This window comes from Roseobacter sp. HKCCA0434 (assembly GCF_032464675.1).
Lineage (GTDB): Bacteria > Pseudomonadota > Alphaproteobacteria > Rhodobacterales > Rhodobacteraceae > Pontivivens.
This window is the reverse complement of the sequence record NZ_JAWDKL010000017.1, coordinates 1-55,149: the sequence shown is the minus strand read 5'-3', so window position 1 is coordinate 55,149 and position 55,149 is coordinate 1. Positions and strand designations below refer to the sequence as shown.

Below are 55,149 nucleotides of genomic sequence, written 5' to 3'. Positions count from 1 at the left end.
AAGCATGTCGCCTTGGTGCGCGTGCTGGCCGCCCTGACCGCCAAGCCGCGCGGCATCACCTACATGGAAACCCATTCGGGCCGCGGCCTCTACGACCTGTCCAGCGACGAGAGCCGCAAGACCGGCGAGGCGGCGGAGGGCATCGCGATGGGCGCGCCCGAAGGGGAGCGGTTTTCCGACCTGCTGGCGGAGCTGCGCGCGGGTGCCGGGCCGGACGCCTATCCCGGCTCGCCCCTGCTCGCCGCGATGATGCTGCGCGACGTCGACGAGATGCACCTGATGGAGCTGCATCCGGCCGAACATGCCGCGCTGCGCGACGTGCTTCCCGGTGCCGACATCCATCGGCGCGACGGCTACGAGGGGGTGCTGGCCCTGTCGCCGCCCACGCCGCGGCGGGGGCTGGTGCTGGTCGATCCGTCCTACGAGGTGAAAAGCGAGTATGCGCAGGCGGGCGCCTTCGTCGCGAAGCTGATGGCCAAATGGCCGGAGGCCTGTGTGCTGGTCTGGTATCCAATCCTGCGCGCTGGCCGTCACGCGGATCTGCTCGACGCGCTCGCACCGCTGTCGCCTGTCGTGGACGAGGTGCGGTTCGATCTCAAGGGCGGGGCGGGAATGCTCGGCTCGGGCATGGTGGGCGTGAACCTGCCGCACGGGGTGGCGCTCGGCTGAGTGCGACCATCGCGCGCTGGACCGGTGCGGCGCGCGGACCATCTGGCCCGGCATGGATTTCACGGAACGATATGGCGGCGGGCGGGCGCTGGTGGTCGGGGCCTCCGGCGCCATCGGCGCGGCGCTGGTCGAGGCGCTGTCGGCGCATATGGAGGTGACGGGGCTCAGCCGCTCGGGCGACGGGCTTGACCTGACCGACGAGGCGAGCGTCGCGGCGGCGGCAGAGCGGCTGAGGCCAGGATTCCGCCTGATCTTCGACGCCACCGGCGCGCTGGAGATCGACGGCGCGGGGCCGGAAAAGAGCCTCGACGTCATAGACCCGGCGGCGATGGCCGCGCAATTCGCGTTGAACGCGATCGGACCCGCGCTGCTGCTCAAGCACCTCGCGCCGCTGATGGCCGAAGATGGCCCGAGCCTCTTCGCCTCGCTCTCGGCCCGCGTCGGGTCGATCGGCGATAACGAGCTGGGCGGCTGGTATTCCTACCGCGCGTCGAAGGCCGCGCTGAACCAGATCCTGCACACCGCCGCCATCGAGATCGCGCGCAAGCGACCCGAAGCGGTGGTCGTGGCGCTGCATCCTGGCACGGTGACCTCCGATCTGACGCGGAAATATCTCGGGCGGCATCCTTCGGTGGCCCCTGCCGAGGCGGCCGAGAACCTGATCCGCGTGATGGGCGGGTTGCGGCCGGCGCAATCGGGCGGCTTCTTCGACTGGCGGGGGGAGGTGGTGGTTTGGTGAGCGAATTTCATTGCGGTGAGGGCAGCCCCCGGCCGCGGGTGGGGGTAAAGCCCCCGCCCCGGGGGGCGGTCGGGGGCTGCCCGGCGGTTCCCGCCGGGCGGGTCTCTCGATGACCGCGCCGCGCCTCATCCTCGTCCTCGGCGACCAGCTCTCCCATGACCTGTCCGTCCTGCGCGAAGGGGTCAAGAGCCGCGACATCGTCGTCATGGCCGAGGTCCGCGACGAAGGCACCTACGTCCCCCACCACGCCAAGAAGATCGCGCTGATCCTCGCCGCCATGCGGCATTTCGCGGCCGAGCTGAAGGACGATGGCTGGACCGTCGCCTACACCCCTCTCGACGATCCCGACAACACCCACGCGATCAGCAAGGAGCTGCTGCGCCGGGCCGAGGAATACGACGCCGAAAGCGTCGTCTCCACCGCCTCGGGCGAATGGCGGCTGCGCTCGCTGCTGGAGCACACGCCCATCCCGGTCAGCCAGCTTCCCGACGACCGGTTCCTGTGCTCGGAGGGGGATTTCGCCGCCTGGGCGAAGGACCGCGACACGCTGACGATGGAGTATTTCTACCGCGAGATGCGGCGACGCCACGACATCCTGATGGACGGGGACAAGCCCGAGGGCGGCCAGTGGAACTACGACAAGGAGAACCGCAAACCGGCGGAGCCCGACCTCTTCATGCCCGAACCGCTGCACCACCAGCATGACGAGGTGGTGGCGGAAGTGCTCGATCTGGTGGCCCGCGAGTTTCCCGAAACGTTCGGCACGCTGCGTCCCTTCTGGTTCGCCGCGACGCGCGCCGGGGCCGAGGCCGCGCGCGACTGGTTCATGACGGAGGCGCTGCCGCGCTTCGGCGACTACCAGGACGCGATGCTGGCGGGCGAGGATTTCCTCTATCACTCGATCCTGTCGCCCTATCTCAACATCGGGCTTCTCGACCCGCTCGACCTCTGCCGTCGGGCGGAGACGGAGTACAGGGAGGGGCGCGCGCCCCTCAACTGCGTCGAGGGCTACATCCGCCAGATCCTCGGCTGGCGGGAGTTCATCCGCGGGGTCTATTTCCTCGAAGGCCCCGACTATGCCGAACGCAATGCGCTGAACGCCACCCGCGACCTGCCCTGGTTCTACTGGTCTGGCGAGACGAAGATGGCCTGCATGGCCCACGCCATCGGCCAGACCCGCGACGAGGCCTATGCCCACCACATCCAGCGGCTGATGGTGACGGGGAATTTCGCGCTGCTGGCCGGGCTCGACCCGCAGCAAGTCGCGGAATGGTATCTCGCCGTCTATGCCGACGCCTTCGAATGGGTGGAGGCGCCGAACGTGATCGGCATGGCGCTGCATGCGGATGCGGGCGTCTTCGCGACCAAGCCCTATGCCGCGTCGGGCGCCTACATCAACCGCATGTCGGATTACTGCAAGACCTGCCACTATTCCGTCAGCAAGAAGACGGGCGAGGGCTGTTGCCCGTTCAACCCGCTCTACTGGGATTTCCTGCTGCGCCACCGCGAGCGATTCGAGAAGAACCGCCGCGTCTCGCGCAGCTACGCCACCTGGGACAAGATGGATGCCGACAAGCAGGAGGCCTATCGCGACAGCGCTGCGGCGATCCTGGCCAAACTGGATGCGGGCGAGGCGATCTGAGCCACGCTTGGACGCCTCCGGCGGGGATATTTGGAGGAAGTGAAGATGTTCTATGTTCGCCCCGGCCCCCTCAACCTGATCACCGATATCGATGGGCTGCGGGTCGGAAATGCCGGGGACGCGCGGCTGAAATCGGGTACCACGGTCCTTGTCGGCGACGCGCCCTTCACCTGCGGCGTGCACGTCATGGGCGGCGCGCCGGGGACGCGGGAGACGGATCTTCTGGCGCCCGACAAGTCCGTCGCGGCGGTGGACGCGCTGGTCCTGTCGGGCGGATCGGCCTTCGGTCTCGACGCGGGCGCGGGCGTGATGGACGCGCTGCACCGGGACGGGCGCGGCTTCGCCGTCGGACCGGCGCGGGTGCCCATCGTGCCCGCGGCGATCCTGTTCGATCTGGTCAACGGCGGTGAGAAGGACTGGTCGCAGACCCCTTATCGTGCTTTGGGCGAGACCGCCTACCGCGCGGCGTCGGAGCGGTTCGCGCTCGGCTCCGTCGGGGCAGGCACCGGCGCCATCGCCGGGCGGCTGAAGGGGGGCCTCGGCTCGGCCTCGCTGGTCCTGCCCTCGGGGCATGTGGTCGGCGCGCTGGTCGCGGTCAATTCGCTCGGCAACACCACCTCGGACGGGCGGCGGTTCTGGGCCGCACCCTACGAGATCGGCGCTGAGTTCGGCGGGCTGGGCGCGGGCATGCCGCCGACGCTCGCCGACACGTTCCGCACAAAGGCGGAGGTCTTCGCACGCGGCAACACGACCATCGCCATCGTCGCGACGGATGCGATGCTCGACAAGGCGGGCTGCACCCGCATGGCGGTCGCGGCCCACGACGGCATGGCCCGCGCGATCGTACCGTCCCACACGCCGATGGATGGCGACCTGGTCTTCGCCGCGGCGACCGGCGCGCGGGAGGGGGCCGACCCGTTGACGCTGGGTCATGCCGCGGCGATCTGCCTTGCGCGCGCCATCGCACGGGGCGTTTACGCCGCATCGCCCGCCGAAGGCGACCTCGTCCCCTGCTGGAGTGCCACCGACGCTTGACGACCGGCCCGCCGCCATGCACCTGCTCCCCCCGGATCGTCCCATTGGCGGAGCCGCGATGACACGTCTCACCGAAGTCCTGACCTCCCTGTCGAGAGCACTCGCCCTGCTCGGCGGCGTGGTCCTCGTGGCGCTGGCGCTGATGACGCTGGCCTCGATCATCGGGCGGGCGGGCGTCGGCCTGGGCCTGCGGCCCGTGCGCGGGGATTTCGAACTGGTGCAGATCGGCTGCGCCATCGCGGTGTTCAGTTTCCTGCCCTGGTGCCAGATGCGGCGTGGGCACGTGACGGTCGACGTTCTGGCCGACCGCCTACCGCTCGCCGCCCGCCGCGTGCTGACGGTCGTCGGCGATCTGACCTTGGCCGGGTTCGCGGCGGTCATCGCACGGCAACTCGCCCTGGGCCTGGCCGAGAAATTCTGCGCCGACACCGCCGATCCGGTCTTCGGCTGGCTGTGGCGCTCGACCGGCATGGCCGAGGACTATTGCTGGGTCGAGGCGACCTACGAACTGGGGCTGCCGGTCTGGTGGGGCTACGCGGCGGGGCTCGCGGGGGCCGGGCTGTTCACGCTCGCCGCACTCGTCACCGCATGGGAGGCCGCGCGATGACCGGGCTGGAGGCGGCGCTGACCGGGCTCGGCGCACTGCTGGCGCTGATCGCGCTGCGCGTGCCGATCGCGGCGGCGATGGCGATCACGGGCTTCGTCGGGGTCTGGCTGCTGCGCGGCAGTCCCGCGCCCATGCTCGGCATCTTGAAGGGGCTGAGCTGGGACGTGTTTTCCTCCTACTCGCTCAGCATCGTGCCGCTGTTCCTGCTGATGGGGCAGTTCGCGTCGAAGTCGGGAATGTCCGAACGGCTGTTCACCGCCGCGGCCGACCTCGTCGGGCACCGGCGCGGTGGGATCGCGGTCGCCACGGTCGGGGCCTGCGCGGGCTTCGGCGCGGTGGCGGGGTCGTCGCTCGCCACCGCCTCCACGATGGGGCAGGTGGCGCTGCCGCAGATGCGGCGGCATGGCTATTCCGATGCGCTGGCAACCGGGGTGCTGGCGGCGGGGGGGACGCTGGGCATCCTGATCCCGCCCTCGATCATCCTCGTCATCTACGCCATCGAGACACAGCAGAACATCGAGAAGATGTTCGCCGCCGCGATCCTGCCGGGGCTGCTGGCGGTGCTGGGCTACGTGGCGGTTGTCCGGCTCTACGTCGCATGGCGCCCGGATGCGGCGCAGCGCATGGACCCGGTGCCGTGGCGGCAGCGGGTGCGAAGCCTGGTGCGGGTCTGGCCGGTGCTCGGCGTGTTCATCCTGGTCATCGGCGGAATCGCCGCGGATTGGAACTGGTTCCGGCCCGGCCGGCAGGCGCTCTTCACCCCGATCGAGGGCGCGGCGGTGGGCGCGGTCCTCACCGGGCTCTACGGTGTGGTCACGCGCGGGCTGACGCGCAGCCGCTTCATGGATTGCGTGCTGGAGGCGGCGCAGGCCACGGCGATGATCTACCTGATCCTGCTGGGCGCGCAGATGTTCAACACCTTCTTGGCCTTCACGCAGGCGCCGCGCGACCTGGCCGACTGGGTCACGGCCAGCGGCTTCGCGCCGCTCGGCGTGCTGGCGCTGATGCTGCTCGCCTACCTCGTGTTCGGCTGCGTGATGGATTCGCTCAGCATGATCCTGCTGACCATCCCGATCTTCTTCCCGATCGTGCAGGGGCTCGATTTCGGACTGGGGCCGGAGGAGACGGCGATCTGGTTCGGCATCCTGGTGCTGATCGTGGTGGAGGTCGGGCTGATCACGCCCCCGGTCGGGCTCAACCTCTTCATCATCAACGGGATCGCCAGGGACGTGCCCATCGGCCGGACCTATGCCGGGGTGGCGCCGTTCATCGCGAGCGACCTGCTCCGGGTGATCCTGCTGGTCGCGGTGCCGGGCATCTGCCTGGCGCTGGTCTGACCCGCCTTCGCAGGCGGCCGCGCACGAAAAAGGGGAACGCATCGGCGCTCCCCTTCTTCGATCAGATGATCGGACAGCCTTAGTTGGCTGCGTCCTGGATGGCCTCGCCACCCGCTTCCACGTCTTCGCCGGCACCTTCGATGGTGTTGCAGCCTGCCAGAACGGCGGCCGCGAGTGCGAGGGCGGGAACGAATTTCACGATCTTCATCATAGTCTTTCTCCTTGCTGGGTTATCGACAACTAAATCTTGCATACGCCAATGGGTTTCGGATCAGGCGGCACCGCGTCCGCCATCGACCATCGCGGCCAGGGTGGCGCCATCGGTCAGGCCCGGTTCATCCTTGTCGAGATGGAGCAATTCGGACAGGCGCACCCGCGCCCGATTGACGCGGCTCTTGACCGTACCGACCGCACATTCGCAGACGGCGGCCGCCTCTTCGTAGGACATGCCAGCGGCACCCACGAGCATCAGGCTCTCGCGCTGATCGGGCGGCAGGGTATCGAATGCGCGCCGGAAATCGCTGAGCTCCATCACGCCGTCCTGCGAGGGCTTAACGCTGAGACTGTCGGTATAGGCGCCGTCGACGTCCTCGACCTCCCACTTCTGCTTGCGCTTGGAGGAGTAGAACGTGTTGCGCAGGATCGTGAACAACCATGCCCGGAGGTTCGTGCCCTCCTTGAACTTGTCCTTGTTGGACAAGGCCTTGACGATGGTGTCCTGAACGAGGTCATCCGCGCGCGCATGTTCGCGCGTCAGGGATCTGCCGAAGGCGCGAAGATCGGGAACCAGCTCGACCACGCCTTCCTCGAAGGAAAGGTTACTCATCCGCGTCGCTTCCCTGACCGGACGATCCTTTCTGCCGAAGCTGGGCGACGAGGTTGGCAAGTTGATCGGACATGGGAGCGTTCATGCTGTCCTCGTAGACCCGCTTGAGATTCGCTTCGATGCGCCGTTCACTTTCCAAGACCTTCGTGTCCTTTCGTGCACTCATGTAAAAGCTGTCCTTGCTCGGCCCGCCGCCCATGGGCGGGATGTTATGGTGTTGACCGGCATTGGCACGGCTCTACAGTCTCGGAACGACGAGTTAGGGCGGATCGTTCCAAAGAAAACGTCCGAATGGATAACATTTTACCGGGGCATTGAATGAGCATGCACGACCGTATCGGGGACATACTGCCGGAATTGCGGCGATTTGCGCGGGCGCTGTGTGGCTCTCAGCACGCAGGCGATGCCTATGCGGCCGCCACGCTGGAGGCCATCCTGGCCGATCCCACGCTGGTCGATGACGGGGCGAGCGATCCCAAGCGCGCGCTGTTCGAGGTTTTCGGCGGCATCTGGCGCTCGACCGGCGCACGGGTCGATTTCGACCCCGACGACATCGACCCGCGCGAGGCGGTGATGCAGGGCCGCCTTTCGCCGCTGTCGAGCCGCGCGCGCGAGGCGCTTCTGCTGCGCCTGCTGGAGGATTTCGGCCTCGGCGACATCGCACGGATCATGCGCATCTCGACCGACGAGGCACAGGAACTGGTCGAGATCGGCATGGGCGAGGTCGAGAGCGACACGCGCAGTCGCGTCCTGATCATCGAGGACGAGCCGCTGATCGCGATGGATCTCAGCAACATCGTCGAGGGGCTGGGCCATGACGTGATCGCGGTCGCGCGCACCCATACCGAGGCCGTCGCGGCGGTCGAGGGGCTGTCGCCCGACCTGATCCTCGCCGATGTGCGCCTCGCCGACGGGTCCAGCGGCATCGAGGCGGTGGACGAGATCCTGGAGGTGTCGGGCGACGACCTTCCGGTGATCTTCATCACCGCCTTCCCGCAGCGCCTTCTGACGGGCGAGCGCAAGGAGCCCGCCTTCATCATCACCAAGCCGTTCGAAGAGCGGAAGCTGCGCGTGCTGATCGACCAGGCGCTGTTCTTCCGCATGCTGCCCGACCACGCATGACCTAGGCCTCCTGTCGGCGGAATTTCGCCGACAGGAGGCCCTCGCCACGCCCTGCGGTCCGTCACGTTGACGTCCCGTAAGATGTGAACCGTCAGACACTTGCGGCCTGCCCCATCCTGTGACGTTACTGGAGCCGGGACAGATGACGGAGCGATCGGCGTGAACCGGATTTTCTTGCTACTGGCAGGGATTGGCCTGCTGGCTGCCTGCGGGCGCGACGATTTGGGCTTCGACGTGCCGCCGCCCTCCGACAGCGTCGACTACGACGTCACGATCACCGGCGCCCCGACCGAGGATGTCGAGGAGCTGGCGGAGGAAACCCTCGCGCTCTACCGACGGCAGGAGGATGGGGCGGCCTCGCCCGCCTTCCTGCGCCGCCGGGCCGACAACGACATCGACACGATGCAGTCCATCCTGCAATCCGAAGGCTACTACCAGGCCGAGGTGACGCGCGACGTCACCGGCGAGGGGGAGACCCTGGCCGTCGAGATGGCGATCGAACCCGGCCCCGCCTTCACGCTGACCCGCCACGAATTCGACCTGACCGGCCCGACCGCGCCCGCGGGCTTCCCCGGACCGGCGGAGCTCGGCAGCCCGATCGGCGAGCGCGCGCAGGCCATCCGCATCCTCGAGGCCGAGGACGCCGCCGTCGCCTGGCTGCGCAATGCGGGCTACGCCTATGCCGAGTTCGTCGAGCGCGACGCCGTCGCAGACCCGGCCACCGCCACGCTGACCGTCACGACGACGATCGACGAGGGGCGGCCCCACACATTCGGGCCGGTCAGCTATGTCGGGCTGACGGCGGTGGAGCGCGAATATCTCGACACCTACATCCCTTGGGTGCCGGGCCAGACCTACGACGCGCTGACCTTGCGCGAGTTCCAGCAGGACCTCGTGCGTACCGAGCTGTTCAACACCGTGACCGCCGAACCACCGGAGGAGGAGCCGGGCACCACCGCTCTGCCGATCACCGTGACGGTGGACGAGCGCAAGGAGCGGACGATCTCCGCCGGTCTGCGCTACGACACCGAGGCCGGCCTTGGCCTGACCGCGTCGCTGGAGCATCGCAACCTGCTCGGCCGCAACGAGAACGCCCTGTTCGACGTGAAGCTGGGACTGGAGGAGAGCGCCGTCGGCCTCAGCTTCCGCGTCCCGCAGTTCCGCCGCGACGGGCAGACCGCGACCTTCCAGACCCGGCTGACCCAGACGGACGAGGACGCCTTCGAAGGCACGACCTTCACCATCGGCGGCGGGCTGGAGCGGGAGCTGACCGACGAATGGCGCGGCGGCGTCTCGGCGGTCTACGAGCTGTCGGATGTCGAGGAGAACGGCGTGCCCACCGACATCTCGATCGTCGGCCTGCCCACCTTCGTCGCCTACGACAATACCGATGACCTGCTCGATCCGCGTTCGGGACGGCGGGCGCGGCTGGTGGTCTCGCCCTTCGCCGGAACGGTGAACGACGACTCCGTCACCTTCCTGCGACTCGACGGACGGGCCTCCTTCTACCTGCCGATCGACGAGGAGCGCGAATTCGTGCTGGCCACGCGCGGTCGGGTCGGCTCGATCCTCGCGGAGGACGTGTTCGACGTGCCCGTCACGCGGCGCCTGTTCTCGGGCGGCGGCGGCTCGGTGCGCGGCTTCGCCAACCGCTCCCTGGGGCCGGAGGATGCCAGCGGCGACGCACGCGGCGGATTGTCCGTCTTCGAGATCGGGACCGAGCTGCGCTATCCGATCCGGGGCAATATCGGCGGCGTCGCCTTCGTGGAGGCGGGCCAGGTCTCCGACAGCGTGACGCCGGAATTCGACGACCTGCGCCTCTCCTTCGGGGCGGGCGTGCGGTATTACTCCCCCATCGGACCGGTCCGCGCCGACCTTGCCTTCCCGGTCGATCCCGACGACAACGAGGACGTGTTCCAGTTCTACCTCGCCATCGGGCAGGCGTTCTGATGCGCGCGCTCCTCCTCTCCCTCGCGCTGATCCTGTGCGCGGCCCCGGCCGTCGCGCAGACCTCGATCTTCGACCTCGACAACCGGCTGGTGCAGTTCGCGCTGCGCCAGATCTCGTCGCCTGGCAGTTTCGAGATCACCGCCGATCTGGTGGAGGATGCCGAGGGCGCGACGCGCCTCAACGGGGTGAAGGTCTCGGACGGCACCGGCATCTGGCTGACCATCGACCAGCTGGTGGTGGACTGGAATTCCAGCGCGATCCTGCGCGGGCAGCTCGACCTCGACCGCGTGATCGTGCGCGGGCTCGACATGACGCGCGCACCGTCCCCGAACGCCGAGGCCCCGACCGTAGACGTGGAGCAGACGCAGGGCACCCCCTCCCCCTTCGACTGGCCGCGCGCACCGATCCCGGTGATCGTCGACCAGATGACGCTGGAGGATATCCGCATCGGCCCCGATGTGCTGGGCCAGTCGCTGACCTTCGACGGCACCGGCTCCGCCCGCGACCAGGGCGACGAGCAGCGGATCGAGCTGAACATCACCCGCTCCGACGATATCGACGGGGAGATCGCCTTCACCTACCTTCGCGACTTCGCCGAGCGGACGCTGGGGATCGAGCTGGAGGCGCAGGAGGAGGCGGGCGGCATCGTCGCGCTTCTCGCAGGCTTCCCCGAGGACAGCGCCAGCCGCGTCAGCCTGTCGGGCAGCGGCCCGCGCGACGACTGGCAACTGACCTTCGACGCCGAGACCGACGACGTGTTCGAGGCCGAGGGCGAGGCGACCGTCTCCTATGTCGAGCCGCTGTCGGTGCAGGCCGATTTCGTTCTGGTGCCGGGACCGGAGATGAGCCCGACCGTCCGCGCCGTGACCGGCGAGCGCGCGCAGCTGGTCGTCGACATCGAACAGGGCGCCGACCGCGTGGTGCGGATCAACGATCTCGATCTGGAAAGCCCGGCGCTGCAACTGGACGGCACCGGCACCTTCGACCTCGACACGCAGACCAGCGACCTGCGCATCATCCTCGACGGGCGGGAGGAACTGGCCGGTCTGATCGACGGCGTGATCTTCGACGGCTTCACCTTCGAGGGCGAGGTGACGGGCCCGCCCACCGATCTGACCGCCGTGGGCCAGGCGAGCGTGCGGCAGTTCCGCTCCGCCCTCGTGGATGCGGAGCGGGTGGCGCTCGACCTCAACGTCCGCCGCATCGACGAGCGGCTGCGCGTCACCGCCAACGGCACCGGCACCGGCCTGCGCCTCGACCAGCTGGACGAGGACACAGTAGGCGAGGCACGCCTGCGGCTCGACCTGACGCAGGAAGGCGAGCAGGTAGAGCTGACGACGCTGCGCCTCGACAGCCCGCTCCTGACCCTTTCGGCGGAGGGGACGACCGACACGACGTTCCAGAATGCCGACCTGTCGCTCGACTTCGCCGCCGACAGCATCCGCCGCATCGCCGCCGCCTACGGGCAGGAGGCCAGCGGCGAGGTCAGCCTGATCGGCCGCGTGCAGCGGGTAGAAGGCGTGCTCGATGGGCGGCTCTCGGGCCGCGTCAACGGGTTCGAGACCGATGCCGCGGACGTGGAACGGCTGGACCTGGTGGTCGAGATCGGCCAGCAAGGCGAGGAAATCGGACTGACGCTGGACAGCGAGGCGCAGGGCCTGCGTCTCGACCGGCTCGGCCCGGACCTTCTGGGCGAGGCCCGCATCGACGCCCGCGTCGTGCTGGGGCCGGAGGCGGTCCGGGTCGAGAGCCTGACACTCGACAGCCAGCCTCTCAGCATTACCGCCACCGCGACGCAGGAACGGGAAACCGGCCTCGTCACCTTCGACGCGCGGGTGCAGTCCACCGATGCCGAACCGCTGGCGGCCGCCTACGATATCGACCTCTCAGGGCGGCTCGACATGCAGGCCGAGGGCACGTTCTCGAACGGGGTGGTGAACGCCACCACGACCACCCGCCTGATCGAGCCGCGCTACGCCGACATCGCCTCGGCGGAACGCATCGACCTCGACGCCAACGTGATCGGCGGCGGCGAGGACGGCTACACCGTCCGCGCGACCCTCGCAGGGGTAGAACCGACGGTCGGCCCGCTCGGCCCCGAGGCGCTGGGTCAGTTGCAAGTCGAGACCGAGGCGAGCTTCATCGACGGCACCGCCCGCGTCGCGAATTTCGAGCTGACCTCGCGCGCGGCCAACGCCACCGCCAGCGGCCAGATCGAACTGGAGAGCGGCGACGCGCTCGGCCAGGCGGAACTCGACATCCGCCGCCTCGAAATCCTCGCCGCGGTGTTCGACCTGCCCCTCGAAGGACGGCTCTTGCTGGAAGCCGAGGGCAGCCGCACGGATGGAGAGATCGACGCCACGATCGAGGCACTGGCCCGCGACTTCGCCTATGGCGAGATCGCGCAAGCCGGCACCGCCCGCATCCGCGCCACCGCGCGCGGCGAGATGGACGATCTGGTCCTGGCCACCGTGGCGGAGATCGAGCAGCCGCGCATCGACCGGCTGACCGCCGATGTGCTGGGCACGGTCCGGCTCGACGCGACGGCCCGGCTGGAAGACGGACAGCTCGCCAGCGCCCAGGCCGAACTCGACTCCGACGCGCTCAATCTGACCGTCGAGCCCTCGCCCGACGGCTCCCGCCTCGACTACACCGCGCGGGTGGTGGAGCTGAGCCGCCTTGCGCGGGTCTACGACGTGGACGCGGGCGGGCGACTGGCCGCGAACGGGGTCGTGACCCTCGGCGCGACACCGGCCCTGGACGGGACCCTCGTCCTCGACGAGGCCCGCTTCGGCGGCAATCGGCTCGGCGACCTCGTGCTCGACCACGACGTGACGCTGGGCGACACGATCCGCGGCGATCTCGCGCTGCGCGGGCGCAATGGCCTGCTCGCCAATACCGATGCCAGCCTCGACCTCGCCTTCGCCGACAACGTCCTGAACGTCACCGACCTGAACGGCGCTGTGCTGGGCCAGCAGCTGACCGGACGCGCCCGCGTGGACCTCGGCACCCTGCTGACGGACGCCGTGCTCGACGTCTCCCGCCTCGACCTTGGCCAGCTTCCGGTCGCGGACCTTCAGGGCACGGGCTCGGGCCGGGTGGTGCTGACCCCGCAAGGCGGCACGCAATCGGTCGAGGCGGATCTGACGCTGAACGACGCCGTGCTGGGCGGCATCCCGATGGCGACCGCCTCGGTCGACGCGCGGATCACCAACGCGCTCTCCCCCGACCCTGGCATCGACGCACAGGTGCGCGGCGGCGGGCTCGCGCTCGGCGGGGCCGACATCACGACGCTGAGGCTCGACGCCAACGGTCGCCTCTCGGCACTGGAGGTCCGCGCCGACGCGGATGGAACCACGCAAGGCCAGCCGATCTCCTTCACCACTGCCGCCACGGTGAACGCCGCGGGCGGGCAGACCTCGATCCGCGTGCGCGACCTCAGCGCAGATTACGGCAACGCGCAGATCGCGCTGGGCGGCCCGCTCGACGTGCGGCTCGTCGATGGCGGCGTACAGACGGACGGCCTGATCCTCCTGCTGCCCGGCGAGGGTCGCGTAACGGGCGATGTCGATCTGATCGGCGGCGGGCTCGTCGGCAACCTCCAGGTCCAGACGCTCGATCTCGCCGTCCTGGCCGACGAGATCGACATTCCCGTCTTGGCCGGTCTGCTGACCGCCGATCTGACCTTCGACACGCGCCCTTCGCGCGCCACCGCCTCGCTCGACGCGACGCTGCGCGATTTCGTCGGGTCCGACGTGCTGGAGGAAGGGCTGACCGTGGACGCCGTGCTCGACGCCGACTGGAACGGCCGCACGGTCGAGGCGACGGCCCGCATCGATGGCGGCTTCGGCGAGCCGTTCGACATCGTCGCCTCCATCCCCGTCGCGCTGCAGGGCGGCCCGGTGCCGCAACCACTGATGAACGCCCCGATGAGCGCCACCGTCCGCTGGGCGGGCGAGGTGCGCCCGCTCTGGGCCTTCGTGCCCGCGCCGGGCCAGATCCTGTCGGGCCTCGCCACGATCGACCTCGACATCGGCGGCACGCTGGCCGAACCGCAGGTCGGCGGCAACGTCTCGCTGTCGGACGGGCGCTACGAGAATCTCGACGTGGGCACCATCCTCACCGAGGTGACGGTCATCTCCGACATCGACCCGTCGGGCAACCTCGCGCTCGATTTGCAGGCCAGCGACGGGGCGGACGGGTTCCTCTTCGGCCGGGTCGAGCTGGTGACCGGCAACGGCCCCCTGCTGATCGACGCGGAGGTCACGGCCGAGGAAGCGGTCCTGCTGCGCCGCGACGACCTGGTGGCGCAGATCTCGGGCACCGTCACCGCCGACGGTCCCCTGACGGCCCTCGCCGTCGCGGGCGATCTCAACATCGACCGGGCCGAGTTCCGCCTGATCAACGCCAACCCGCCCGAGATTCCGACCCTGGGCGACGTGCGCATCCTGGGCGAACCGGTCGAGGAGCGGGAGCCGTCGGCCCCCACCTCCATCACGCTCGACATCGACGTGCGCGCGGCCAATGGCCTGTTCGTGCGCGGCCGCGGGCTCGAATCCGAATGGCGCCTCGCGCTCGACATCCGCGGCACCGCCGCCGACCCGCGCATCACCGGTCAGATCGAGCGGCTGCGCGGCACGTTCACACTGATCGGGCGCAATTTCGACCTCGCACAAGGCGAGATCACCTTCGACGGCGGGCAGCGGATCGACCCGCGCCTCAACATCGTGCTCAGCCGGACAGAGGACGACCTGACCGGCCAGATCATCATCTCCGGCTTCGCCTCCGACCCGCAGATCGATTTCGCCTCGCAACCCGCCCTGCCCGAGGAGGAGGTCCTGCCACAGCTCCTCTTCGGCCAGTCGCAGCAGAGCCTGAGTGCCGGGCAGGCGCTGCAGCTCGCCTCGGGCATCGCGACGCTGGCCTCGGGCAATACCGGACCGTTCGATCTGGCGCGCAACGCGCTGGGCGTGGACGTGCTGCAGATCGACGCGGGCCAAGGCGGCGAGGGATCGTCGCTCACGGTCGGCAAGACGCTGGGCGAAGGCGTGTTCGTCGGCGCGGAAACGGCGCTCGACGGCTCGGGCGAAAACGTCTTCGTTATCGAGCTCGACGTGATCCGCAACGTGGTGATCGACGCCCGGATCGGCGCGGGGGGCGAGGCGTCCTCCTCGGTCGGGATTACTTACAGCCGGGATTTTTAGAGAACGCTGACGCGCTTGGCCTAGCGCGGAATCAAGGCCACAGGCCGCCGCGCATCGCCGGGCCGCCCCCCGGCACGGCGATTTGGCTGATCAAAGCGAGTAGCGGGTAGGTCGGACGGATTTTGCAGGCATAAAGTGCCCAGCTCGGATCGTGGATCGCCGCACCGCGGCCCGACGCTACGCGGCTCGTCCGCACTCCCCTAACGCTGCCGCGCGCCCCCGAATCGAACGGGCGCCACCCGCCGCTCCCACTGCGCCTCCGACGCAAACCGGTACTCCGCCGCCGGGCGCCCCCCCCGCCGCGCGGTCTGCGCGCCCGTCGCCTCGATCAGCCCCGATTGCACGATCATCCGGCGGAAGTTCTGCTTGTGCAAAAGCTGTCCCGACACGGCCTCGGCCACCGATTGGAGCTCGAACAGGGTGAAGGTCTCGCGCATCAGCTCGAACAGCACGGGCCGGTATTTCAACTTCGCCCGCAGCCGTCCGATCCCGGTGGCGAGGATGCGCCGATGATCCCGCGGCATCTCCCGTCCCGCCTGCGGCAGGTCATGCGGCAGATCGCCCGCGCGGTCATGGAAATGCTCGGGCACCAGCCGCGCCTCGTAGAGCAGTTCGTAGCGTTCCAGCACCAGCTCGTCGCGCCACGGATGCTCCCCCAACCCGAAGGACAGCGCCACTCGGTCGCGCCGCGCGGGCGTGTCGGCCCAGGCCTCCAGCCGCGGGATCAACACCTCCGCGAGCACGGGCGGCATGCCGCCGCGCCTGTCTTCCCAAGGGAAGAACTGCGACCAGGGCCGCCAGTCCTGCCCCTCCAGCCGCTCGCGCCCCGGCACGAGGGCGAGATAGCCGATCGCCACCCTGTGCGGCCCCGCCGCGGCCGTCGGCCGATCGCCGAAGGTGTAGAGCTGCTCGACATGCGCGAGCGTGTGGCCGGTATCGCTCTCCACCCAGTGCCGCAGCGACATCTCCAGCGTCCGGTGCCGGTCGGGATCGAAGGCGCGGGTCGGCAGCTCGGGCCCCGGCAGGGTCAGCACATGCGGCTCGGCCCGGCCCTCGGCCTCGATGATCCCGACCAGCACGGCAGAGAGGCCGACCTCGATCATGCCGCCGCCATGTGGGCGTCGAACCGCGCAAGGAAATCCGTCTTCACCTCGCGGGGCGGGCGCGGCGCGATGCGGATGTCCCGTGCTCCCGCATGACGCGGCGCGCCGAACAGCCGGTTCGCCTCGGCGGCGGTGAACCCCGCGATCTGCGTGGCCTCCGCCCAGGCGGAGATCCGGTCCGCCCGCTTGATCTGCTTCTTGACGCTGGCGGGCAGCGCTTCGGGCAGCCCGAAGCGGCGGTGGATCGCCCCGGTCAGCCGCACGTCCATCGCCTTGTAATCCGGCCCCACCGCCGCCTTCACCGGAGAGATCATGTCCCCGATCACGTATTCCGGCGCATCATGCAGCAGCGCGGCCAGCCGCCAGCGCACGGGCGCCTTGGGGTTCAGCTCGGCATAGAGGTCGTCGACCAGCAGCGAATGCTCGGCCACCGAATAGGGCCAGTCGCCCTCGGTCTGCCCGTTCCACCGTGCGACGAAGCTCAACCCATGCGCAATGTCCTCGATCTCGACGTCGAGCGGCGACGGATCGAGAAGGTCGAGCCTGCGCCCCGACAGCATCCGTTGCCATGCCCGATCGCCCATCGCCCGCTTCCCTGTCGCATTGTTCCGCTCGTTCGACGGTGCTACATGCCCGCCAAGCCGTCAGATAGAGGAGCCGTGGATCATGGCCAAGGACTACGTCGTCAAGGATATCGACCTCGCCGATTACGGGCGCAAGGAACTGGACATCGCCGAGACCGAGATGCCCGGCCTGATGGCCCTGCGCGAGGAATACGGGGCATCCAAGCCGCTGTCGGGCGCGCGCATCGTCGGCTCGCTGCACATGACCATCCAGACCGCCGTGCTGATCGAGACGCTGGTGGAGCTCGGCGCGGACGTGCGCTGGGCCTCGTGCAACATCTTCTCCACGCAGGATCACGCCGCCGCGGCCATCGCGGCGGGCGGCACGCCGGTCTTCGCCGTGAAGGGTCAGAGCCTGGAGGAGCACTGGGACTATCTCGACGCCTCCTTCCAGTTCGCGGACGGCCCCAACATGATCCTCGACGATGGCGGCGACGCCACGCTCTACGTCCTGCTCGGCGCACGGGCCGAGGCGGGCGAGGATCTGGGCGTGCCCGGATCCGAGGAGGAAGAGGTCATCCACGCGCAGATCAAGAAGCGCATGGAGCAGTCGCCCGGCTGGTTCACCAAGGTCCGCGACCAGATCAAGGGCGTGTCGGAGGAGACGACGACCGGCGTCCACCGCCTCTACGATCTGGTGAAGAAGGGCGAGCTGCCCTTCCCCGCGATCAACGTGAACGACAGCGTCACCAAGTCGAAATTCGACAACAAGTACGGCTGCAAGGAATCGCTGGTGGACGGCATCCGCCGCGCCACCGACACGATGATGGCGGGCAAGGTGGCCGTGGTCATGGGCTATGGCGACGTGGGCAAGGGCTCCGCCGCCTCGCTTCGCGGCGCGGGGGCCCGCGTGAAGGTCACGGAGGTCGATCCGATCTGCGCGCTTCAGGCCGCGATGGACGGGTTCGAAGTCGTGCTGCTGGAGGATGCGGTGAAGACCGCCGACATCTTCATCACCACCACCGGCAACAAGGACGTCATCCGGCTCGAGCACATGCGCGAGATGAAGGACATGGCGATCGTCGGCAATATCGGCCACTTCGACAACGAGATCCAGGTCGCCGCCCTGCGCAACCACAAGTGGACGAAGATCAAGGACCAGGTGGACATGATCGAGATGCCCTCGGGCAGCCGCATCATCCTGCTCTCCGAAGGGCGCCTGCTGAACCTCGGCAACGCCACCGGCCACCCGAGCTTCGTGATGAGCGCGTCCTTCACCAACCAGGTCCTCGCCCAGATCGAGCTGTGGACCCGTGGCGACGACTACGAGAACAAGGTCTATATCCTGCCCAAGCACCTCGACGAGAAAGTCGCCCGCCTGCACCTCGACCGCATCGGCGTGAAGCTCTCGACGCTGAGCGAGGACCAGGCGAGCTATATCGGCGTGACGCCGGAGGGCCCGTTCAAGCCGGAGCATTACCGGTACTGACTGGCCACTGACGGTGTGAAAGAGGCCCTGCCGAAAGGCGGGGCCTTTCTCATACGAAGCCGCGCGCTAGCCGGACCGCCGGGCGGGTCACGCCGAAGGCGTGCCTTTGGCCCGACCGATCGCACGGCGGCCTACCGGCCTTGATTCCGCACGTTGGGCTCGACAATTATTCTCGACCGAGCGATCGAAGCATCTGCCGAACCGGACGTGACCACCATGCCAGACACCTCTGCGACCGTTTTCGTCAGGCCTGCCGTGTACTGGAAGTTGGTATGGCTTGCCGGTTTCGTCTTAATAGGATTTCTGAGTCTGACGTACGAACCGTCAGAGATACCGCGCACAGCCAAAGAGTTCGTCGCGGACCTTATTATACCATTCGTACCGTGGGTCGCAGCATTGACTGCCCTGATCCTCGCCTACGAGTTGATCGTCCACCGCTCATCTCGCATCTACCTGTCCCGGACCGGCATTACGGTCCAGCGCTATTGCGAGGACGAAATCCCGTGGAGCCGCATCGAGACGATCTGTCTGCACCGAAGCGGGACTTATCTGGCTACACATTACCAGCTGTTTCTCAGTCTCGATGCAGGAAGCGCCAAATTGCTGAAGACCGCTCGGTGGCAAATCCGACGAGTGAGAGCAACGGACAAAGGATTCATCCTCATAAAGCCGCTCGATGTCGATATGCCGTTCCTCCGATTTGCGGAAATCCTGCGCGCCTACGCCGAACGCCATCGGCCTGAAGCACTTCACGAGGCCCAGTTCTTTGCAATCGACGTCATCGGTCGCCCACGCCCACCCAAACCACATACCTCGCGCCGCGCCCTCTCCCCGTTTTCACCGGGACCTCGCAAATAGCGAAGCCCCCCATCCAGCCGCGGTTGGAGAACGCCGATAGCGCACCCGCGCGCGTTCGAGCCCCGTCGGCTCACATCAACGAGGTGTCGCGCCGCATCTCCTCGGGCGGAACGTTCGTGAATTCCGCCGCACTTGCGGCGAGAACCTCCCAGACCTCCCTTTCGGACCAGCTCGCCCCCGACGCGACGAGGCGACCGAAATTTGCCTCCACGGCTTTCGCGATGAGAGCGGCCAAGCTCGACGGCCCGTCCCAGACCTCGGGATCGATGCGCAGGGCGAAACGCCAGAGGAGGATGCCCAGCCCCGTCGAGGCCACCGCAACGACAGCTGCCGTCAAGCCATCGAAACACACTGGCCCAACAATCCAGGCGACCAGTGGCAAGAGAGCCGTCAGCGTTGCCCACAAACTCGGCTTCGTCAGAAAGGGCAGCGACAGTCCGGTCCGATCTTCCAGGCGACGTCTCAGCTTCTTGGCACTGTACGATCCGGCATCGAGGTTCAGGACATCGCCGTCAGACGAGATCGAGGCATCCGCCAGCCGGCTCTTCACCATCTGAGCCTTGTCGCCCCTGCCCGACGGGGGCAGATGTCGGCAGATCGGATCGTAGAGATCGCCGAGCGTGAAGGCCGACGCGAGGTCCTTCTCTGAAAAGCGGATGTTCAATCGCTTTTCCAACAGTTCGATGAGATCGACGTCCTCATCGGGGTCAATGTGCAGATTTCCGGATGGAAGGTCCTTACCGCCCATCGCTCCGCCCCACCCAAACCACATGCCGCGCGCCGCGCCCTCTCCCGGCCCGCACAGGGACCTCGCGCACGGTGAAGCCCGCCCGCTCCATACGGCCTGCGAAGCCGCGCGCCGGGTGGGCCGACCAGACCGTCAGCACGCCGCCGGGCCTCAGCGCCCGACGCGCAGCCCGCAGCCCCGCATCTGAATAAAGCCCGTCATTGCCGGGCCGGGTCAGCCCGTCCGGCCCGTTGTCCACGTCGAGCAGGATCGCGTCCCAGCCGCCGCGCGCGATGAGTTCGGCCACGTCCGCCACCGCGATCTCAACGCCGGTCAGGCTGTCGCCGAACACCTCCGCCATCTCGGCCCGCGCCCAGCCCACCAGCTCCGGCACGATCTCGGCCACGGTGATGCGCGCGCCGGGCCGCGCCGCCTGCATCGCGCGCAGGGTGAAGCCCATGCCCAGGCCCCCGATCAGCACGCGGGGTGCCTCGCCCAGATGCTCCGCCGCAAGCGTCGCCAGCGCCTCCTCCGACCCCGAGAGGCGGGAGTTCATCAGCTCGTTCCCGCCGGTCAGCCGGATCGAATATTCCGATCCGCGCCGCATGAGCCGCAGCCGGTCGCCCTCGGGCGTCCCGGCCTCGGCCAGCGGCTCCCAGGGCAGCATCAGGCGGCCTCGGCCGTGGTCAGCTCCCGCATCGCCTGCGCCGCGATCTCGAAGGAGCGCACCCGCGCCGCCGGATCGTGGATCATGCCGGTCAGGATTACCTCGTCGGGGCGGTGGCGGGCGATGATCGCGCCGAGCCGGTCGCGCACGCCCGCCCGGTCCCCGACGGCGGAGACCGACAGCGCCTGCTCCACTCCCGCCAGCACGGGCGCGGGGATATGCGCCTCGACATCGTCCACCGGACGCGGCAGCTTGCCCGGATTGCCGCTGCGCAGCCGCGCGAAGGCCAGCATCTGCGAGGATCGCAGCACCCGCGCCTCCGCCTCCGTCTCCGCCGCGCAGACACCGATGGCCATCATCGCGTGCGGCTTTTCCAGATGCTCCGACGGGCGGAACTGCGCGCGGTAGATCTCCAGCGCCTCGTCCAGCGCCGCCGGAGCGAAATGCGAGGCGAAGGCATAGGGCAGCCCCAGCGCCGCCGCCAGCTGCGCGCCGTAGAGGCTGGAGCCGAGGATCCAGACCGGCACGCCCGACCCCTCGCCCGGAATCGCCCGAACCCTTGCCGCCGGGTCCGCCGGGCCGAGATAGGCGATCAGCTCCCGCACATCGTCCACGAAACCGTCCTCCGGCGCCATGTGCCGCCGCAGCGCGCGCGCCGTCGCCATATCCGTCCCCGGCGCGCGGCCCAGCCCCAGATCGATGCGCCCCGGATGCAGCGCGGCGAGCGTCCCGAACTGCTCCGCCACCACCAGCGGCGCGTGGTTGGGAAGCATCATGCCCCCCGCCCCGACCCGGATGGTCGAGGTCGCGGCGGCCACCGTCCCGATCACCAGCGGCGTCGCCGCACTCGCGATGCCGGGCATGTTGTGATGCTCCGCCAGCCAGAACCGCTTGTAGCCAGCCGCTTCCGCCGCCTGGGCAAGCGTCACGCTCGCCTTCAGCGCATCGGCGACATCCGAGCCTTCGGGCACGGGCGAAAGGTCGAGAAGCGAGTAATCCATGGGCTGGCCCTCCGTTCGGATCAGGCCCCTTCAGATAGGGACGCGGACCTGCGCCATCAACGCGCCCCCTCCCGCGCCAACAGATCGGCGAGACCCGCGCGGTAGTCCGGGAACTTCAGCACCACGCCCAGCTCGTCCTTGATCCGGTCGTTCCGCACCTTCTTGCTTTCGGCGTAGAAGCTGCGGGCCATCGGCGTCATCTCCGCCTCCTCGAAGGGGATGGCAGGCGGCACGGGCAGGCCCAGCAGCTCGGCCGCATGGGCGATCACGTCCTGCGGCGGGGCCGGGTCGTCGTCGCAGACGTTGTAGACCGCGCCGGGATCGGGCCGCGCGATGCTCGCCGCCAGAACCTGCGCGATGTCGTCCACGTGGATGCGGGAAAAGACCTGTCCGTCCTTCACGATCCGCCGCGCCGTGCCCTCGCGCACCTTGGCGAACGGTCCGCGACCGGGGCCGTAGATCCCGGCGAGCCGGAAGATATGCAGCGGAAGCCCCAGCGCCCGCCACGCTGCCTCCGCCGCCACCCGCGCCTGTCCCCGCTTCGTCGAGGGCCTGAGCTCCGCGCCTTCGTCCACCCAATCGCCACCCCGGTCGCCATAGACCCCGGTGGTCGAGAGGTAGCCCACCCACTCCGCCGGGGCGCGCGCCAGCACGTCCGCATAGGCGTCGAGCACCGGATCGCCGTCGTTCGGGGCGACCGAGCTCAGGAGATGCGTCGCCCCGAGAATCAGTGGCGCGAGGTCGGTGCCCGGCCAGACCACCGCCTCGATACGATCGGCGCGCAGGGCCTCCGCCTTCTCCTCCGAGCGCGTGGTGCCGATGACGCGGAACCCGTCGAGCAGCGGGACGAGCGCGCGGGCGGAGAAGCCGTGGCCTATGGAGAGGAGGGTTTTCATAGTGTGCGATAGCAACCGGATGACGCGCCCGGCCCGAGGGAGGGCGCGGAACGCGCCCGCCCTGGGGGGCGGGTCGGTCGCGTGCGGAATGCCCTGCATTCCGCATAGCCACAAAGAAACAACTGGTTCGCTCTATCCCGCATCTAGATCCCGCAACCTCTCCACCGCCCAGCGCGCCGCATCGGCCACCGCCGCGTCCGCATCCTCCACCAGCGCCTGCGCCGAGGCCAGCAGCTCCGCCCGCCCCGAATTGCCGATGGCGTAGAGCACGTTGCGCACGAAGCGGTCGCGCCCGATCCGCTTGATGGGCGAGCCTGCGAACACCTCCCGGAACCCCGCATCGTCCAGCGTCGCCAGATCGTCGAGCCGCGGCGCCGCCAGTTCCACCCGCGCCCAGTAGCCCGCCGTCCGCGCCTCCTGCGCGAACTTGTTCCACGGGCAGACGGCGAGGCAATCGTCGCAGCCATAGATCCGGTTGCCCATCTTCGCGCGCAGCTCCTCCTCCACCGGGCCGCGATGCTCGATCGTGAGGTACGAGATGCAGCGCCGCGCATCGAGCTGGAAAGGTGCCGGAAACGCATCCGTCGGGCAGATGTCGAGGCAGGCCGTGCAGGACCCGCAGCGCTCCACCCCCGGCGCATCGACCGGCAGCTCCAGCGTGGTGAAGATCGCGCCGAGGAAGAACCAGTTGCCCAGGTCGCGGCTCAACAGGTTGGTGTGCTTGCCCTGCCAGCCCAGCCCCGCCGCCTGCGCCAGCGGCTTTTCCATCACCGGGGCGGTATCGACGAAGACCTTGATCTCGCAGCCCGTGGCATCGACCAGCCAGCGGCCCAGCCGCTTCAGCCGTTTCTTGACCAGATCGTGATAGTCCCGGTTCCGCGCATAGACGCTGATCGCCCCGATCTCGGGCTGGTCCAGCAGGTCGAGCGGGTCGCCATCGGGCGTGTAGGGCTCGGCCAGCATCAGGATGGAACGCGCCTCGGGCCACAGCTCCGCGGGGTTCGAGCGCCAGGGCGCGCGTTCGGCCATCCATTCCATCTGCCCGTGCATCCCCGCGCCCAGAAACGTGTCGAGCCGCGTCGGCGCCTCGGGGATCGCATCGGGACGGCACACCCCCATCGCGGCGAAGCCGACGGCCTCCGCCTCGGCCCGGATGCGGGCCACCTCCATCAGAAATCCAGATCGGCGTAATGGATGGGCGGCGGCATCCCCGGCACGGCGTCGTGCAGCACGGTGCGGAAGGCGGGCCGCGACTTGATGCGCGCATACCAGCTCTTCACGTTCTCCGATCGCTCCCAATCCACGTCCTCGACATAGTCGAGGCAGCTCAGATGCGCGGCGGCCGCGAAATCCGCGATGGTCAGCTCGTCCCCCGCCAGCCAGCGCCGCTGATCGGTCAGCCAGTCGAGATAGTCGAGGTGATACTTGATGTTGCTCACCCCCTCGCGGATGCGCCCGCTCTCGGGATAGCCGGTCTTCTTGAGCTTCTTGAACACGCGTTCGTAGAGCAGGTTGACCGTCACCTCATGGTGGAACTTGTCGTCGAACCAATGCGCCAGCCGCCGGGCCTCGGCCCGTTCCGCCGGCCCTCGCGGCAGCAAAGCGGGATCGGGCACCGTCTCTTCGAGATATTCGCAGATCGCGCTCGAATCGCTCAGCGTCAGGCCGTCGATCTGCAAGACAGGTACGCGCGCCGCGGGGTTGAGCAGCAGGAACTCCATGCGCTTTTCCCACGGCTTCTCCTCCACCAGCTCGACCTCGATTCGCTTTTCCGCGAGGACCAGACGGACCTTGCGGGAAAACGGGGACAGCGGCAGGTGATGCAGGCGACGCATGGGGAACTCCGAAAACAGGCTGTTCCCAGATATGCCCGCGCCGGGGGGGCGTCATCAACCGGGGAAAGTGTTTCGTCTCGATCTATTGCGCGGAATCAAGGGCGAAGCCCGCCGCGCATCGCCGGGCCGCCCCCCGGCACGGCGATATGGCTAATGGAGGCGCGAGGCGGATAGTTCGTGCGGACTTGGCTGGCATAAAGTGCTCTGATCCGACGCCGGATCGCCGCACCGCGGCCCGACGCTGCGCGGCTACTGCTCCTTCACGCCCCGGCCCCCGAGCCGGGGCCTCTCCACGCCACGCCTCACCCCTCAGCCAGACACCGCAACCCCCCATTCGCCGCCAGCGTCCGCGCCCCGTCCGCGATCGCCCGCGCGCGCCCCGCAACGAACTCCGACGGCCGCGCCGCGTTGCGCTCTCTCGGGTTCGGCAGGATCGCCGCGATGCGCGCGGCCTGTGCCGCGCTCAGATCCGCCGCATCCACCCCGAACCAGTGCCGCGCCGCCGCCTGCGCGCCGAACACGCCGCGTCCGGTCTCGGCCACGTTCAGATACACCTCCAGGATCCGCGCCTTGGGCCAGGTCGCCTCGATCATGAGGGTGATCGCCGCCTCCAGCCCCTTGCGGGTCCAGCTCGGCGCCTGCCACAGATAGACGTTCTTCGCGACCTGCTGGCTGATGGTCGAGCCGCCGCGCCGCCGGTCATCCGCCATCGCCTCGCGGATCGCGTCGAAATCGAGCCCATGATGCGCGCAGAACCGCGCATCCTCTGCCGCGATGGCCGCCGCCCCCATCGGCCCCAGCGCGCCGAGATCGCGCCAGTCGCGCTGCAGCTCCCCTTGCTCGCGCCACTGCACGGCCTGCGTGATCGTGATCGGCGGCACCACCCAACGCCCCGCCGCCACGATCAGCGTGGCCAGCAGGACGAGGCGGAACACCCAGCGAAACACGAAGCGGATCAGGCGGCGGATCATCCCGCCGCCATGCCATGTCCGCGCCCTATTGGCAAAGCCTGTAGCCGTTCGACCGCCGTGCGACATCCATGTGCAGGTGATCGGCATGGGCCGCATCGGTCCCCGGCCCCAGCACGGTGGTGAAATGCAGGCACGAAGTCGCCCGCGCCGCGCGCTGGAACGCCTCTTCCATCGTGCCGTCCTCCATGCGCGGCTCGACCGGGATCGGATCGCCGCCCTCGAAGACGAAGCTCATCACGTCCACCGCATTGCCGAAGCTGTGCTCCGACAGCGGTCCGGTGGCGAGGTTGTTGCGCCGACGGCAGGTATAGGAACCACCCAGCGCGATCGCCTGCAACCGTTCGCGATCCGTCAACGCCTCGGCGGCGGGGACGAGGTGGAAGCTCGTCCACTCCGCCATCTCCAGCGCCGTCTCGCAGCGCAAGGTCGCCTCGGGCCGCAGGGCGACGCCGGGGGCGATCTCCTCGACCACGATCGGGTTCACGATGCCGCAATCGCGATCCTCGGCGGTGATCTCTTCATCCAGAACGCGGTAGACGACTCCCAGATCGTCCAGCATCGCGGTGCAGGCCGCGAACGCGCTCTCCACCTCGCCGAGCTGGCGGAACACCGGCGCCTCGTCCGGCTCCGCCTCCGCAGCCGGGTCAGGGCCGAGATCGATCTCCAGCACGTCGAGCCGCCCCTCGGGATCGCCCAGATCGTCCGGCCGCGGCTCGGGCTGCGGCGCGTCCTGGGGCGGCGGATCACCCGCCTCCTCCGCCTGCTGGCCCTCGGGCAGCACCTCGCCATTCGGCACGAACCCGTCGCGCGGCGCGGGCTGGGGGGCCGTGTCGGGCGGCGGGCTGTCATCCTGCGCGAGCGCCGACCCGGCCAGCAGCAGCGCCGCAATCAGCGCCGCGCCCCTCATTGCGTGATCTCGACGCTGACCCCGGCCGACACCATCCCGGCCAGTTCCTGCGCATCCCAGTTCGACATGCGCACGCAGCCGTGGCTCTGCTCCACGAACAGGCGGGCCGGGTTGGGCGTCCCGTGAATGCCATAGGTCGGCTCGTTGAGATCGATCCAGACCAGTCCCACCGGCCCGTTCGGCCCCGGCGGCAGCGTCAGCGCCTCGTCATTGTCGCCCTGCTGGAAATTCACGTCGGGCCGGTAGCTGTAGGTCGGCTCCGTCGCGATCGCCACCACCTCGAAGCTGCCCTGCGGCGACGGTGTCTCGGAGGAGCCGACGGCCACCGGATAGCTCGCCACCACGTTGCCCGAGCCATCCATCGCCTCCAGCCGACCGGAGGCCCCGTCGATGCGGATCGCCGTCACCTCGCCCTGCAACGCGGCCTGCGGCTGCGCGACCGTCACGCTCTCCCCGGCGGAGAAGCTCGCACCGGGGTTCAGCGCGATCAGCGCGTCCTCGTCCATGTGGAACATCTCGGCGATGCGCTCGGACACCCGCTCGTAGCCCAGCCGCTGCAACTCGGCCATCTCGGCATAATCCTCGGGCAGTTCGGGCACCGTCTGCGCCTCTTCCTCCGTGATCGTGTGGCTGGTGACGAAGGCGTCCGCGCCGGACCCGCCCAGCGCGTCCCACACCGCCTGATCCATCAGCCCATCGACCTCCAACCCCTCGCGCGCCTCGAAGGCGCGGATCGCGGTTTCCGACATCCCGCCCTTGTAGCCGTCGATCACGCCCGGAGAGATCCCGGCCCGGTCCAGCAGCACCTGCACCGCGAAGGTCAGCGCCGACTGCCCGTCGGGCAGCGCGCCGCCGTCGTAGCTGACGCTTTCCAAGGCCTCGGCGGAGAAGCTCGCCTCCTGCGCCTGCACGGCGGTGGCGGCCAGAAGGGAACAGGCGAGAAGGGCGGAACGGCGCATCGGTGATACCTCGGGTGTGGCTGAACGGTGTAGCACCCAACGCCCGAAGCCCCCGATCCGTTCAGCGGCGATACTCTCCCAATCCCGCCATGAACCGCAGCAGCGCCGAATGCCGCGCCCGGTCCTCGGTCCCCGCCGCCCGCATCGCCCAGCGAAAGAAGGGCGGCGTGACGAAGCCGAAGAACCCAGTGCCCACGAAGACCAGCGCCGCGAGACCGTAGAGCGCCTCCAGCAACGGCGAGCCGCCCGCGACCGCCATCAGCGCGAAGGTCGCGACCCCCGACACCGCCACGACCGCCAGCATCCTGCGCCCCAGATCGGTCATGCCGACCGCCAGCGGTTGACGATCGGGTAGCGCCGGTCGAGCCAGAAGGCCCGCGTCGTCAGCCGCGTGCCGGGCGCCGACTGGAATCGCTTGTACTCGGCGAGGTACAGCAGATGCTCCACCCGCTTCGCCGTCTCCAGATCGTGCCCCGCGGCCACGCAGTCGCCCACCGACTGCTCGCCCTCGATCAGCCGCTCGAGGATGTCGTCGAGCACCTCGTAGGGCGGCAGGCTGTCCTCGTCCTTCTGATCCTCGCGCAACTCGGCGCTGGGCGGCTTGTCGATAATGCGCACGGGGATGACCTCGCCCGCGCGGCCCTTCATCCAAGCCGGATCGTGATTGGCGTTGCGCCAGCGGCAGGTCTCGAACACCCGCGTCTTGTAGAGGTCCTTCAGCGGATTGTAGCCGCCCGACATGTCGCCGTAGATCGTGGCGTATCCGACCGCGACCTCCGACTTGTTGCCGGTGGTCAGCAGCATCTCCCCGAACTTGTTGCTCAGCGCCATCAGCAACAGCCCGCGCAGCCGCGACTGGATGTTCTCCTCCGTCAGCCCCGGCTCCGTCCCTTCGAACAGCGGTGCCAGCGCCTCGGTCACGGCGGCGCGCGGCCCGTCGATGGGCACGTAGTCGTATCGGCAGGCGAGCGCCTTTGCGCAGGCCTCCGCATCCTCCAGGCTGTGCTCGGACGTGTATTCCGAAGGCAGCATCACGCAGCGCACGTTCGCCGGTCCCAGCGCATCGGCGGCGATCGCGGCAGTCAGCGCCGAATCGACCCCGCCCGACAGGCCCAGCAGCGCCTTCTTGAACCCGGTCTTGGCAAAATAGTCGCGCACCGATTCGACCATCGCCCGGTAATCGAGCGCGTAATCGTCCGGCAGCGTGATCCGGTCCTCCGTCACGCAGCGCACGCCCTCCGGCCCGCGCTCGAACTCCACCACCTGCTCGACCGCCTCGAAGGGCGGCATCAGCACCGCGAGCCGCCCGCCCGGATTCAGCACGAAGGACGTGCCGTCGAACACCTGGTCGTCCTGCCCGCCGATCATGTTGAGATAGGCCAGCGGCAGCCCCGTCTCGATCACGCGGGCGACCATGTGGTTCATCCGCCGCTCGTGCTTGGCCCGATGGTAGGGGGAGCCGTTGGGCACGAACAACAGCTCCGCCCCCGACTCCTCGAAGGTCTCCGCCGGACCCGGATGCCAGGCATCCTCGCAGATCGGCAGCCCGATGCGCCAGCCGCGCACGGCGACGGGGCCCTGTGGCTCCCCATGCGCATAGATCCGCTCCTCGTCGAACACGCTGTCATTGGGCAGCATTTGCTTGCGCACCACCGCCGATACGCGGCCGCCGTCGAGGATATAATAGGCGTTGTAGAGCTTCGTGCCCTCCAGATACGGGCCCCCGATGCCCAGCGCCGGGCCGTCCGCCGTCACTTCCGCCAGCGCCTCGATCCGACCGATCGCATCGGCGACGAAGGCGGGTTTGCGTCCCAGATCCGTGGTCTGGTAGCCGGTGGCGAACATCTCGGGCAGGGCCACCATGTCGGCCCCCGCCTGCGCCCCGCGACCATGCGCCGCGCGCGCGGCCTCCACGTTGCCCGCGATGTCGCCGACGGTGGGGTTGAGCTGCGCCAGGATCAGCCGGAACGTCTCTGCCATCTCTGCCTCGCCGCTCGAATGCCTCAATATGGCCGCATATCGCGGTCAGACAGGGCGGTGCAAGCGGATTGCCCGAGTCGGTGCGTGTGCGCACCGATGGGGATACAATCCAAACTTGTCAGGTTGGGTCGATCTCAATAACGTCTGCCACGACGCGATCGGCACCTTTGGTCTGTAAGTTAGGGGGGCCGCGACGAAACCCGTCGCGGGCATGGGACGGATGAAGACACGGTTTTCGCACTTGGCTATCGGGCTCGGCCTCGCCGCTTTCGGCACGCTGGCCGCCCAGGCGCAGGACGAATCGGGCGACGCGGTCCAGTACGAGACCGGCGGCGTCTATGACGGCGATTTCGAAAACGGCGTGCAGCACGGTCAGGGCACCTACCGGCTGCCCAACGGCTACGAGTACACCGGCACCTGGGTCGAGGGCCGGATCGAGGGCGAGGGCGTCGCCAAGTTCCCCAACGGCTCGACCTATACGGGCGAGTTCCTGAACGGCGAACCGCACGGCCAGGGTTCCATCGTCTTCGCCGACGGCGGCACCTACGAGGGCCAGTGGGAGGACAGCGTCATCTCCGGCACCGGGGTCGCGGTCTACGCCAACGGCGTGCGCTACGAGGGCGAGTTCGCGAACTCCGTCCACCACGGCCAGGGCACGATGGTCTCCCCCAACGGCTACCGCTACGAGGGCAGCTGGGTCGAGGGGACCAAGGACGGCACCGGCAAGATCACATATCCCGACGGCGCGGTCTACGAGGGCGACATCGTCCGCGGCATCCGCGAGGGCGAGGGCACCCTCACCCTTCCCGACGGCCTGACCTATACCGGCCAGTGGGCCGACAACCAGATCAACGGCGAGGGCGTGCTGACCCAGCCCAATGGCGACGTCTACGAAGGCACCCTCGTCAACGCGCAGAAACAGGGCACCGGCATCACCACCTTCGCCAATGGCGACATCTACGAAGGCGAATTCGAGAACGACCTGCGCCACGGACAGGGCACCTTCCAGGGCGTCGACGGCTATGTCTACGAAGGCTCCTGGGTCGAGGGCCGGATCGAGGGGACGGGCCTCGTGCGCTATCCCGACGGCTCGGTCTACGAGGGCGAGTTCAAGAACGACCTCTCCGACGGCCAGGGCAAGATCACCTATCCCGACGGCTCCTCCTACGAGGGCCAGTGGGTCGAGGGCGTGATCGAAGGCGAGGGCGTCGCCCGCTACGACAACGGACTGGTCTACGAGGGCGAGTTCCTCAACGCGCGCAACCACGGCTACGGCGTCATGACCTACGACGACGGCTACCAGTACGCGGGCGAATGGCAGGATGGCCTGCGCCACGGTGAGGGCGTCGCGACCTATTCCGACGGCACGATCTACACCGGCACCTTCGTCAGCGGCCAGCGCGAGGGCGAGGGCACGATCACCATGCCCGACGGCTTCGAATATGTCGGCGGCTGGGCCGCGGGCGAGATCGACGGCGAGGGCGAGGCCCGCTACCCCAACGGCGACGTCTACGAAGGCTTCTTCGTGGCCGGCCAGCGCCAGGGCCGCGGCCTGATGACCTACGCCTCGGGCGAGGTCTATGACGGCTACTGGGTCGAGGGTGAGCAGGCGACCGAGGAAGAAGCCGCCGCCGCAGGTGTCGAGATCGAGGAAGAAGACACCACCAACTGAGGCCCTTCACCAAATCAGGCCCATCACCAAACTAGGTTTAGCACCACCGACCGGGACAGTCAGGGACGGCCGCCCGCGCGACAGCGCCGGGCGGCCGTTCCGTTTTCGCGCGCCCTGCGCTATCCAGATCGCATGACCGGCTTCGCCACTCTCGCCTCGCTGCGCGACGACCTCTTCGCCCTCGGCATCGCGCCGGGCGACACGCTCTTCGTGCAGGCCTCGATGAGCGCGCTGGGCCGCGTCGTCGGCGGCCCCCGCATCGTGGTGCAGGCCTTGCTCGACGCAGTCGGGACGGACGGGTTGATCGGCATGCCCGCCTTCTCGGACGACGCGACCATGCCGCAGGTGCCGCAGGACATGGCCGGCATGGACATGACCGAGATCGCCGCCGCCGTGCCCGGCTTCGACCCCGACCGCTCGATCACCAGCGGCATGGGCGTGTTGGCCGAGACCTTCCGCACCTGGCCCGGAACGCAGCGCAGTTTGCATCCCGTCGTATCGATCTGCCTGAACGGACGCGACGCGGCGGCGCTCGCCACACCGCACCCCGTCCCCTGGGGCACCGGCCCCGACAGCCCGCTCGGCCGCCTGTCGCAACGCCCGAACGCCAGGGTCCTGCTGATCGGTATCGGCTGGAACCGCTGCACGCCGCTCCACACGGCCGAGGCGATGGCGGAGACCAAGCGCACCAAGACTCGCCAGTGCAAGCATCTGGGCAACTGGATCGAGACGCCCGACGTCGCCGACGACCTCAACCGCCTGTTCCCGCAGGTCGGCGAGGCGTTCGAGGCGACCGGCATGGTCACCACCGGCAGGCTGGGCGCCGCGACCTGCACGCTCGCCCGCTTCGACACCCTTCTTCCCTTCGCCCGCGACCATATCGACGCGGCCAACCGCGCCAGCGGCGACCGTCATTGAAAGGAGCCGCCATGCTCACCCCCTTCCACCTCGCCTACAACGTGACCGACCTCGCCGAGGCGCGCCGCTTCTACGGCGAGGTGCTCGGCTGCACCGAGGGCCGCTCGACGGAAAGCTGGGTCGATTTCTCCTTCTTCGGCCACCAGATCTCGCTGCATCTCGGCACGCCCTTCGCCACCGAGGCGACCGGCAAGGTGGGGGAGCATATGGTGCCGATGCCGCATCTGGGCGTGATCCTGGCCCTGCCCGACTGGCAGGCGCTGGCCACGCGGCTGGAGGAGGCAGGCACCGACTGGGTCATCCCGCCCTCCCGCCGGTTCGAGGGCGAACCGGGGGAGCAGGCGACCATGTTCTTCCGCGATCCCTCGGGCAACCCGATCGAGGTCAAGGGCTTCGCCGATCTCGACGCGGTGTTTGCACGCTGAGCACACGATAAAGGGGCCACGAAAAAGGGCCGGTGGCGTCTCCCGCCCCGGCCCCTCGCATCACCCGCGTTCGCGCACCGCGGCGAGCAGCTGGTTCGAGGCGTAGCCATCCGGCACCAGCCCCACATCCCGCTGGAAATTGCGGATCGCGGTCACGGAGTTCGGCCCGATCAGCCCGTCCACGCCGTCCGTGTCGTAGCCCAGCGCGGTCAGCCGCTGCTGCAGCTCCCGCCGGTCCGACCGCGTCAGCGGCAGCACGTCGCGCGGCCAGTCCGCCTGTACGCCGGGCCCGCCGGTGATCCGGTCGCCCAGCAGACCGATGGCCAGCGCGTAGCTGTCGGAATTGTTGTAGCGCTTGATCGTGTTGAAGTTCGAGAAGGTCAGGAACACCGGCCCCCCCGCACCCGCAGGTGCCAGCAGCGCCGCCTCGCCCGTGTCGGGCAGGGCCGCACCCGAATAGCGGGTCACGCCGCGCGCGCGCCATTCGCCCATCGACCGGCGGGTATAGCGATCCGCCCCGTCCCAGTCGAAGCCCTCGGGCAGCCGCACCTCGAAGCCCCAGGGCTCGCCCGGCTGCCAGCCTTCCTGCCGCAGGTAATGCGCCGTGGAGGCGAGCGCGTCCGTCGGATCGTCCGACCAGATGTCGCGCCGCCCGTTGCCGTCGAAATCCTGCGCATAGGCCTGGAAGCTCGACGGCATGAACTGCGTGTGGCCCATCGCACCGGCCCAGCTTCCGATCAGCTCGCCCGGCCGTGCGTCGCCCTGATCGACGATACGCATCGCCGCGATCAGCTCGTTCTCGGCCCAGTCGCGACGGCGGCCCTCATGGGCCAGCGTCGCCAGCGCCCGCGCGACGGGGAAGTCGCCGCGCACGCTGCCATAGGCGGTCTCCATGCCCCAGATCGCCAGCACGGTGCGCTGGTCGGTGCCGTAGCGCGCCTCGATCTCGTCCATCGTCGCGTCCAGCCGCTCTGCCTCGCGGCGGCCATTGGCCACGCGCGTGTCGCTGACGGCGGTGTCGAGATATTCCCAGACGGGCCGCACGAATTCCGGCTGCGAGCCATCCAGCTCGCGGATCCGTGCCGACGGGCCGATCCCGGCCATTACGGCATCGAAGGTGCCCGGCGTGATCCCCTCGGACAGCGCCCGCGCCCGGAAGCCCGCGAGCCACTGGTCGAAGGACATCTGCCGCGCCTGCTGTTCCTCCAGCACGGTGCGCGGCTCGGGTCTCGGTTCGGCGGTCACGTTGCTCACGTCCTGCGCCCGCGCATCGCCCGCGGGGCCCGAACAGCCCGCCGCCACCACCGTAGCGCCCAACATGCAGGCGCGAAGTCCACCATTCGCCATTCCAAACTCACTCCCGCCGCGCGCATCTAGTTGTTTCCGCCCAGAAGGCCGCGCAGCAGACCCTCGACGACTCCGGCAAGCCCTTCATCCACCCGGCGCGGCGCCTGGGGGAGGGGGGCACTTCCACCCGCCCCGCGACTGCCGGCACCGGCGGTGCGCGCCGGGGCCTGCGGTTGCGGGCGGATCGGCACCACGACCGGCAGGGTCGTGGGCGTCAATCCTCGATGTACTCCGCGCATCACGCGTTTCCAGATCTCGGCGGGCAACCCGCCCCCCGTCACGCCCGTCAGCGGCGTGTTGTCGTCGTATCCCATCCACACGCCGACCACGTAGTCGCCCGAGAACCCGATGAACCAGGCGTCCCGCGCCTCCTGCGTGGTGCCCGTCTTTCCCGCGACGCTGCGATCGCCGAGCGAGGCGCGCGCGCCCGTTCCGTAGGGCGCTTCGATCACCTGTGTCATCATCCAAGTCACGATGCCCGCATTTCGTTCCGAAATGACCTGATCGCCAAGGCCCGGCTGCGCCTCCAGCAGCAGCGTATCGCCATCGCGCAGGCGTACCTGCCGCATCCCGTAGGGCTCCGCCCGCCGCCCGCGGTTCAGCAGCGTGGCATAGGCCCCCGTGATGTCGAGCAGCGTGGTCTCGGACGCACCCAGCGCCAGCGCCGGGGTATTCGTCATCTCGCTGTCGAGCCCCATCGCCCGCGCCGTCGCGATCACGTTGTCGCGACCGGCGGTCTCGGACACCACGACGGCCACCGTGTTGGTCGAGCGGGCGAAGGCCTCCGCCATCGACATCGGGCCCAGATTGGTCCGCCCGTAATTCTGCGGCGTCCAGGGGCCCGAGCCGGGAATGTCGATCGTCACCGGCCGGTCGACGAAGAAGTCAGACGCGTTCACCCCCTGCTCCAGCCCCGCGGTGTAGACGAAGGGCTTGAAGGCCGATCCGGGCTGGCGCAGTGCCTGCGTCGCGCGGTTGAACGTGCCCGCCCCGCCGATCGCGCGCCCGCCGACCATGCCGCGCACCGCGCCGTCGGCACTCAGCACCACGACCGCGGCCTGCGCCTCCGACCCCTCGCGCACCAGATCCTCGAAGACCGAGGTCAGCCCGTCCTCCGCCGCGCGCTGGATCGCGGGATCGAAGGTTGTCGAGATCACCACGTCCTCCGCCGTGTCCGAGGTCAGGAAATCCGGCCCGCTCTCCATGATCCAGTCCGCGAAGTAGCCGCCCGACCGGCGCTGTGCCGCCGCACTCAGCACCGCGGGGTTGGCGCGGGCCTGGGCGAATTCCGCGTCGCCGATATAGCCTTGCTCGTGCATCAGCCGCAGGATCACCTGGCTGCGGTTCTGCGCCCGGCTCAGATCGCTCGTCGGGGCGTAACGGCTGGGCGCGGTCAGCAGCCCCGCCAGCATCGCCGATTGCGGCACGTCCACCTCGCTGGCCGAGATGCCGAAATAGCGCTGCGACGCCGCTTCGAACCCGTTGGCGCTGGCACCCAGATAGGCCCGGTTCATGTAGATGGAGAGGATCTCCTCCTTGCTGTAGGCCAGCTCCATCGCCACCGCGTAGGGGATTTCCAGCACCTTGCGCTGCAGGGTCGGCAGATCGCCGAGGAAGCTCAGCTTGACCACCTGCTGAGTGATGGTGGAGCCGCCATGCCCCTGCAACGGCCCGCGCCCTTCGCGCAGGTTGATGCGGATCGCGCCCAGCATCCCGCGCGGGCTGACGCCGAAATGCCGCCAGAACCGCTTGTCCTCGGTGGCCACGACGGCGTTGCGCAGATCCTCGCTCATCTGCGAGGCGGGAACGACCAGCCCCTGCTCCCCACGCCAGGCGAACAGCTCGCCATGACGGTCGCGCATCTGCACCGAGCCGCGCTCCCGCCCGTCCAGCAGGTCCTCCGCCGCGGGCAGTTGCACGTAGAACCACAGCACGGCGCCGGCGAAGACGATCAGCCCCAGTTGCACGGTGCGCAGGCTCAACTTCCATAGAAGGCGCGCAATGCCCCGCGCCATGCGCACGGGCAACGACCGGCGCGGGGCTGCCTGCACCTTGCGTGCGGGTTTGCTGGACTTGCGGCTCATCTGCTCTCGCACCGTTGGGTCGGGCTTGTCTGCGTTCAATCTAGCCACTCGGTCGTGGAAAGCGAAGGGAGCCGCTGCACAAATCCGCGCCACATTGCGCTGCACAAAAATCAAGCGGCGGATTTTCGCTGATCGTTTTTTGGGCAGTTTCTGTGTGCAACTGAGAGCCAGTCCCGCAAGAAACTTAATTTTTCGTTACGCACCGGTGACTTGGAATTTTTCCGCACGTTTTGGCACGCGGCTTGCATTACTGACCCCAACAACGCGTTCAACAACGAGGGTCGCACATGAAACTCATCATCGCCGTCATCAAACCCTTCAAGCTGGAGGAGGTGCGCGAGGCGCTCACCACCATCGGCGTGCAGGGTCTCATGGTTTCCGAGGTCAAGGGCTACGGCCGCCAGGCCGGTCACACCGAAATCTACCGCGGCGCCGAATACGTCGTGAATTTCGTCCCGAAGGTGAAGCTGGAGATGGTCGTCGACGACGCCGTCGTCGAGCGCGCCGTCGAGACGCTCTCCACCACCGCCAAGACCGGCAAGATCGGCGACGGCAAGATCTTCGTGCTCGATGTCGAGCAGGCGATCCGCGTGCGCACCGGCGAGACCGGCGCCGACGCGGTCTGAACCAGAAAAGACGAGGGACCACTCAATGACCAATCTTCTGAAATTCGCGGGTGTTGCGGGCGTCGCCGCCTTCACCGCCCTGCCCGTCTGGGCGCAGGAGGCGGCCGAGGAAGCCGTCGCCGCGGCCCCCGACGCCTCCGCCGACCCCAGCCCCTATATCTTCACCACCCTGCTGTTCCTGATGGGCGGCTTCCTGGTGTTCTGGATGGCCGCGGGCTTCGCCATGCTGGAAGCCGGCCTCGTCCGCTCCAAGAACGTGACGACCCAGCTCACCAAGAACATCGCGCTCTTCGGCATCGCCTCGCTGATGTACTGGCTCGTCGGCTTCAACCTGATGTATCCGGGCGACGGCTGGTGGATCTCCGGCATCATGGGCCCGTGGTTCTCCATCACCTCGCTTGAGCCCGTGGGCCTCGCCGCGGCGGATGCCACGCTCGACTACGCCTCCGTCGGTTCGGACTTCTTCTTCCAGCTGATGTTCTGCGCGACCACGGCGTCGATCGTGTCGGGCACCCTGGCCGAGCGGATCCGCCTCTGGCCGTTCCTGATCTTCGTGGTCGTCCTGACCGGCTTCATCTACCCGATCGAGGCATCCTGGCAGTGGGGCGGCGGCTGGCTGTCCGAGCTCGGCTTCTCCGACTTCGCAGGCTCGACCCTGGTGCACGCGGCAGGCGGCTTCGCAGCCCTCGCAGGCGCCTTGGTCCTCGGCCCGCGCATCGGCAAGTACACCGCCGAAGGCCGCACCGTGCCGATCCTCGGCTCCAACCTGCCGCTCGCCACGCTCGGGACGTTCATCCTGTGGCTCGGCTGGTTCGGGTTCAACGGCGGCTCGCAGCTCGCCATGGGCACCGTGGGCGACGTGACGGACGTGAGCCGCATCTTCGCCAACACCAACATGGCCGCCGCCGCAGGGGCCGTCGCCGCCCTGATCCTGACGCAGATCAGCTACGGCAAGGTCGACCTGACGATGGTGCTGAACGGCGCGCTTGCCGGCCTGGTCTCCATCACGGCGGAGCCGCTGGCGCCCGAGCTGTGGGCCGCCCTCCTGACCGGTGCCATCGGCGGCGCGATCGTGGTCTACACGGTGCCGCTGCTCGACAAGCTCAAGATCGACGACGTGGTCGGCGCCATCCCGGTGCACCTGATCGCGGGCATCTGGGGCACGCTGGCCGTGGCCTTCTACACCGGCGGCTGGGTTCCCCAGATCATCGGCATCGTCGCCATCGGCGCCTTCGTCTTCGTGGTCTCCTACATCGTGTGGCTGATCCTGAACGTCACGATGGGCATCCGCGTCACCGAAGAGGAAGAGGTCGCCGGCCTCGACGTCTCCGAGCTCGGCATGGAAGCCTATCCCGAATTCGCCAAGGGCTGAGCCCGACGCGAGGCCGGGGCGGCCCTCCCACCGCCCCGACCGTCTTTCCCCGGAATGGGCCGCCACCGGCGCTCATTCTAACTTGGGCCCGAAGCACCCGCTTCGGGCCCTTTTTTTGACGTCGATGTGAGCAGGCCCCACCTTGCCCGCCGCCCATCACCACCCCACCTCATCCCCATGCTCACACGCCGCCGCTTCTCCGGTCTCCTGGCCGCCGCCCCGCTCGCAGCACCCGCCCTCGCGCAGGACCGTTTCGCCGCCCTGATCGCCGAGGTCGAGGCGCTCGATCAGTTCCGCTGCCTCGTCGTCGCGCAGGACGGGGCGGAGGTTCTCGCCCATACCGTGCGCGGCGGCGGCCCCGATGCGCCCGCCAACATCAAGTCCGTCTCGAAAAGCGTCGTCTCCGCCCTGCTCGGTGCCGCCATCGCCCGCGAGGTCGTGCCGGGGGTCGAGGCCACGCTGGCCGAGGTCGCCCGCGACCTGATCCCGGCAGATGCGGACCCCCGCGTCGCCGACATCACGCTGGAGGATCTCGTGACCCTGCGCGCGGGCCTCGAACGCACCTCCGGCGCCAATTACGGCGCGTGGGTCTCCTCCCCGAACTGGGTCGCCGATGCGCTGGGGCGCGAGATGGTGGCGGACCCCGGCTCCCGCTTCCTCTACTCCACCGGCACCACCCACGTGCTCGGCGCCGCCCTGGCCGAGGCGTCGGGCGAGACGCTGCTGACCCTCGCCCGCCGCTGGCTGGCCGAGCCGCTCGGCATCGAGATCCCCGCCTGGACCCGCGATCCGCAGGGCTACTATCTCGGCGGCAACGACATGGCCCTGACCCCACGCGCCATGCTGGCCTTCGGCGAGATGTACCGCGCGGGCGGTGGCGACGTGTTGCCCGCGGACTGGATCGAGGCGAGCTGGACGCCCCGCACCCGCTCCCCCTTCTCGCGTCACCAATACGGCTATGGCTGGTTCCTGGCGCAGGCGCGCGGCCACCGCGTGGCTTACGCGCGCGGCTATGGCGGGCAGATGATCTACGTCGTGCCCGACCTCGCGCTGACCGTCGCCATCACGTCCGACCCGACGCGCCCCGCCCGCTCCGGCGGCTATGGCGGCGTGCTCAACCGCCTGCTCGCCGACACGATCATCCCCGCCATCGCCTGAACGAACCGGGGCGGCACACCCGCGCCGCCCCCCTTCACTTCCGTCAAATATCCCCGCCGGAGGCTCCGCCCCCCGCAGCCCTCACAACCCGTGCAGATGCGCGAGCGGCCCGGACAACGCCTCGTTGACCATCTCCTTCGAGAACCGCCCCTCCACATGCGGCAGCATGTCCGTGGCCAGCACCTTGCCCAGTTCCACCCCCCACTGGTCGAAGCTGTTGACCCCCCAGAACACCCCTTCGGTGAAACAGCGCGCCTCGGCCAGTGCGATGATCCGCCCCAGCATCCGCGGGCTCAGCTCGCGATAGAGCAGCAGCGTCGAGGGCCGGTTGCCGGGGAAGGTCCGGTGCGGTGCCAGCCGCGCAGCCTCGTCCGCCTCCATCCCGCCTTCGACCATCTGCCGCTCCGCCGTCTCGCGCGTCCGGCCGAAGGCCAGCGCCTCCCCTTGCGCGAAGCAGTTGGCGATCAGGATGCGCTGCAGATGCTCCATGCCCTCGGCCACGGGCCGCGCCGCGATCAGGAACTCCACCGGCTGCGGCGTCTCGCTCTGGTGCAGCATCTGGAAATAGGCGTGCTGCGCATTGGTCCCCGCCGACCCCCACACGACCGGAGAGGTCGCGACCTCCACCGCCGCGCCCTCGACCGTCACCCGCTTGCCGTTCGACTCCATATCGAGCTGCTGAAGGTATTGCGGCAGCGTCGCCAGCCGCTGATCATAGGGCACGACGCAGCGCGTCGGGAACCCGCACGCATTGCGGTGCCACACGCCGACGCAGGCCATCAGCACCGGCAGGTTCTCCGCCAGCGGCGCCTCGCGGAAATGCGTGTCGATCTCGTGCGCGCCCGCCAGGAACTCGGAAAACGCTTCCGTCCCCATCCCGATCATCAGCGGCAGTCCGATCGGCGACCAGACCGAGAAACGCCCCCCCACCCAGTCGGCGAAGCCGAAGCAGCGCTCGGCCGGGATCCCGAACTGCTCCGCCGCAGCGTCGGGCTTGGTGGTCAGCGCCGCGAAATGCACGCTCGCATCCGCGACCTCGCCCTGCATCCGGGCAAGCGCGACCTTCGCCGTCTCCATCGTCTCGATCGTGCCGAAGGACTTGGAGGCGATGATGAACAGCGTCCGGCTCAGATCGCAGGTTTCGAAGACCCGCGCCAGCGCCGCCCCGTCCACGTTCGACACGAAATGCAGTCGCGGCCCGTCCATCTCTCCGGCCAGCGCCTCGGCCACCAGCACCGGCCCGAGGTCCGACCCCCCGATCCCGATATTCACCACGTCCGTGAACGGCCCCGCCGCCGCGGCGTAGTCCCCCGACCGCACAGCCCCGGCAAACGCATAGCAGGCCGCGCGGCTCTCATGCACCTGCGCGCCCACATCCTCGTCCCCCGCGACCAGACCCTCGCCCTCGGGCAGGCGCAGCGCGGTGTGCAGCACGCGCCGCCCTTCCGTCGTGTTGATCTTCTCGCCCGCATACATGGCCGCGCGCTTGCCCGCGAAATCCCGCTCCTCCAGCATCGCGAACAGCGTGTCGCGCGCGGCCTGCGTCACCTGCGTGCGCGAATAATCGTAGAGCACGTCCTCCCAGGTCGCGGAAAATTCCCCGAACCGCGCGTCGTCGTAGAGCTCCGCGATGGTCCGGCCCGTCTCGTCCTTCAGCTTGTCCCAGCTCATGGTTCAGCCCTTCAGTTGGATGTCCAATCCGATGTCGAGGGTGCCAGCCGCCATCGTGATCTTCGAGGTGGAGATGTAGTCCACCCCGCTCTCCCCGATCGCCCGGACCGTGTCGAGATCGACATTGCCCGAGGCTTCCAGGATCGCTCCGCGGTTCATGCCGACCGCCTCGCGCAAAATGTCAGGTGTCATGTTGTCGAGCAGGACGACGCTCGCCCCCGCCTCCAGGGCTTGCGCGAACTGGTCGAGCGTATCGACCTCGATCTCGATCGCCATCAGGTGCCCGGCATAGGCGCGTGCCCGCTCCAGCGCCGCCGCCACCCCGCCGCAGACGGCGATGTGGTTGTCCTTGATCAGCACCGCGTCGTCGAGCCCGTAGCGATGCGACGACCCGCCGCCGCAGCGCACCGCGAATTTCTCGAAGGCGCGCAGCCCCGGCGTCGTTTTGCGCGTGCAGGTGATCCGCGCGCCCGTTCCCTCCAGCGCATCGGCGAAGCGCGCGGTATGCGTCGCGATCCCCGACAGGTGCATCAGATAGTTCAGCGCCACCCGCTCCGCCGACATGACCGCCCGCGCCCGCCCCTCGATCACCGCGATGTCCTGCCCGGGCGTGACCCGGTCGCCATCGGCCACAAGCAGCTCCACCCGCGTCTCCGGATCGACGGCGGCGAAGGCCGCGCGCGCCAGCTCCAGCCCCGCGACCGTCCCCGCATCGCGCACGTTCATCACCGCGCGCGCCTGCATCTCCGGCCCCAGCGTGGCGAGGCTGGTGACGTCCCCCGCCATGCCCAGATCCTCGGCCAGCGCGGCCTCCACCGCCGCCCGGACCAGCGGGCGCGGCAATTCGGGCAGGTGGGGCTTGCGCATCGCGGAACCTCGTGCTGACTGACGGCGAAGAGGAGACGCCGATGCACCCCCGTTACGCCGATGTTCATGCCGCAATCCGCGCCTTGTGTGAAGGGGAGGACGACCCCGTCGCGCTGATGGCCACGATGGCCTGCGAGCTGCACCACGCGTTCGAGCATTTCCACTGGACCGGCTTCTACCGCGTGGTCGCGCCCGAGCTCCTGAAGATCGGCCCCTATCAGGGCGGTCACGGCTGCCTGGTGATCCCGTTTTCCCGCGGCGTCTGCGGTGCCGCCGCGCGCGAGGGGCGGACCCAGCTCGTCCCGGATGTCGACGCCTTCCCCGGCCATATCGCCTGCGCGTCGAGCACCCGGTCCGAGATCGTCGTGCCCGTCTTCTCCTCCGGCCGCCTGATCGCCGTGCTCGACGTGGACAGCGACCTGCCCGACGCCTTCGACGCGGACGACCAGGCGGCGCTGGAACGGATCGTGGCGGAGGTCTTCGGCCCGCTGCCCTGACGCCCGGCATGACCGAACCGACATTGCAGACGGAGTCTCTTCCATGCTCAGCCGCCTCCTGACCCGCATCGGCCTTTCCCGCTTCGCGCCCCGTCCGCGCTTGCCTGGCGTCCCCGTGGCGGCGGAGGCTGTCGCGACCATCGACACCGCCCCGCATGATCTGATCGGGTCGATGATCGACAGCCTCAATGCGCTGCGCGATCAGGCGCTCTACCGGTTCGAGGAACTTCCGCCGCAGACGGTTCAGGCCTACTACTCCGATTACTGGCTGGCGCAGGTCCTGAATGGCGGGCACAGCCAGTTCCTCCACAATTCCGGCAGGGCCCCCGAGATCTTCGAGGCCGTCGACGGCGGCCTCGCCGCAATGGGCGCGTCCGAGCACCGCGCGATCTTCGCGCGCATGCGCGACTGGGCCGCCACGCACCCGGACGAGGCCGCCGCGCAGACCGGCTTTTCCGGTGGCCGCGCGTCAGAGCTCGACGAGCTTGATTCGCGGTTCTACGACCTCGAAAACCTCACCCCGCTCGCCCCGATCCTCGCCCGCTGGCTGGCCGCGACCGATGCTCTCCGGCCCGTCCCGCGTGCAGACATCCCGCAGGCGATCGCGGCCGCGGCGCGCGCCAACCCGGCGGCAGAGCATCGCGCGATGGCCCGCCGGATCGGACAGGTGCGCTACATGCTGACCGATCCGCACTACGCCGGGTTCGGCATCGCGGCGACCCGCGTCCCCGGCTGGTCGGCGCTGATCGCGCTCGGCGGAGGCAGCTATCGCGAGATCGAGGGACGCCAGCAGCTCGCCTTCCATGTCGAGACCACCAGCGGTCCGTGCTTCGGCGTTCTTGACGCGCAGGGCGCGCGGCTCTACGCGCGCCACCAGCCGGACAATCCCGTCATCGACATGCAAGACCCCGACGACGTCTCGGCAGCGATGAGGGACGGACGGATGGCCGCAATGAAGCAGCCGGGCGTCGGTGCCCTCAAGGCCGCCGTTCCCGCGGCGGAACTGACCCGCGTCACGCAGCTCTGCCGTGACATGGACGCCGCCACGGCCGTCGATCTCCTGCTGCGGCGGGAGAAGACGGATCCTGGCCTCAAGACGGTCTTCGTCGCCGACGCGACCACGGGCGCACCCGGCCGCCCCGATCGGCTGGTCCTGACCGTCCTGCTGCCGCAGCGGATGATGACCCGTTCCGTCGGCCTGTTCCACAATGGCGCCATCCTCGTCGGCCCGGACGGCAAGCAGCAGATCGCCAAAGCCACGCGCCGCGCGATCACCCGCCACGCGGCCCACTGCGCGGTGGACAGCTGAGCACGCTGCCCGGCGTTAACCTTCGCGTACTGCCAGCCACCTGCCATACGCGTGCCATACGCATGCCATACGCATCGCAGACCGCGATTTTCGCGTTAACCCTTCCTACCTGGCCGGTAACGACTGCTTCCCCGCCTTCATCTTCCCGAAAAATACGCGCAATAATGCACCGCGCCATATTCTTGTTGCGAAACATTGTTGCGACCATATATATCTTCGCACATGCAGCAGGAGGATCCCATGCTCGATACCGGCCACAACCTTCCCAAGGGCACCATCGTCATCGAGGAGCTCGAGATCGGCATGTCCCGCTCGGTCGGCAAGACCATCGGCATGGAAGAAATCGAGGCATTCGCGGAGCTTAGCACCGATCACAACCCGGTCCATCTCGACGAGGCCTATGCGCAGGACACCATCTTCGGCGGCCGCATCGCCCACGGGATGCTGACCGCGGGCCTCATCTCCGCCGTCATAGGCGAGCAGCTGCCCGGCCACGGCACCGTCTATCTGGGCCAAAGCCTGAAGTTCCGCGCCCCCGTCCGCCCCGGCGACCATGTCGAGGCGACCGTCACCGTCACCGCCATCGACCACTCCAAACGCCGCGTGACCCTTGATTGCAAGGCCCGCGTGGGCGATACGGTTGTGCTCGAAGGGGAGGCGACCGTGCTCGCCCCCTCCGCCAAGTTCGACTGAGCTGCCGGTCCCCCGGCGCTCGCAGCCGGGGCCGATCATGCAGCGACATCAAAGCCTTGTGGTGCCCGAGACGGCGCGTGGCGCCTCGGTCGCCATGGGCAATTTCGACGGGCTGCACCTCGGCCACCAGTCGGTCATCGACCTCGCGCGCAAGCCCGACCTTCCGCTCGGCGTCGTGACGTTCGAGCCGCATCCACGTCAGGTCTTCGCCCCCGACGCCCCACCCTTCCGCCTGATGAACGCCACCGCGCGCGCCAGCCGCCTGGAAAAGCTCGGCGTCGACCACCTCTACGAGATTCCCTTCGACATGGACCTGGCGAGCCTCACGCCTCAACGTTTCATCAACGAAGTTCTGGTAGAAGGTCTGGGAATCGCCCACCTCGTCGTCGGCGCCGATTTCCGCTTCGGCAAGGGCCGCGCGGGCACCACGGAAACCCTTGCCGACGCGCCGTTCGAGCTGACCGTCGCGCCGCTGCTGGAGGGGGCGGAGGGCCCTGTCTCCTCGACCGCGATCCGCGAGGCGTTGAGCGAGGGCCGCCCGCAGGACGCCGCCGCCATGCTCGGCCACCTGCACCGGATCGAAGGCGTGGTGGAGCATGGCTTCAAGCGCGGGCGGGAGATGGGATTCCCCACCGCCAACATCTCGATGGCCGGGCTGCACCTACCCGCCTTCGGCATCTATGCCTGCCGCGTCGACGTGCGCGACGGGCCGCATCGCGGCACCTATGATGCCGTCGCCTCGCTCGGCTCCCGCCCGACCTTCGGGGACCATCCGCCGAATCTGGAGGTCATGCTGCTCGACTTCGACGGCGATCTCTACGGGGCGGAGCTGTCGGTCGCGCTCTTGCACTATCAGCGCCCGGAACTGAAGTTCGACGGGATGGAGCCGCTGATCGCCCAGATGCACGCGGACGTGACCGAGACCCGCCGACTGCTCGCGCAATGAGCAAGCGCGCCGAATTCTGGACCCTGCCGCTCGACCAACTCACCCGCCCGGAATGGGAGGCGCTGTGCGACGGCTGCGGCAAGTGCTGCCTGCTGAAGCTGGAGGATGAGGACACGGGCGACATCGCCTATACCGACATCTCCTGCCGCCTGTTCGACCCTGCGACCTGTCGCTGCGGAAACTACCCGATGCGCAAGCAGCTGGTGCCGGGCTGCGTCGTGCTCGACCCCGAGACGCTGGACGAGATCGCGCACTGGATGCCCGCCACCTGCGCCTACCGCCTGCGGCACGAGGGGCGCGCGCTGCCCGACTGGCACCCGCTGCTGACCGGCGATGCCCGCAGCACCGACGCCGCGGGCCACGCGATGCGCAATCGCACGGTGCCCGAATACGAGGTGGCCGAGGAGGATTACGTGGACCACATCGTCGAGGATCTGTCATGAATTTCGCGTCCGACAATGCCGGCCCCGCGCACCCGTCGGTGTGGGAGGCGATGGCCCGCGCCGATCGCGGCCACGCGACGCCCTACGGTAACGACGACCTGACCCGCGACGTCGCGAACCGATTGCGCGACCTGATCGGCCTGCCCGATGCGGCGGTCGCCCTCGTCACCACCGGCACGGCGGCCAATTCGCTGGCGCTCGCCTGCCTGTGCCCGCCCTGGGGCCGGATCTATTGCGCGCGCGAGGCGCATATCGAGGTGGACGAACTGGGCGCGCCCGAGGCCTTCATCGGCGGGGGCAAGTTGACACTGCTCGACACCGAGGATGGCCGCTTCACGCCCGACACGCTGCGCCACGCCATCGCAAGCGCGCAGTCCGGCATCCATGCAAACGTGCCCGCCGTGGTGTCGCTGACCAACCTGTCGGAGGCGGGGACGCTGTGGCCGCTGGCCGACATCGCCGAGGTGGTGGAGATCGCGCACGGCGCCGGGCTGAAGGTGCATCTCGACGGCGCGCGGCTCGCCAACGCCATCGCGGCGGCGGACTACGACCTGCGCGATCTCTTTGCGACCGGGCTCGACGCCGTGGTCTTCGGCGGCACCAAGAACGGCCTGCCGGGGGTCGAGGCGGTCATCCTGCGCAACGGTGGCAAGCAGCTGGAACTGGAACAGCGGCGCAAGCGGTTCGGGCACCTGCTGTCCAAGCACCGCTACCTCGCCGCGCAGATGGACGCCTACCTGACCGACGGGCTGTGGCGCGACCTCGCGACCCGCGCCAACGCCGCCGCGGCGAAGCTGTCGCAGGGTCTGCAGCGCAAGGGCGCGACCCTGCTGCACCCGGTGCAGGGCAACGAGGTGTTCTGCGCCCTGCCCCGCGCCATCCACCGCGCGCTGAACGCGGGCGGTGCCGCCTATTACCTGATCCCCGATGCCTCGCTCGACGGACCGGAGGACGCCATGCTCGGCGCCCGCCTGGTCTGCAACTGGTCGACCGACGAGGACGAGATCGAGGCCTTCCTCGCGCTGCTCTAGCCCAGCCGCTCGCGCAGGATCGCCGCGACCTCGGCCGGGTGGGAGATCGGGACCATGTGCCCGGCCCCCGCGACGATATGCGGCCGGTCGCTGAGCCGCCCGGCGATCCGTTCGCAGATCGACAGGGCCGAGGCCCGCGTCCGCGCGCCGGCGATCACCGTCACCGGGCAGTCGAGACCGGCGATGTCGTCCAGCGTCATCTGCCCCGGCGGGTCGCCCATCACGTCCTCGGCGGAGTCGGCGACGAAGCCGATCCGCTCGGTCGCGTAGGCACGCTGCCGCTCGGGCAGGGCCTCCCACGGCTGACCGCCGCCCCACATCTCCATGAAAGCGCGGGCGGCCTCCGCCTCGGTCTCCGCCTCGGCATAGGCCTGCATGTCCCGCTCCTCGGCCAGCCGGACGGGGTCGTCCTCGGCCAGAAGATGCATCATCATCGGCTCGATCAGCGTCAGGCTCGCCACCGCCTCGGGTCGGTCGAGGGCCGCGCGCAGCACCACGCGCCCGCCGAAGCTGTGACCGATCAGATGCGCGGGGCCCTCGCCCAGCACCTCCAGCACCGCGTCGGCGCCCTGCCGTTGCGGCCCGCGGGTCGCGTCCATCTCGCTCGCACCGTGACCCGGCAGGTCGAGCGCGGTGGCTTGCACCGCGCCAAGCTCGGCCAGCAGCGGCTTCCACGCACCCGAATGGGCCATCGTGCAATGGGACAGGATCAGGCGCGGCCCGCTGTCTCCCGCCTCCATCACGCCGGTCTCGGCGCCACCCAGGGTCAGCGTCCGCATGGGGAGGCGTGGCCGTCCGTCGCGCGCGTCACCGCGTTGTCGGCATAGAGGACATGGACCCAGCGCGGATCGGTCATCTCGCCGTAGATATGGGCCGAGCAGCGGATCGTGCCGTCGCGCGCCACGTCCCACACCCCGGCGGGGCCGAGCACGTCGACCACCTCGCGCACGCTCATCCCCGCGCGCACCCGGTTCGCATCGCTGGAGGAGCCCGACGGCGCGGGGGCACAGGCCGCGAGCGCGAGGCCCGCCACTGCCAGCAGCCGCGCCCTCATGCCGATGCCTCCAGATGGCGGTCGAGATAGCTCAGCCGGTCCTGCCCCCAGAACATCTCGCCATCGACGACATAGCTCGGCGCGCCGAACACGTTGGCGGCCAGCGCCTCCTCGGTGTTCTTCTCGAAGATGTCGAAGGCCGATTGCAGGTCGCGCTGCGCGAGCCCGCCATCGAAGCCGGCATCTTCCAGTGCCCGCTCGACCACCTGTTCGTGCGCGATGTCCTTCTCCTCGGCCCAGCAGGCCCTGAGCAGGTTGAAGCTCAGCTTGCCCACGTCGCCGCCCGGATGCTGATGCGCGAATTCCTGCGCGTAGATCACGGCGGCGCAGGCGGGCTTCGGATCGGTTGGCCAGTGCGCAGGCTGCACGTTGATCGGCAGGTCGTTGGCGGCGGCGATGCGCTTGAGCTCCTGCAGGCGGTAGGCCTGCCGCGCGGGGTGCCGCTTGGGCACCGGCGGTGTGCCGTGCTCGGCAAAGACGCGCATCAGGTCGAAGGGCTTGTAGTTGATCTCGGCGCCATGTTTCGCCGCGACCTCCTCCAGCTGCATCCCGGCGAGATAGGTGAAGGGGGACAGCGGAAAGAGATAGTAGTCGATCGTCGCCATTGCGGATGCTCCGTCGTTGCGTTCCGGAGCCGAGGATAGGCTATGCACGGCGCGATGCCAGTGCTATTGCCCCGGCATATCGCACGAACCCGAGGGCCCCATGCCGATCAAGAGGATGCCGTCCATGAAATCCGACATCAATCTCAAGCTGATCTCGGGCAATGCCAACAAGGCGCTCGCAGGCTCGATCGCCCGGCGGATGAGCGTCTATCGCGGCGCGCCGGTGAACCTCGCCAACGCGCGGGTCGAGCGGTTCAACGACAAGGAGATTTTCGTCGAGGTCTACGACAATGTCCGCGACGAGGACATGTTCATCATCCAGTCGACGTCGAACCCTGCGAACGACAACCTGATGGAGCTGCTGATCATGGCCGACGCGCTGCGCCGCTCCTCGGCCCAACGTGTGACGGCAGTGATCCCCTATTTCGGCTATGCGCGGCAGGACCGGCGCACGGCGGCCCGCACGCCGATCTCGGCCAAGCTGGTGGCGAACCTCATCACCCAGGCGGGCGTGGACCGGGTGCTGACGATGGACCTGCACGCGGGCCAGATCCAGGGCTTCTTCGACATTCCGGTGGACAACCTATACGCGGCCCCGGTCTTCGCGCTCGACATCAAGGCGAACTTCCCCGACCTCAGCGAGGTGACGGTGGTGTCGCCCGATGTGGGCGGTGTCGCCCGCGCGCGCGAACTGGCCAAGCGGATCGGCGCGGGCCTCGCCATCGTGGACAAGCGCCGTTCGAAACCCGGTGAGATCGAGGAGATGATGATCATCGGCGACGTGAAGGACCGCGTCTGCATCATCGTCGACGACATCTGCGACACCGCGGGCACCCTGTGCAAGGCCGCCGAGCTGCTGGAGCAGGAGGGCGGCGCCAAGGAAGTCCACGCCTACATCTCGCACGGTGTGCTGTCCGGCCCGGCGGTGGAGCGGATCGGGAAATCCGTGCTCAAGAGCCTGGTCGTCACCGACTCGATCGAGCAGCCCGCCCCGGTGCGCGGCGAGGAGCGGATCCGCGTCGTGCCCATCGGTCCGATGTTCGCGCAGGCGATCCTGAACATCTCGAACGGATCCAGCGTGTCGTCGCTCTTCAAGGAAGACACGCTCGGCCCGATCTACGAGGCGTTCTACCCGATCGACTGACCGGTGCCGCGCCCGTTCGACCCCGACTACCTGCTCGCCCGCCCGCTGATGGCGAACCTCGCCACGGTGGACGCGGACGGGGCGCCCCGCAATGCCCCCGTCTGGTATATCTGGGAGGGTGGCGCGCTGTGGATGCTGGGCACGAAGGACGGCTCCAGCGCCCGGCGGATCGCGGCCAACCCGCAAGTCGCGGTCGAGATCGTCGACTTCCGCCGCGACGACGGCATTCTGCTGCACCTGGGGCTGCGCGGGCGCGCGCGCATCGAGCCGAACGACGCGGACCGCTTCCGCCGATTGTTGGCGAACTATCTCGGCGCCGACGACTGGAACCCGTGGTTCGTCGACACCATCGCCCGGATCGATGACCCGGACGGGCGGTTCATCCGCCTCGTGCCCGACAGCACCTTTACCAACAACGTGTCCTATTTCCGAACCGGTCCGGACCTCGCCTGGGACGGCTAGGCGTCAGACGTCCCAGACCTCGTCCGGGTCGGTCAGCGGCCCCAGGGCCTGCCAGCGCACGCCCAGCCGCGCGATGCGGGTGTCGTCCCAGGTGTCGGCGATCAGGGTGAAGCCGCTCTCCGCCACGTCCTCGGCCCGCAGGTTCAGCCGCAGATACGGCCCCGAATGCGCGTCGATCAGGTTGGTGGACAAGGTGACGGAGGGCGGCGCGGTGAAGGGCCGCTCGAAGGTCACGACGGCGCGGACCTGCCGTTCGCCCACGCCCTCCCACATCTCGCTCGGCTCCTGCCAGTGATCGAACAGGGTCACGAACCCGTCCGCCACGCCCAGCCAATTCGTGTCTATTCGCCTCATGGCGCCTTCAATAACAAAAAACCCCGCCGGATCGACGGGGTTTTTCTAGTCGTCTCAAGCAAAAACTCAGATATCCGAGCCGATCCCGAGTTGCTGCGCGATGTAGCGCGCGTGGTTCACGCGCTGGTTCATCGTGATGCGCGTGTCGTCCGGTGCCTCCAGCGCGGCCTTCTCGGCCTGCTCGATCACCCGGTCGATCCAGTCGGTCGTGACGTCGTTGCGCAGCGTCGCCTGCTCGGCCAGGACGCTGACGCCCTCCGGCCCGATCTCGGCGAAGCCGCCGGTGACGACGTAGTCATGGCCCTCTCCGCCCTCGTAGACGGTCAGGAAACCGGGCCGCAGCAGGGTCACCACGGTGGCGTGGCCCGGCATGACGGTCATCTCGCCCTCTTCGCCGTGAAGCTGGACCTTCGTCACCTGGGCGGAGTGGAGGCTCCGCTCGGGGCTGACGAGGTCGAACTGCATCGTGTCGGCCATTCAAGCCTCCTGTTCGGTGCGGAACCGGCCCGGCCGGTCCCGCGATCCCCTCATCAGGCCGCGTCGGCGGCCATCTTCTCTGCCTTGGCGACCACGTCCGAGATGCCGCCGACCATGTAGAAGGCGTTTTCCGGCAGGTGATCGTACTCGCCCGCGACGACGGCCTTGAAGGACGCGATCGTGTCCTCCAGCGGCACCTGCACGCCCGGCGAGCCGGTGAAGACCTCGGCCACGTCGAAGGGCTGCGACAGGAAGCGCTGGATCTTCCGCGCGCGGCTGACCGTCAGCTTGTCGTCCTCGGAAAGCTCGTCCATGCCGAGGATGGCGATGATGTCCTGCAGCGACTTGTAGCGCTGGAGGATACCCTGCACGTCACGCGCGACCTGGTAGTGCTCCTCGCCCACGACCTGCGGATCGAGGATCCGGGAGGTGGAGTCGAGCGGGTCGACCGCCGGGTAGATGCCGAGCTCGGAGATCGCACGCGACAGAACCGTGGTGGCGTCGAGGTGCGCGAACGAGGTCGCGGGCGCCGGGTCGGTCAGATCGTCCGCAGGCACGTAGATCGCCTGCACCGAGGTGATGGACCCCGCCTTGGTCGAGGTGATCCGCTCCTGCATCGCGCCCATGTCGGTCGCCAGCGTCGGCTGGTAGCCCACGGCGGAGGGGATGCGGCCCAGAAGTGCCGACACCTCGGAACCCGCCTGCGTGAAGCGGAAGATGTTGTCGACGAAGAACAGAACGTCGGTCCCGGACTGGTCGCGGAACTGCTCGGCCATGGTCAGGCCGGACAGGGCGACACGGGCACGCGCACCCGGCGGCTCGTTCATCTGGCCGTAGACCAGGGCCACCTTCGACTTCGTCAGGTCTTCCGCGTCGATGACGCCCGACTCGATGAATTCGTAGTAGAGGTCGTTGCCCTCGCGCGTCCGCTCGCCCACACCGGCGAAGACCGAGTAGCCCGAGTGCACTTTCGCGATGTTGTTGATCAGCTCCTGGATCAGAACCGTCTTGCCGACGCCCGCGCCGCCGAACAGGCCGATCTTGCCGCCCTTGGAATAGGGGGCCAGCAGGTCGATCACCTTGATGCCGGTGACCAGGATGTCGGACGAGGTCGACTGCTCCTCGAAGCTGGGGGCCTCGCCGTGGATCGCGCGGTACTCGGTCGCCTCGACCGGGCCTTTCTCGTCCACGGGGGCGCCGACCACGTTCATGATCCGGCCCAGCGTCGCATCGCCGACGGGAACCTTGATCGGCTCGCCGGAGTCAGTGACGGTCTGACCGCGCACGAGACCTTCGGTGGAGTCCATCGCGATGGTGCGCACGGTGCTTTCGCCCAGGTGCTGCGCCACTTCGAGGATCAGCTCGTTGCCGTTATTGTCGGTCTTGAGCGCGTTGAGGATCTCGGGCAGGTGGTCGTCGAATTGAACGTCGACGACCGCGCCGATCACCTGGGTGATTTTGCCGACAGCATTTGCCATGTCTGTTTTCTCCAGTCGTCAGAGCGCCTCGGCGCCCGAAATGATTTCGATGAGCTCGTTGGTGATCGCGGCCTGGCGCGTCCGGTTGAACTCGATGGTCAGCTTGTCGATCATCTCGCCCGCATTGCGCGTCGCGTTGTCCATCGCGGACATGCGTGCACCCTGCTCGGACGCCGCGTTCTCCAGCAGAGCGGCGAATATCTGTGTCGAAACCGCGCGCGGCAGCAGGTCGGCGAGGATCGCCTCCTCCTCCGGCTCGTAATCGTAGAGCGCGGGGCCCGCATCCGCGTCCGCATCCTCGTCCACCTGGGCGGGGATGATCTGCTGCGCGGTCGGGCGCTGCGTGATCACGTTCTCGAACGCACCGTAGAAGATCGTGGCCACGTCGAATTCGCCCTTGGCGAAGCGCGACAGCACGTCCTCCGCCACTTCGGCCGCGTTCTCGTAGCCCACGCGCTTCACGCCCGACAGGTCCACGTGATCGACCATCAGGTCGCGGTAGTCGCGGCGCAGCTGCTCGCGCCCCTTCTTGCCGACGGTCAGGATCTTGACGGTCTTGCCCTCGGATTGCAGGCGCTGGATGTGCGCCCGCGCCAGCTTCACGATGTTGGTGTTGAAGCCACCGCAGAGGCCACGTTCCGCCGTCGCGACGATCAGCAGATGCGTCTCGTCCGATCCCGTGCCGCGCAGCAGACGCGGCGCGGTGTCGGAATTCTTCACCCCGGCGGCCAGATTGCCGACCACGGCCTCCATGCGCTCGGCATAGGGGCGCGCGGCTTCCGCCGCCTCCTGCGCACGGCGCAGCTTGGCGGCGGCGACCATCTGCATCGCCTTGGTGATCTTCCGCGTCGACTTTACCGACTCGATGCGGATCTTCAGGTCCTTGAGGCTCGGCATATGCCTTGCTCCCTTCCCTTAACTCTATCCGCGGATCAGGAGAACGACTGCGCGAAATCCTCGATCGCGGCCTTGATCTTGTCCTCCAGCTCGCCCGCGACCTTGCGGTCGTTGTCGCGAATGTCGGTCAGCAGATCGGCCTTCGAGTTGCGCAGATGCGCCAGAAGTCCCGCCTCGAACGGCTTGACCTGCGAGACCTTGAGGTCGTCGAGGTAGCCATGCGTACCGGCATAGATCACGACGACCTGCTCGGCATTGGTCAGGGGCGAGTACTGTGGCTGCTTGAGCAGCTCGGTCAGGCGCGCACCGCGGTTCAAGAGCTTCTGCGTCGAGGCATCGAGGTCCGAGCCGAACTGCGCGAAGGCCGCCATCTCGCGATACTGCGCCAGTTCCAGCTTGATCGAGCCCGCGACCGACTTCATCGCCTTGGTCTGCGCGGCGGAGCCGACGCGGCTGACCGACAGGCCGGTGTTCACGGCGGGGCGGATGCCCTGGTAGAACAGCTCGGTCTCGAGGAAGATCTGGCCATCGGTGATCGAGATCACGTTGGTCGGGATGAAGGCCGAAACGTCGCCGCCCTGCGTCTCGATGATCGGCAGCGCCGTCAGCGAGCCCGCGCCGTTGTCCTCGTTCAGCTTCGCCGAACGCTCCAGCAGGCGGGAGTGCAGGTAGAAGACGTCGCCGGGATAGGCTTCGCGGCCGGGCGGGCGGCGCAGCAGCAGCGACATCTGGCGGTAGGCGACGGCCTGCTTCGAGAGGTCATCGTACACGATCAGGCCGTGCATGCCGTTGTCGCGGAAGAACTCGGCCATCGCGGTCGCGGAGTAGGGTGCGAGGTACTGCAGCGGCGCGGGCTCGGACGCGGTGGAGGCCACGACGATGGAGTAGTCCATCGCGCCGGTCTCCTCCAGCTTCTTCACCAGCTGGGCGACGGTCGAACGCTTCTGCCCGACGGCGTTGTAGATGCAGTAGAGCTTCTTCGACTCGTCGTCGCCAGCCGCGTCGTTGTAGCTCTTCTGGTTCAGGATCGCGTCGAGCGCCACGGCGGACTTGCCGGTCTGGCGGTCGCCGATGATCAGCTCGCGCTGGCCGCGGCCGATCGGGATCAGCGCGTCGATGGCCTTGAGGCCGGTCGCCATCGGCTCGTGCACCGACTTGCGCGGGATGATGCCGGGGGCCTTCACGTCCGCGACGCGGCGCTCGGTCGCCTCGATCGGACCCTTGCCGTCGAGCGGGTTGCCGAGTGCGTCGACGACGCGGCCCAGCAGGCCCTTGCCCACGGGCACGTCCACGATCGCGCCGGTGCGCTTGACGGTGTCGCCTTCCTTGATCTCGGCGTCGGAGCCGAAGATCACGATGCCGACATTGTCGATCTCGAGGTTCAGGGCCATGCCCCGGACGCCGCCGGGGAATTCGACCATCTCGCCGGCCTGCACGTTGTCGAGGCCGTGCGCACGCGCGATGCCGTCGCCGACGCTGAGCACGCGGCCCACTTCGGAAACTTCGGCATCCTGACCGAAATTCTTGATCTGCTCCTTGAGGATCGCAGAGATTTCCGCGGCTTGAATAGCCATTATCCGACCTCTTTCATTGCGTTTTTCATGGCGGCGAGCTTCGAGCGGATCGAGGTGTCGATCATCTTCGAGCCCACCTTGACGACGAGACCGCCGATGATCTTCTCATCCACGGTCGTGTTCAGTGTGACGTCCCGGCCGACGGAGGCCTTGAGCGACTGCGACAGCGCCGCGCGCTGCTCGTCGGTCAGCGGCTTGGCGGAGGTGACCTCCGCCGTGACCTCGCCGCGCGCATCGGCGGCCAGCGCCTTCACGCCCTTGATGACGTCGGGCAGCACGAACAGGCGGCGGCGCGATGCCATCAGCGCCAGGCCGTTCGTGACGGTATTGCCCAGGCCCATCGCCTCGCCCAGCGCGCGCATGGCGTTCTGCTGGTCGGTGCGGCTGTAGACCGGGGAGGTGATGAGGTCGCGCAGGTCGGCGCTTTCTTCCAGTGCGGCTTCGAGCGCGGTCAGGTCACGCTCGACCTCGGCGACGCTGCCGTCTTCCTGTGCAAGCTCGAACAGAGCCGTCGCATAGCGTCCCGAGATACCGGAGACATGGGCGGATGCTGTGGCCAAGAGGACACCCCATTCTTGCGCGGACCGAACGCCCATGACCCTTGCCACGGCGCGCGGCCCGCAATTCGTTCTGGGCCGAGGAAACCGGCCTGCGGATGAAACTGCGCGGGTGATAGCAGAGCGTTCCCGCCGGGGCAACTGCGGGGTCCACACCCCGCGAAGATTCCGATTTCCCTTGCGGACAAGGCGTCGGGCGGTCTGCATACCACCGTAGACAATTTGTCGCGCGGCCGTCGCCGGGGCTCCGCGACAGATTCTGTCGCACCGGGCAGATGCCCCGTGGGCGTGCGAATCGTCACCCTGCCTGGCGGCTCGGCTCGGGCACCGGACCGGGCACCGCGATCCCGTCGAGCAGCCCGCGCCGCGCGCTCGCGCGTCGACCCGGCGGCAGCGCGTGG

The 55,149-nt window shown here is 68.6% G+C and carries 54 protein-coding genes (1 of these 54 only partly in view); 25 read left to right on the top strand and 29 right to left on the bottom strand.

Features of this window, described 5'->3' with window-relative positions; translation table 11 throughout:
* The 6 genes from rlmJ to RX333_RS11445 form a co-directional block, all read left to right on the top strand.
* Positions 1 to 669, top strand: partial view of a 23S rRNA (adenine(2030)-N(6))-methyltransferase RlmJ gene (gene rlmJ / locus RX333_RS11470; RefSeq protein WP_316015081.1) — the 3' portion only. It extends 51 nt beyond the left edge of the window; only the last 669 of its 720 coding nucleotides appear in the window; the start codon falls outside the window, past its left edge; it ends in the stop codon at positions 667 to 669.
* A 52-nt stretch (positions 670 to 721) separates the two neighbouring features.
* Positions 722 to 1,408 carry an SDR family NAD(P)-dependent oxidoreductase gene (locus RX333_RS11465; protein ID WP_316015080.1) on the top strand — a complete coding sequence of 229 codons (687 nt, stop codon included), beginning with the start codon at positions 722 to 724 and terminating at the stop codon, positions 1,406 to 1,408.
* A gap of 109 nt (positions 1,409 to 1,517) precedes the next feature.
* A complete protein-coding gene (locus RX333_RS11460) occupies positions 1,518 to 3,050 on the top strand; it encodes a cryptochrome/photolyase family protein (protein WP_316015079.1) in 1,533 nt (510 codons plus the stop codon).
* A gap of 45 nt (positions 3,051 to 3,095) precedes the next feature.
* Positions 3,096 to 4,085, top strand: coding sequence for a P1 family peptidase (locus RX333_RS11455; protein ID WP_316015078.1), 990 nt, complete (start codon positions 3,096 to 3,098; stop codon positions 4,083 to 4,085).
* 58 nt (positions 4,086 to 4,143) lie between these two features.
* On the top strand, positions 4,144 to 4,692 hold the full coding sequence (locus RX333_RS11450; protein ID WP_316015077.1) for a TRAP transporter small permease: 549 nt from the start codon (positions 4,144 to 4,146) through the stop codon (positions 4,690 to 4,692).
* Positions 4,689 to 6,029 (top strand): TRAP transporter large permease, encoded by a 1,341-nt coding sequence (locus tag RX333_RS11445; protein WP_316015076.1) that lies wholly within the window; start codon positions 4,689 to 4,691, stop codon positions 6,027 to 6,029. Before RX333_RS11450 ends, RX333_RS11445 begins: the two co-directional genes overlap by 4 nt.
* Positions 6,030 to 6,108: 79 nt before the next feature.
* Here the strand turns inward: RX333_RS11445 and RX333_RS11440 are convergent, their stop codons facing one another.
* Genes RX333_RS11440 through RX333_RS11430 form a run of 3 tightly spaced genes read right to left on the bottom strand, consistent with a single transcriptional unit; the run spans position 6,109 to position 7,021 of the window.
* Entirely contained in the window at positions 6,109 to 6,240 is a 132-nt protein-coding gene (locus RX333_RS11440) for an entericidin A/B family lipoprotein (protein WP_316015075.1), read from the bottom strand.
* Positions 6,241 to 6,300: 60 nt separating this feature from the next.
* Positions 6,301 to 6,855, bottom strand: coding sequence for a sigma-70 family RNA polymerase sigma factor (locus tag RX333_RS11435; protein WP_316015074.1), 555 nt, complete (start codon positions 6,853 to 6,855; stop codon positions 6,301 to 6,303).
* Positions 6,848 to 7,021 carry a NepR family anti-sigma factor gene (locus RX333_RS11430; RefSeq protein ID WP_316015073.1) on the bottom strand — a complete coding sequence of 58 codons (174 nt, stop codon included), beginning with the start codon at positions 7,019 to 7,021 and terminating at the stop codon, positions 6,848 to 6,850. The genes RX333_RS11435 and RX333_RS11430 overlap by 8 nt, the downstream gene beginning before the upstream one ends.
* A gap of 152 nt (positions 7,022 to 7,173) precedes the next feature.
* Between RX333_RS11430 and RX333_RS11425 the strand changes: the two genes are divergently transcribed.
* The 3 genes from RX333_RS11425 (at position 7,174) to RX333_RS11415 (ending at position 15,131) form a co-directional block, all read left to right on the top strand.
* Positions 7,174 to 7,977 (top strand): response regulator, encoded by an 804-nt coding sequence (locus tag RX333_RS11425; RefSeq protein WP_316015072.1) that lies wholly within the window; start codon positions 7,174 to 7,176, stop codon positions 7,975 to 7,977.
* Positions 7,978 to 8,136: 159 nt separating this feature from the next.
* Positions 8,137 to 9,927, top strand: a complete 1,791-nt coding sequence (locus tag RX333_RS11420; protein WP_316015071.1) for an autotransporter assembly complex family protein — start codon at positions 8,137 to 8,139, stop codon at positions 9,925 to 9,927.
* Positions 9,927 to 15,131, top strand: a complete 5,205-nt coding sequence (locus RX333_RS11415) for a translocation/assembly module TamB domain-containing protein (protein ID WP_316015070.1) — start codon at positions 9,927 to 9,929, stop codon at positions 15,129 to 15,131. The genes RX333_RS11420 and RX333_RS11415 overlap by 1 nt, the downstream gene beginning before the upstream one ends.
* Before the next feature lie 200 nt (positions 15,132 to 15,331).
* On the opposite strand, the gene RX333_RS11410 is transcribed toward RX333_RS11415, so the two are convergent.
* Together RX333_RS11410 and RX333_RS11405 are read right to left on the bottom strand one after the other, a co-directional pair.
* Entirely contained in the window at positions 15,332 to 16,234 is a 903-nt protein-coding gene (locus RX333_RS11410; RefSeq protein ID WP_316015069.1) for an NrtR DNA-binding winged helix domain-containing protein, read from the bottom strand.
* On the bottom strand, positions 16,231 to 16,818 hold the full coding sequence (locus RX333_RS11405) for an HD family hydrolase (RefSeq protein WP_316015068.1): 588 nt from the start codon (positions 16,816 to 16,818) through the stop codon (positions 16,231 to 16,233). Before RX333_RS11405 ends, RX333_RS11410 begins: the two co-directional genes overlap by 4 nt.
* Before the next feature lie 82 nt (positions 16,819 to 16,900).
* Here RX333_RS11405 and ahcY point away from each other — a divergent pair, with 82 nt between their 5' ends.
* Both ahcY and RX333_RS11395 read left to right on the top strand, forming a co-directional pair.
* A complete protein-coding gene (ahcY, locus tag RX333_RS11400; protein WP_316015067.1) occupies positions 16,901 to 18,286 on the top strand; it encodes an adenosylhomocysteinase in 1,386 nt (461 codons plus the stop codon).
* A 207-nt stretch (positions 18,287 to 18,493) separates the two neighbouring features.
* A complete protein-coding gene (locus tag RX333_RS11395; RefSeq protein WP_316015066.1) occupies positions 18,494 to 19,144 on the top strand; it encodes a hypothetical protein in 651 nt (216 codons plus the stop codon).
* 70 nt (positions 19,145 to 19,214) lie between these two features.
* On the opposite strand, the gene RX333_RS11390 is transcribed toward RX333_RS11395, so the two are convergent.
* The 11 genes from RX333_RS11390 to RX333_RS11340 form a co-directional block, all read right to left on the bottom strand.
* Complete coding sequence (locus RX333_RS11390; RefSeq protein WP_316015065.1) at positions 19,215 to 19,892, bottom strand: hypothetical protein; 678 nt, start codon at positions 19,890 to 19,892, stop codon at positions 19,215 to 19,217.
* Positions 19,882 to 20,538, bottom strand: coding sequence for a spermidine synthase (locus tag RX333_RS11385; RefSeq protein ID WP_316015064.1), 657 nt, complete (start codon positions 20,536 to 20,538; stop codon positions 19,882 to 19,884). Before RX333_RS11385 ends, RX333_RS11390 begins: the two co-directional genes overlap by 11 nt.
* Positions 20,538 to 21,539, bottom strand: coding sequence for an LLM class flavin-dependent oxidoreductase (locus RX333_RS11380; RefSeq protein ID WP_316015063.1), 1,002 nt, complete (start codon positions 21,537 to 21,539; stop codon positions 20,538 to 20,540). The genes RX333_RS11385 and RX333_RS11380 overlap by 1 nt, the downstream gene beginning before the upstream one ends.
* 56 nt (positions 21,540 to 21,595) lie before the next feature.
* Complete coding sequence (locus RX333_RS11375; protein ID WP_316015062.1) at positions 21,596 to 22,435, bottom strand: SDR family oxidoreductase; 840 nt, start codon at positions 22,433 to 22,435, stop codon at positions 21,596 to 21,598.
* Between the two features lie 132 nt (positions 22,436 to 22,567).
* Positions 22,568 to 23,605: a tRNA epoxyqueuosine(34) reductase QueG gene (gene queG, locus RX333_RS11370; RefSeq protein WP_316015061.1), complete on the bottom strand. Its 1,038-nt coding sequence runs from the start codon at positions 23,603 to 23,605 to the stop codon at positions 22,568 to 22,570.
* Positions 23,605 to 24,270 carry a glutathione S-transferase family protein gene (locus tag RX333_RS11365; RefSeq protein WP_316015060.1) on the bottom strand — a complete coding sequence of 222 codons (666 nt, stop codon included), beginning with the start codon at positions 24,268 to 24,270 and terminating at the stop codon, positions 23,605 to 23,607. The genes queG and RX333_RS11365 overlap by 1 nt, the downstream gene beginning before the upstream one ends.
* A gap of 302 nt (positions 24,271 to 24,572) precedes the next feature.
* Entirely contained in the window at positions 24,573 to 25,241 is a 669-nt protein-coding gene (gene mtgA / locus RX333_RS11360) for a monofunctional biosynthetic peptidoglycan transglycosylase (protein WP_316015059.1), read from the bottom strand.
* Positions 25,242 to 25,266: 25 nt separating this feature from the next.
* Positions 25,267 to 26,148, bottom strand: a complete 882-nt coding sequence (locus RX333_RS11355; protein WP_316015058.1) for an extensin family protein — start codon at positions 26,146 to 26,148, stop codon at positions 25,267 to 25,269.
* Positions 26,145 to 27,107 carry a L,D-transpeptidase gene (locus RX333_RS11350; RefSeq protein WP_316015057.1) on the bottom strand — a complete coding sequence of 321 codons (963 nt, stop codon included), beginning with the start codon at positions 27,105 to 27,107 and terminating at the stop codon, positions 26,145 to 26,147. Before RX333_RS11350 ends, RX333_RS11355 begins: the two co-directional genes overlap by 4 nt.
* A gap of 61 nt (positions 27,108 to 27,168) precedes the next feature.
* The gene (locus RX333_RS11345) at positions 27,169 to 27,432 is read right to left on the bottom strand and encodes a hypothetical protein (protein ID WP_316015056.1); all 264 of its coding nucleotides are present in this window, start codon (positions 27,430 to 27,432) and stop codon (positions 27,169 to 27,171) included.
* The gene (locus RX333_RS11340; RefSeq protein ID WP_316015055.1) at positions 27,429 to 29,087 is read right to left on the bottom strand and encodes an NAD+ synthase; all 1,659 of its coding nucleotides are present in this window, start codon (positions 29,085 to 29,087) and stop codon (positions 27,429 to 27,431) included. Before RX333_RS11340 ends, RX333_RS11345 begins: the two co-directional genes overlap by 4 nt.
* Positions 29,088 to 29,307: 220 nt before the next feature.
* On the opposite strand from RX333_RS11340, the gene RX333_RS11335 reads away from it, so the two are divergent.
* From RX333_RS11335 to RX333_RS11325, 3 genes are all read left to right on the top strand, one after another.
* Positions 29,308 to 30,759 (top strand): MORN repeat-containing protein, encoded by a 1,452-nt coding sequence (locus RX333_RS11335; RefSeq protein ID WP_410056067.1) that lies wholly within the window; start codon positions 29,308 to 29,310, stop codon positions 30,757 to 30,759.
* A gap of 132 nt (positions 30,760 to 30,891) precedes the next feature.
* Entirely contained in the window at positions 30,892 to 31,677 is a 786-nt protein-coding gene (locus tag RX333_RS11330) for an AAC(3) family N-acetyltransferase (protein WP_316015053.1), read from the top strand.
* A gap of 11 nt (positions 31,678 to 31,688) precedes the next feature.
* Positions 31,689 to 32,102, top strand: coding sequence for a VOC family protein (locus tag RX333_RS11325; protein WP_316015052.1), 414 nt, complete (start codon positions 31,689 to 31,691; stop codon positions 32,100 to 32,102).
* A gap of 60 nt (positions 32,103 to 32,162) precedes the next feature.
* On the opposite strand, the gene RX333_RS11320 is transcribed toward RX333_RS11325, so the two are convergent.
* Positions 32,163 to 33,422 (bottom strand): lytic murein transglycosylase, encoded by a 1,260-nt coding sequence (locus RX333_RS11320; RefSeq protein ID WP_316015051.1) that lies wholly within the window; start codon positions 33,420 to 33,422, stop codon positions 32,163 to 32,165.
* A 53-nt stretch (positions 33,423 to 33,475) separates the two neighbouring features.
* A complete protein-coding gene (locus RX333_RS11315; protein ID WP_316015050.1) occupies positions 33,476 to 35,533 on the bottom strand; it encodes a PBP1A family penicillin-binding protein in 2,058 nt (685 codons plus the stop codon).
* Between the two features lie 287 nt (positions 35,534 to 35,820).
* On the opposite strand from RX333_RS11315, the gene RX333_RS11310 reads away from it, so the two are divergent.
* The 3 genes from RX333_RS11310 to RX333_RS11300 all read left to right on the top strand — a co-directional run bounded on the left by RX333_RS11310 (position 35,821) and on the right by RX333_RS11300 (position 38,689).
* Entirely contained in the window at positions 35,821 to 36,159 is a 339-nt protein-coding gene (locus RX333_RS11310) for a P-II family nitrogen regulator (RefSeq protein ID WP_316015049.1), read from the top strand.
* A 25-nt stretch (positions 36,160 to 36,184) separates the two neighbouring features.
* On the top strand, positions 36,185 to 37,531 hold the full coding sequence (locus RX333_RS11305) for an ammonium transporter (protein ID WP_316015048.1): 1,347 nt from the start codon (positions 36,185 to 36,187) through the stop codon (positions 37,529 to 37,531).
* A 177-nt stretch (positions 37,532 to 37,708) separates the two neighbouring features.
* On the top strand, positions 37,709 to 38,689 hold the full coding sequence (locus tag RX333_RS11300) for a serine hydrolase (RefSeq protein WP_316015047.1): 981 nt from the start codon (positions 37,709 to 37,711) through the stop codon (positions 38,687 to 38,689).
* Positions 38,690 to 38,770: 81 nt separating this feature from the next.
* On the opposite strand, the gene pgi is transcribed toward RX333_RS11300, so the two are convergent.
* Together pgi and nadC are read right to left on the bottom strand one after the other, a co-directional pair.
* The gene (gene pgi / locus RX333_RS11295) at positions 38,771 to 40,360 is read right to left on the bottom strand and encodes a glucose-6-phosphate isomerase (protein WP_316015046.1); all 1,590 of its coding nucleotides are present in this window, start codon (positions 40,358 to 40,360) and stop codon (positions 38,771 to 38,773) included.
* Between the two features lie 3 nt (positions 40,361 to 40,363).
* Positions 40,364 to 41,227 carry a carboxylating nicotinate-nucleotide diphosphorylase gene (gene nadC / locus RX333_RS11290; protein WP_316015045.1) on the bottom strand — a complete coding sequence of 288 codons (864 nt, stop codon included), beginning with the start codon at positions 41,225 to 41,227 and terminating at the stop codon, positions 40,364 to 40,366.
* 41 nt (positions 41,228 to 41,268) lie between these two features.
* On the opposite strand from nadC, the gene RX333_RS11285 reads away from it, so the two are divergent.
* The 6 genes from RX333_RS11285 to RX333_RS11260 all read left to right on the top strand — a co-directional run bounded on the left by RX333_RS11285 (position 41,269) and on the right by RX333_RS11260 (position 46,146).
* Positions 41,269 to 41,724, top strand: a complete 456-nt coding sequence (locus tag RX333_RS11285) for a GAF domain-containing protein (protein WP_316015044.1) — start codon at positions 41,269 to 41,271, stop codon at positions 41,722 to 41,724.
* Positions 41,725 to 41,767: 43 nt separating this feature from the next.
* On the top strand, positions 41,768 to 43,033 hold the full coding sequence (locus tag RX333_RS11280; protein WP_316015043.1) for a DUF4375 domain-containing protein: 1,266 nt from the start codon (positions 41,768 to 41,770) through the stop codon (positions 43,031 to 43,033).
* Between the two features lie 240 nt (positions 43,034 to 43,273).
* Positions 43,274 to 43,726: a MaoC family dehydratase gene (locus RX333_RS11275; RefSeq protein ID WP_316015042.1), complete on the top strand. Its 453-nt coding sequence runs from the start codon at positions 43,274 to 43,276 to the stop codon at positions 43,724 to 43,726.
* Between the two features lie 37 nt (positions 43,727 to 43,763).
* Entirely contained in the window at positions 43,764 to 44,672 is a 909-nt protein-coding gene (locus RX333_RS11270; RefSeq protein WP_316015041.1) for a bifunctional riboflavin kinase/FAD synthetase, read from the top strand.
* A complete protein-coding gene (locus tag RX333_RS11265; protein WP_316015040.1) occupies positions 44,669 to 45,115 on the top strand; it encodes a YcgN family cysteine cluster protein in 447 nt (148 codons plus the stop codon). The genes RX333_RS11270 and RX333_RS11265 overlap by 4 nt, the downstream gene beginning before the upstream one ends.
* Positions 45,112 to 46,146 carry a threonine aldolase family protein gene (locus RX333_RS11260; RefSeq protein ID WP_316015039.1) on the top strand — a complete coding sequence of 345 codons (1,035 nt, stop codon included), beginning with the start codon at positions 45,112 to 45,114 and terminating at the stop codon, positions 46,144 to 46,146. The genes RX333_RS11265 and RX333_RS11260 overlap by 4 nt, the downstream gene beginning before the upstream one ends.
* Here the strand turns inward: RX333_RS11260 and RX333_RS11255 are convergent.
* The 3 genes from RX333_RS11255 to RX333_RS11245 are packed head-to-tail and all read right to left on the bottom strand — an operon-like array spanning position 46,143 to position 47,805.
* On the bottom strand, positions 46,143 to 46,925 hold the full coding sequence (locus RX333_RS11255) for an alpha/beta hydrolase (RefSeq protein WP_316015038.1): 783 nt from the start codon (positions 46,923 to 46,925) through the stop codon (positions 46,143 to 46,145). The two genes, RX333_RS11260 and RX333_RS11255, sit on opposite strands and share 4 nt — an antisense overlap.
* Positions 46,913 to 47,200, bottom strand: coding sequence for a hypothetical protein (locus RX333_RS11250; protein WP_316015037.1), 288 nt, complete (start codon positions 47,198 to 47,200; stop codon positions 46,913 to 46,915). The genes RX333_RS11255 and RX333_RS11250 overlap by 13 nt, the downstream gene beginning before the upstream one ends.
* Complete coding sequence (locus RX333_RS11245; RefSeq protein ID WP_316015036.1) at positions 47,197 to 47,805, bottom strand: 2-hydroxychromene-2-carboxylate isomerase; 609 nt, start codon at positions 47,803 to 47,805, stop codon at positions 47,197 to 47,199. Before RX333_RS11245 ends, RX333_RS11250 begins: the two co-directional genes overlap by 4 nt.
* A gap of 124 nt (positions 47,806 to 47,929) precedes the next feature.
* Between RX333_RS11245 and RX333_RS11240 the strand changes: the two genes are divergently transcribed.
* Positions 47,930 to 48,949: a ribose-phosphate diphosphokinase gene (locus tag RX333_RS11240; protein ID WP_410056066.1), complete on the top strand. Its 1,020-nt coding sequence runs from the start codon at positions 47,930 to 47,932 to the stop codon at positions 48,947 to 48,949.
* 3 nt (positions 48,950 to 48,952) lie between these two features.
* On the top strand, positions 48,953 to 49,411 hold the full coding sequence (locus RX333_RS11235; RefSeq protein WP_316015035.1) for a pyridoxamine 5'-phosphate oxidase family protein: 459 nt from the start codon (positions 48,953 to 48,955) through the stop codon (positions 49,409 to 49,411).
* Positions 49,412 to 49,414: 3 nt separating this feature from the next.
* Here the strand turns inward: RX333_RS11235 and RX333_RS11230 are convergent, their stop codons facing one another.
* The 6 genes from RX333_RS11230 to RX333_RS11205 form a co-directional block, all read right to left on the bottom strand.
* Positions 49,415 to 49,765 (bottom strand): H-type lectin domain-containing protein, encoded by a 351-nt coding sequence (locus RX333_RS11230; protein ID WP_316015034.1) that lies wholly within the window; start codon positions 49,763 to 49,765, stop codon positions 49,415 to 49,417.
* A 66-nt stretch (positions 49,766 to 49,831) separates the two neighbouring features.
* Entirely contained in the window at positions 49,832 to 50,242 is a 411-nt protein-coding gene (gene atpC / locus RX333_RS11225; protein WP_316015033.1) for an ATP synthase F1 subunit epsilon, read from the bottom strand.
* Between the two features lie 53 nt (positions 50,243 to 50,295).
* Positions 50,296 to 51,720 carry a F0F1 ATP synthase subunit beta gene (atpD, locus tag RX333_RS11220; protein ID WP_316015032.1) on the bottom strand — a complete coding sequence of 475 codons (1,425 nt, stop codon included), beginning with the start codon at positions 51,718 to 51,720 and terminating at the stop codon, positions 50,296 to 50,298.
* Positions 51,721 to 51,738: 18 nt separating this feature from the next.
* On the bottom strand, positions 51,739 to 52,617 hold the full coding sequence (locus tag RX333_RS11215) for a F0F1 ATP synthase subunit gamma (RefSeq protein ID WP_316015031.1): 879 nt from the start codon (positions 52,615 to 52,617) through the stop codon (positions 51,739 to 51,741).
* A 35-nt stretch (positions 52,618 to 52,652) separates the two neighbouring features.
* On the bottom strand, positions 52,653 to 54,191 hold the full coding sequence (gene atpA, locus RX333_RS11210; RefSeq protein ID WP_316015030.1) for a F0F1 ATP synthase subunit alpha: 1,539 nt from the start codon (positions 54,189 to 54,191) through the stop codon (positions 52,653 to 52,655).
* Complete coding sequence (locus RX333_RS11205) at positions 54,191 to 54,751, bottom strand: F0F1 ATP synthase subunit delta (protein ID WP_316015029.1); 561 nt, start codon at positions 54,749 to 54,751, stop codon at positions 54,191 to 54,193. The genes atpA and RX333_RS11205 overlap by 1 nt, the downstream gene beginning before the upstream one ends.
* Positions 54,752 to 55,149 lie beyond the last annotated feature (398 nt).

What these genes read in the sequence shown, in the direction of transcription:
- RX333_RS11465 (WP_316015080.1), top strand. Translation starts at nt 722, where the DNA reads ATGGATTTCACGGAACGATATGGCGGCGGGCGGGCGCTGGTGGTCGGG.
- RX333_RS11460 (WP_316015079.1), top strand. Translation starts at nt 1,518, where the DNA reads ATGACCGCGCCGCGCCTCATCCTCGTCCTCGGCGACCAGCTCTCCCAT.
- RX333_RS11455 (WP_316015078.1), top strand. Translation starts at nt 3,096, where the DNA reads ATGTTCTATGTTCGCCCCGGCCCCCTCAACCTGATCACCGATATCGAT.
- RX333_RS11450 (WP_316015077.1), top strand. Translation starts at nt 4,144, where the DNA reads ATGACACGTCTCACCGAAGTCCTGACCTCCCTGTCGAGAGCACTCGCC.
- RX333_RS11445 (WP_316015076.1), top strand. Translation starts at nt 4,689, where the DNA reads ATGACCGGGCTGGAGGCGGCGCTGACCGGGCTCGGCGCACTGCTGGCG.
- RX333_RS11440 (WP_316015075.1), bottom strand. Translation starts at nt 6,240, where the DNA reads ATGATGAAGATCGTGAAATTCGTTCCCGCCCTCGCACTCGCGGCCGCC.
- RX333_RS11435 (WP_316015074.1), bottom strand. Translation starts at nt 6,855, where the DNA reads ATGAGTAACCTTTCCTTCGAGGAAGGCGTGGTCGAGCTGGTTCCCGAT.
- RX333_RS11430 (WP_316015073.1), bottom strand. Translation starts at nt 7,021, where the DNA reads ATGAGTGCACGAAAGGACACGAAGGTCTTGGAAAGTGAACGGCGCATC.
- RX333_RS11425 (WP_316015072.1), top strand. Translation starts at nt 7,174, where the DNA reads ATGAGCATGCACGACCGTATCGGGGACATACTGCCGGAATTGCGGCGA.
- RX333_RS11415 (WP_316015070.1), top strand. Translation starts at nt 9,927, where the DNA reads ATGCGCGCGCTCCTCCTCTCCCTCGCGCTGATCCTGTGCGCGGCCCCG.
- RX333_RS11410 (WP_316015069.1), bottom strand. Translation starts at nt 16,234, where the DNA reads ATGATCGAGGTCGGCCTCTCTGCCGTGCTGGTCGGGATCATCGAGGCC.
- RX333_RS11405 (WP_316015068.1), bottom strand. Translation starts at nt 16,818, where the DNA reads ATGGGCGATCGGGCATGGCAACGGATGCTGTCGGGGCGCAGGCTCGAC.
- ahcY (WP_316015067.1), top strand. Translation starts at nt 16,901, where the DNA reads ATGGCCAAGGACTACGTCGTCAAGGATATCGACCTCGCCGATTACGGG.
- RX333_RS11390 (WP_316015065.1), bottom strand. Translation starts at nt 19,892, where the DNA reads ATGGGCGGTAAGGACCTTCCATCCGGAAATCTGCACATTGACCCCGAT.
- RX333_RS11385 (WP_316015064.1), bottom strand. Translation starts at nt 20,538, where the DNA reads ATGCTGCCCTGGGAGCCGCTGGCCGAGGCCGGGACGCCCGAGGGCGAC.
- RX333_RS11380 (WP_316015063.1), bottom strand. Translation starts at nt 21,539, where the DNA reads ATGGATTACTCGCTTCTCGACCTTTCGCCCGTGCCCGAAGGCTCGGAT.
- RX333_RS11375 (WP_316015062.1), bottom strand. Translation starts at nt 22,435, where the DNA reads ATGAAAACCCTCCTCTCCATAGGCCACGGCTTCTCCGCCCGCGCGCTC.
- queG (WP_316015061.1), bottom strand. Translation starts at nt 23,605, where the DNA reads ATGGAGGTGGCCCGCATCCGGGCCGAGGCGGAGGCCGTCGGCTTCGCC.
- RX333_RS11365 (WP_316015060.1), bottom strand. Translation starts at nt 24,270, where the DNA reads ATGCGTCGCCTGCATCACCTGCCGCTGTCCCCGTTTTCCCGCAAGGTC.
- mtgA (WP_316015059.1), bottom strand. Translation starts at nt 25,241, where the DNA reads ATGATCCGCCGCCTGATCCGCTTCGTGTTTCGCTGGGTGTTCCGCCTC.
- RX333_RS11355 (WP_316015058.1), bottom strand. Translation starts at nt 26,148, where the DNA reads ATGAGGGGCGCGGCGCTGATTGCGGCGCTGCTGCTGGCCGGGTCGGCG.
- RX333_RS11350 (WP_316015057.1), bottom strand. Translation starts at nt 27,107, where the DNA reads ATGCGCCGTTCCGCCCTTCTCGCCTGTTCCCTTCTGGCCGCCACCGCC.
- RX333_RS11345 (WP_316015056.1), bottom strand. Translation starts at nt 27,432, where the DNA reads ATGACCGATCTGGGGCGCAGGATGCTGGCGGTCGTGGCGGTGTCGGGG.
- RX333_RS11340 (WP_316015055.1), bottom strand. Translation starts at nt 29,087, where the DNA reads ATGGCAGAGACGTTCCGGCTGATCCTGGCGCAGCTCAACCCCACCGTC.
- RX333_RS11335 (WP_410056067.1), top strand. Translation starts at nt 29,308, where the DNA reads ATGAAGACACGGTTTTCGCACTTGGCTATCGGGCTCGGCCTCGCCGCT.
- RX333_RS11330 (WP_316015053.1), top strand. Translation starts at nt 30,892, where the DNA reads ATGACCGGCTTCGCCACTCTCGCCTCGCTGCGCGACGACCTCTTCGCC.
- RX333_RS11325 (WP_316015052.1), top strand. Translation starts at nt 31,689, where the DNA reads ATGCTCACCCCCTTCCACCTCGCCTACAACGTGACCGACCTCGCCGAG.
- RX333_RS11320 (WP_316015051.1), bottom strand. Translation starts at nt 33,422, where the DNA reads ATGTTGGGCGCTACGGTGGTGGCGGCGGGCTGTTCGGGCCCCGCGGGC.
- RX333_RS11315 (WP_316015050.1), bottom strand. Translation starts at nt 35,533, where the DNA reads ATGAGCCGCAAGTCCAGCAAACCCGCACGCAAGGTGCAGGCAGCCCCG.
- RX333_RS11310 (WP_316015049.1), top strand. Translation starts at nt 35,821, where the DNA reads ATGAAACTCATCATCGCCGTCATCAAACCCTTCAAGCTGGAGGAGGTG.
- RX333_RS11305 (WP_316015048.1), top strand. Translation starts at nt 36,185, where the DNA reads ATGACCAATCTTCTGAAATTCGCGGGTGTTGCGGGCGTCGCCGCCTTC.
- RX333_RS11300 (WP_316015047.1), top strand. Translation starts at nt 37,709, where the DNA reads ATGCTCACACGCCGCCGCTTCTCCGGTCTCCTGGCCGCCGCCCCGCTC.
- pgi (WP_316015046.1), bottom strand. Translation starts at nt 40,360, where the DNA reads ATGAGCTGGGACAAGCTGAAGGACGAGACGGGCCGGACCATCGCGGAG.
- nadC (WP_316015045.1), bottom strand. Translation starts at nt 41,227, where the DNA reads ATGCGCAAGCCCCACCTGCCCGAATTGCCGCGCCCGCTGGTCCGGGCG.
- RX333_RS11285 (WP_316015044.1), top strand. Translation starts at nt 41,269, where the DNA reads ATGCACCCCCGTTACGCCGATGTTCATGCCGCAATCCGCGCCTTGTGT.
- RX333_RS11280 (WP_316015043.1), top strand. Translation starts at nt 41,768, where the DNA reads ATGCTCAGCCGCCTCCTGACCCGCATCGGCCTTTCCCGCTTCGCGCCC.
- RX333_RS11275 (WP_316015042.1), top strand. Translation starts at nt 43,274, where the DNA reads ATGCTCGATACCGGCCACAACCTTCCCAAGGGCACCATCGTCATCGAG.
- RX333_RS11270 (WP_316015041.1), top strand. Translation starts at nt 43,764, where the DNA reads ATGCAGCGACATCAAAGCCTTGTGGTGCCCGAGACGGCGCGTGGCGCC.
- RX333_RS11265 (WP_316015040.1), top strand. Translation starts at nt 44,669, where the DNA reads ATGAGCAAGCGCGCCGAATTCTGGACCCTGCCGCTCGACCAACTCACC.
- RX333_RS11260 (WP_316015039.1), top strand. Translation starts at nt 45,112, where the DNA reads ATGAATTTCGCGTCCGACAATGCCGGCCCCGCGCACCCGTCGGTGTGG.
- RX333_RS11255 (WP_316015038.1), bottom strand. Translation starts at nt 46,925, where the DNA reads ATGCGGACGCTGACCCTGGGTGGCGCCGAGACCGGCGTGATGGAGGCG.
- RX333_RS11250 (WP_316015037.1), bottom strand. Translation starts at nt 47,200, where the DNA reads ATGAGGGCGCGGCTGCTGGCAGTGGCGGGCCTCGCGCTCGCGGCCTGT.
- RX333_RS11245 (WP_316015036.1), bottom strand. Translation starts at nt 47,805, where the DNA reads ATGGCGACGATCGACTACTATCTCTTTCCGCTGTCCCCCTTCACCTAT.
- RX333_RS11240 (WP_410056066.1), top strand. Translation starts at nt 47,930, where the DNA reads ATGAAATCCGACATCAATCTCAAGCTGATCTCGGGCAATGCCAACAAG.
- RX333_RS11230 (WP_316015034.1), bottom strand. Translation starts at nt 49,765, where the DNA reads ATGAGGCGAATAGACACGAATTGGCTGGGCGTGGCGGACGGGTTCGTG.
- atpC (WP_316015033.1), bottom strand. Translation starts at nt 50,242, where the DNA reads ATGGCCGACACGATGCAGTTCGACCTCGTCAGCCCCGAGCGGAGCCTC.
- atpD (WP_316015032.1), bottom strand. Translation starts at nt 51,720, where the DNA reads ATGGCAAATGCTGTCGGCAAAATCACCCAGGTGATCGGCGCGGTCGTC.
- RX333_RS11215 (WP_316015031.1), bottom strand. Translation starts at nt 52,617, where the DNA reads ATGCCGAGCCTCAAGGACCTGAAGATCCGCATCGAGTCGGTAAAGTCG.
- atpA (WP_316015030.1), bottom strand. Translation starts at nt 54,191, where the DNA reads ATGGCTATTCAAGCCGCGGAAATCTCTGCGATCCTCAAGGAGCAGATC.